Origin of the sequence: Thiomonas sp. SCN 64-16 (assembly GCF_001725585.1) — a bacterium.
GTDB lineage: Bacteria > Pseudomonadota > Gammaproteobacteria > Burkholderiales > Burkholderiaceae_C > Thiomonas > Thiomonas arsenitoxydans.
Genome location: NZ_MEGQ01000043.1, coordinates 1 through 53377 on the forward strand (window position 1 = coordinate 1; position 53377 = coordinate 53377).

Annotated in this window: 45 protein-coding genes and 1 pseudogene; 24 read left to right on the top strand and 22 right to left on the bottom strand. The window is 64.7% G+C overall.

From position 1 onward, the window contains the following. Positions 1–183: 183 nt before the first annotated feature. The 11 genes from ABT24_RS11890 to ABT24_RS11940 all read left to right on the top strand — a co-directional run bounded on the left by ABT24_RS11890 (position 184) and on the right by ABT24_RS11940 (position 9204). Positions 184–879 (top strand): hypothetical protein, encoded by a 696-nt coding sequence (locus tag ABT24_RS11890; RefSeq protein WP_276730815.1) that lies wholly within the window; start codon positions 184–186, stop codon positions 877–879. 227 nt (positions 880–1106) lie between these two features. Further along, positions 1107–1448 carry a helix-turn-helix transcriptional regulator gene (locus ABT24_RS11895; protein WP_276730819.1) on the top strand — a complete coding sequence of 114 codons (342 nt, stop codon included), beginning with the start codon at positions 1107–1109 and terminating at the stop codon, positions 1446–1448. Continuing rightward, the gene (locus ABT24_RS11900) at positions 1445–1762 is read left to right on the top strand and encodes a CHC2 zinc finger domain-containing protein (RefSeq protein ID WP_276730823.1); all 318 of its coding nucleotides are present in this window, start codon (positions 1445–1447) and stop codon (positions 1760–1762) included. The genes ABT24_RS11895 and ABT24_RS11900 overlap by 4 nt, the downstream gene beginning before the upstream one ends. Then, complete coding sequence (locus tag ABT24_RS11905; protein WP_276730826.1) at positions 1755–3878, top strand: DUF3987 domain-containing protein; 2124 nt, start codon at positions 1755–1757, stop codon at positions 3876–3878. The genes ABT24_RS11900 and ABT24_RS11905 overlap by 8 nt, the downstream gene beginning before the upstream one ends. Positions 3879–3925: 47 nt before the next feature. Continuing rightward, positions 3926–4279 carry a hypothetical protein gene (locus ABT24_RS11910; RefSeq protein WP_286737878.1) on the top strand — a complete coding sequence of 118 codons (354 nt, stop codon included), beginning with the start codon at positions 3926–3928 and terminating at the stop codon, positions 4277–4279. Next, complete coding sequence (locus ABT24_RS11915) at positions 4272–4568, top strand: TubC N-terminal docking domain-related protein (RefSeq protein WP_276730833.1); 297 nt, start codon at positions 4272–4274, stop codon at positions 4566–4568. Before ABT24_RS11910 ends, ABT24_RS11915 begins: the two co-directional genes overlap by 8 nt. Before the next feature lie 98 nt (positions 4569–4666). Beyond that, on the top strand, positions 4667–5290 hold the full coding sequence (locus ABT24_RS11920; protein ID WP_276730836.1) for a phage replication initiation protein, NGO0469 family: 624 nt from the start codon (positions 4667–4669) through the stop codon (positions 5288–5290). A 10-nt stretch (positions 5291–5300) separates the two neighbouring features. Further along, complete coding sequence (locus ABT24_RS11925) at positions 5301–6020, top strand: 3'-5' exonuclease family protein (RefSeq protein ID WP_276730838.1); 720 nt, start codon at positions 5301–5303, stop codon at positions 6018–6020. Positions 6021–6153: 133 nt separating this feature from the next. Next, the gene (locus ABT24_RS11930; protein ID WP_276730841.1) at positions 6154–6498 is read left to right on the top strand and encodes a RuvC family protein; all 345 of its coding nucleotides are present in this window, start codon (positions 6154–6156) and stop codon (positions 6496–6498) included. After that, on the top strand, positions 6495–7028 hold the full coding sequence (locus tag ABT24_RS11935; RefSeq protein WP_276730845.1) for a hypothetical protein: 534 nt from the start codon (positions 6495–6497) through the stop codon (positions 7026–7028). The genes ABT24_RS11930 and ABT24_RS11935 overlap by 4 nt, the downstream gene beginning before the upstream one ends. A gap of 670 nt (positions 7029–7698) precedes the next feature. Then, positions 7699–9204: an amidase gene (locus ABT24_RS11940; protein WP_276730848.1), complete on the top strand. Its 1506-nt coding sequence runs from the start codon at positions 7699–7701 to the stop codon at positions 9202–9204. A 43-nt stretch (positions 9205–9247) separates the two neighbouring features. Here ABT24_RS11940 and ABT24_RS11945 read toward each other — a convergent pair whose 3' ends face one another. The 4 genes from ABT24_RS11945 to ABT24_RS11960 all read right to left on the bottom strand — a co-directional run bounded on the left by ABT24_RS11945 (position 9248) and on the right by ABT24_RS11960 (position 12950). Next, positions 9248–10450, bottom strand: a complete 1203-nt coding sequence (locus ABT24_RS11945; RefSeq protein WP_276730852.1) for a TsoY family (seleno)protein — start codon at positions 10448–10450, stop codon at positions 9248–9250. Positions 10451–10658: 208 nt separating this feature from the next. After that, positions 10659–11210 carry a chorismate--pyruvate lyase family protein gene (locus tag ABT24_RS11950; protein WP_286737883.1) on the bottom strand — a complete coding sequence of 184 codons (552 nt, stop codon included), beginning with the start codon at positions 11208–11210 and terminating at the stop codon, positions 10659–10661. A 51-nt stretch (positions 11211–11261) separates the two neighbouring features. Beyond that, positions 11262–11927, bottom strand: coding sequence for a dienelactone hydrolase family protein (locus ABT24_RS11955; RefSeq protein ID WP_276730859.1), 666 nt, complete (start codon positions 11925–11927; stop codon positions 11262–11264). A 111-nt stretch (positions 11928–12038) separates the two neighbouring features. Next, positions 12039–12950, bottom strand: a complete 912-nt coding sequence (locus ABT24_RS11960; protein WP_276710212.1) for a LysR family transcriptional regulator — start codon at positions 12948–12950, stop codon at positions 12039–12041. A 111-nt stretch (positions 12951–13061) separates the two neighbouring features. On the opposite strand from ABT24_RS11960, the gene metE reads away from it, so the two are divergent. The 5 genes from metE (at position 13062) to ABT24_RS11985 (ending at position 21018) form a co-directional block, all read left to right on the top strand. Continuing rightward, entirely contained in the window at positions 13062–15443 is a 2382-nt protein-coding gene (metE, locus tag ABT24_RS11965) for a 5-methyltetrahydropteroyltriglutamate--homocysteine S-methyltransferase (protein WP_276730863.1), read from the top strand. A 155-nt stretch (positions 15444–15598) separates the two neighbouring features. Next, positions 15599–17971 carry a DUF1631 family protein gene (locus tag ABT24_RS11970; protein WP_276730866.1) on the top strand — a complete coding sequence of 791 codons (2373 nt, stop codon included), beginning with the start codon at positions 15599–15601 and terminating at the stop codon, positions 17969–17971. A gap of 149 nt (positions 17972–18120) precedes the next feature. Continuing rightward, positions 18121–19056 (top strand): extracellular solute-binding protein, encoded by a 936-nt coding sequence (locus ABT24_RS11975; RefSeq protein ID WP_276730869.1) that lies wholly within the window; start codon positions 18121–18123, stop codon positions 19054–19056. Between the two features lie 39 nt (positions 19057–19095). Continuing rightward, positions 19096–19926: an ABC transporter permease gene (locus ABT24_RS11980; protein ID WP_276730870.1), complete on the top strand. Its 831-nt coding sequence runs from the start codon at positions 19096–19098 to the stop codon at positions 19924–19926. A 39-nt stretch (positions 19927–19965) separates the two neighbouring features. Then, the gene (locus ABT24_RS11985; RefSeq protein ID WP_276730871.1) at positions 19966–21018 is read left to right on the top strand and encodes an ABC transporter ATP-binding protein; all 1053 of its coding nucleotides are present in this window, start codon (positions 19966–19968) and stop codon (positions 21016–21018) included. A 16-nt stretch (positions 21019–21034) separates the two neighbouring features. On the opposite strand, the gene ABT24_RS11990 is transcribed toward ABT24_RS11985, so the two are convergent. Both ABT24_RS11990 and ABT24_RS11995 read right to left on the bottom strand, forming a co-directional pair. Beyond that, positions 21035–21418 (bottom strand): winged helix-turn-helix domain-containing protein, encoded by a 384-nt coding sequence (locus ABT24_RS11990; protein ID WP_013107334.1) that lies wholly within the window; start codon positions 21416–21418, stop codon positions 21035–21037. Positions 21419–21452: 34 nt separating this feature from the next. Then, complete coding sequence (locus tag ABT24_RS11995; RefSeq protein ID WP_286737888.1) at positions 21453–22235, bottom strand: hypothetical protein; 783 nt, start codon at positions 22233–22235, stop codon at positions 21453–21455. 616 nt (positions 22236–22851) lie between these two features. Between ABT24_RS11995 and ABT24_RS12000 the strand changes: the two are divergent. Then, a pseudogene (locus tag ABT24_RS12000) lies at positions 22852–23743 on the top strand (chloride channel protein); the annotation flags it as partial. A 393-nt stretch (positions 23744–24136) separates the two neighbouring features. Continuing rightward, a complete protein-coding gene (locus tag ABT24_RS12005) occupies positions 24137–24307 on the top strand; it encodes a CBS domain-containing protein (RefSeq protein WP_286737898.1) in 171 nt (56 codons plus the stop codon). Positions 24308–24623: 316 nt separating this feature from the next. On the opposite strand, the gene ABT24_RS12010 is transcribed toward ABT24_RS12005, so the two are convergent. The 11 genes from ABT24_RS12010 to ABT24_RS12060 form a co-directional block, all read right to left on the bottom strand. Continuing rightward, positions 24624–25265, bottom strand: a complete 642-nt coding sequence (locus ABT24_RS12010; protein WP_276730876.1) for a TorD/DmsD family molecular chaperone — start codon at positions 25263–25265, stop codon at positions 24624–24626. A gap of 5 nt (positions 25266–25270) precedes the next feature. Next, the gene (locus tag ABT24_RS12015) at positions 25271–27481 is read right to left on the bottom strand and encodes a 4Fe-4S dicluster domain-containing protein (RefSeq protein ID WP_276730877.1); all 2211 of its coding nucleotides are present in this window, start codon (positions 27479–27481) and stop codon (positions 25271–25273) included. Beyond that, entirely contained in the window at positions 27478–28077 is a 600-nt protein-coding gene (locus tag ABT24_RS12020) for a DUF3306 domain-containing protein (RefSeq protein ID WP_013107339.1), read from the bottom strand. Before ABT24_RS12020 ends, ABT24_RS12015 begins: the two co-directional genes overlap by 4 nt. Then, entirely contained in the window at positions 28074–28667 is a 594-nt protein-coding gene (locus tag ABT24_RS12025) for a DUF3305 domain-containing protein (RefSeq protein WP_013107340.1), read from the bottom strand. The genes ABT24_RS12020 and ABT24_RS12025 overlap by 4 nt, the downstream gene beginning before the upstream one ends. Then, positions 28664–29548: a formate dehydrogenase accessory sulfurtransferase FdhD gene (locus tag ABT24_RS12030; RefSeq protein ID WP_276730878.1), complete on the bottom strand. Its 885-nt coding sequence runs from the start codon at positions 29546–29548 to the stop codon at positions 28664–28666. Before ABT24_RS12030 ends, ABT24_RS12025 begins: the two co-directional genes overlap by 4 nt. 79 nt (positions 29549–29627) lie before the next feature. After that, positions 29628–29936 (bottom strand): hypothetical protein, encoded by a 309-nt coding sequence (locus tag ABT24_RS12035; protein WP_231836243.1) that lies wholly within the window; start codon positions 29934–29936, stop codon positions 29628–29630. A gap of 19 nt (positions 29937–29955) precedes the next feature. Further along, positions 29956–31140, bottom strand: coding sequence for a formate dehydrogenase subunit gamma (locus ABT24_RS12040; protein ID WP_013107343.1), 1185 nt, complete (start codon positions 31138–31140; stop codon positions 29956–29958). Positions 31141–31149: 9 nt separating this feature from the next. Further along, positions 31150–31383 (bottom strand): hypothetical protein, encoded by a 234-nt coding sequence (locus tag ABT24_RS12045; protein ID WP_013107344.1) that lies wholly within the window; start codon positions 31381–31383, stop codon positions 31150–31152. Next, complete coding sequence (gene fdh3B / locus ABT24_RS12050; RefSeq protein ID WP_013107345.1) at positions 31380–32012, bottom strand: formate dehydrogenase FDH3 subunit beta; 633 nt, start codon at positions 32010–32012, stop codon at positions 31380–31382. The genes ABT24_RS12045 and fdh3B overlap by 4 nt, the downstream gene beginning before the upstream one ends. A 31-nt stretch (positions 32013–32043) precedes the next feature. Continuing rightward, positions 32044–35031: a formate dehydrogenase subunit alpha gene (locus tag ABT24_RS12055; protein WP_276730880.1), complete on the bottom strand. Its 2988-nt coding sequence runs from the start codon at positions 35029–35031 to the stop codon at positions 32044–32046. 128 nt (positions 35032–35159) lie between these two features. Continuing rightward, on the bottom strand, positions 35160–35405 hold the full coding sequence (locus ABT24_RS12060) for a hypothetical protein (RefSeq protein ID WP_276730882.1): 246 nt from the start codon (positions 35403–35405) through the stop codon (positions 35160–35162). 206 nt (positions 35406–35611) lie between these two features. Here ABT24_RS12060 and ABT24_RS12065 point away from each other — a divergent pair, with 206 nt between their 5' ends. After that, positions 35612–36289, top strand: coding sequence for a hypothetical protein (locus tag ABT24_RS12065; protein WP_156053678.1), 678 nt, complete (start codon positions 35612–35614; stop codon positions 36287–36289). Continuing rightward, positions 36286–37638 (top strand): (Fe-S)-binding protein, encoded by a 1353-nt coding sequence (locus tag ABT24_RS12070; protein WP_276730885.1) that lies wholly within the window; start codon positions 36286–36288, stop codon positions 37636–37638. The genes ABT24_RS12065 and ABT24_RS12070 overlap by 4 nt, the downstream gene beginning before the upstream one ends. A 104-nt stretch (positions 37639–37742) precedes the next feature. Here ABT24_RS12070 and ABT24_RS12075 read toward each other — a convergent pair whose 3' ends face one another. Together ABT24_RS12075 and ABT24_RS12080 are read right to left on the bottom strand one after the other, a co-directional pair. Further along, the gene (locus tag ABT24_RS12075) at positions 37743–39404 is read right to left on the bottom strand and encodes an MFS transporter (protein ID WP_013107350.1); all 1662 of its coding nucleotides are present in this window, start codon (positions 39402–39404) and stop codon (positions 37743–37745) included. 353 nt (positions 39405–39757) lie between these two features. Further along, on the bottom strand, positions 39758–40732 hold the full coding sequence (locus ABT24_RS12080; RefSeq protein WP_013124393.1) for a sulfurtransferase: 975 nt from the start codon (positions 40730–40732) through the stop codon (positions 39758–39760). A 590-nt stretch (positions 40733–41322) separates the two neighbouring features. On the opposite strand from ABT24_RS12080, the gene ABT24_RS12085 reads away from it, so the two are divergent. Together ABT24_RS12085 and mscL are read left to right on the top strand one after the other, a co-directional pair. After that, positions 41323–41784, top strand: coding sequence for a CZB domain-containing protein (locus ABT24_RS12085; RefSeq protein WP_276730889.1), 462 nt, complete (start codon positions 41323–41325; stop codon positions 41782–41784). A gap of 134 nt (positions 41785–41918) precedes the next feature. Beyond that, on the top strand, positions 41919–42341 hold the full coding sequence (gene mscL, locus ABT24_RS12090) for a large conductance mechanosensitive channel protein MscL (protein ID WP_013107353.1): 423 nt from the start codon (positions 41919–41921) through the stop codon (positions 42339–42341). A gap of 33 nt (positions 42342–42374) precedes the next feature. Here the strand turns inward: mscL and ABT24_RS12095 are convergent, their stop codons facing one another. From ABT24_RS12095 to ABT24_RS12105, 3 genes are all read right to left on the bottom strand, one after another. After that, positions 42375–44336, bottom strand: coding sequence for a CHASE2 domain-containing protein (locus tag ABT24_RS12095; RefSeq protein WP_286737895.1), 1962 nt, complete (start codon positions 44334–44336; stop codon positions 42375–42377). 15 nt (positions 44337–44351) lie between these two features. Beyond that, positions 44352–46076, bottom strand: coding sequence for a FecR domain-containing protein (locus tag ABT24_RS12100; RefSeq protein ID WP_276730892.1), 1725 nt, complete (start codon positions 46074–46076; stop codon positions 44352–44354). A 79-nt stretch (positions 46077–46155) separates the two neighbouring features. Beyond that, complete coding sequence (locus tag ABT24_RS12105) at positions 46156–46905, bottom strand: response regulator transcription factor (protein ID WP_276730893.1); 750 nt, start codon at positions 46903–46905, stop codon at positions 46156–46158. Positions 46906–47196: 291 nt separating this feature from the next. Here ABT24_RS12105 and ABT24_RS12110 point away from each other — a divergent pair, with 291 nt between their 5' ends. Further along, a complete protein-coding gene (locus ABT24_RS12110; RefSeq protein ID WP_276730895.1) occupies positions 47197–49083 on the top strand; it encodes an autotransporter assembly complex protein TamA in 1887 nt (628 codons plus the stop codon). Then, complete coding sequence (locus tag ABT24_RS12115; RefSeq protein WP_276730898.1) at positions 49083–53300, top strand: translocation/assembly module TamB domain-containing protein; 4218 nt, start codon at positions 49083–49085, stop codon at positions 53298–53300. Before ABT24_RS12110 ends, ABT24_RS12115 begins: the two co-directional genes overlap by 1 nt. Positions 53301–53377: the final 77 nt, after the last annotated feature.

Below are 53377 nucleotides of genomic sequence, written 5' to 3' on the forward strand. Positions count from 1 at the left end.
CGGCTCATAGGGGCGGTAACTAGTGGGCATGCCGTATTAACGCACGCCCACCGTCCTACGTCGACCTCAACAACCTTCTGCCGCCCACACTCCTAGGCGACGGCTGATCCCCGCCGCTGAAAACCTGATCCCTTCTCAGGCTGTCCTGGGCATCCCCATGAAGGACATGCGAAAGGGCATGACATGGCACTGCCGGAAAAGGACTGGTACACCCTCGACGAGATCGCCCAGCGCTGGGGGTGTAGTGTTGATGATCTTTGGCACTACGCCGAGGCCAAACCGCCCCGGCTGCGCTTGTCAATGCGCTTTGCCCTGCCGCTTCCCATCAAATGGCAGAACGCCGAACCCGCTGATCTTCGCCTTGACGCACTTGGCGACTACCACATGACCACCGGGCCGCTAGGCATTGATGCAAGTACGCTTGGCCGCGCGATGCGGAGCAGAAAGAACCTTTTCAGCATGGTGCTGCCGCCGGTGTTCGACGAGGAAAAGCCTTTTGTTTATGGCTTCATCGCCTGGGACGATCCAGAGTGCCCAGAGGTCTGCAAACTCATTCCGAAAGATGATGATGAACAGCCGGAATTGGAGGCGCAAGGCCCCCTCATTACCCGCGAGGAACGCGACCGCTTCGAAAAGCTACACCGTGTAGGAGCGCATGCGGGGGCAATGCCCACGGACGAAGAAATTCTCGACGCACGCGAGAGAACCACCCTGCTGCGCATGTTGGCCGTGCTGATCGCTGATGCCGGGTTGCCAGAGCAGCCGCACAAGGCTGCCGAGGTACTGGCTTCAATGGCCGCGCAGCATGGCCTCACACTGCCCACTGAAAAGACCTGCGCCGAAAAGATCACACAGGCCCGCAAGGCTTCGAAGGCGTAACGCTCACATCTTCGACAAATACAAGAACCATTATCTAGAGAGAAATCCGAAAAACACTAAATTAGTTTATTTATTCATTAAACTAAAACAGGCTAGTTTTATTAGCCAATAATTGTGGTCTGTTTATGTCATTCCGTTAGATGCTATAGGAACGAACCATCGTTCCTATAGGAACGCAACAGTGCACTGCCGGGTTGAAATGCGGGCATCCCATCTTTGGAGGTGTCATGCAGCCCACAGAAAAGCCCGGACGTTCACGCGCCACTTATGCGCCAGTCACTACTGACCTGACCCCTGATGCCCGCATCAAGCTGGCGCAGATCATTGGAGACCCAAAGGCCCGCCCGCCGATTCCTGGGGTGTTTCCGGTCGGTAAAACCACCCTCTACAAACTGATGGGGCTGGGGCTTTTTCCCACCCCGATCAAGCCCTTCCCCGGCTGCCGCGCAAGCTACTGGCGCTATGGGGACGTGCTCGACGCCGTTGCGCGATTGGAGGCGCAGACGCAAGGCGCGAGCTACGCGACGCCGCTGCAACGCAAGCGTGCAGAAGCCGGGAGCGCCAAGTGATTCCGGGCCGCCGCACCACCACACCGGCACAGCGCCAGCACTTCGACCGCAGCCGCCTGCCCGATCCTGAAACCTACTTCGCCGCTGAGCTTGGCGCATTGCAGGGCCGTGGCGTCTGGCGCGATGCGCTGTGCTGCTTCCACCCAGACCGCAAGCCCAGCCTTCGAGTGAACACGCAGACCGGCGCTTTTCGCTGTTTTGTTTGTGGCGCGCATGGTGGCGACGTGCTGGACTTCCAGCAGTTGCGCTATGGGCAGACCTTCACTGCCGCTGCGAAGGCCCTAGGGGCTGTGACGGGAGGCCGTCATGTCTGAGGTGATCGACCGCACAGAAACTCCCAGAGATGCCGCGCGCAGACTATCGGAACCCGCGCAGCGCGACGGCTTCAAGCCCGAAGCGCTGCACGCATATTCCAGTGCCAGCGGAGAACCGATCTTCTGGCGCATTCGGCTGAAACACCCGGACACCGGCGCGAAGTGGATCAGGCCCATGCGCCGCACCGCTGACGACGCAGGGTATGAGATCGGAGAGCCACCCGCACCGCCTGCCGGGAAACCCCTCTACAACCTGCACCGCATCGCCGCAGACCCAGCCGCTGTGATTTTTGTGACCGAGGGCGAGAAGGCCGCCGATGCGCTGGGCAAGCTGGGCTGTGTCGCCACCACCAGCGGAGGTGCAAGCAGCGCCAGCGCCGCCGATTGGACGCCGCTGCAAGGCCGTGACGCGCTGATCTGGCCCGATGCTGACGAACCCGGCGCGCAATATGGCCGAGACGTTGCCACCCGGCTGGTGGCGCTGAACTGCAAGGTGCGCATCATCGATGTGGCTGCGCTCGGCCTGCCCGCCAAAGGCGACGCATTCGACTGGAGAGCCGCGCATCCTGAGGCCACCGCCGCCGATGTGCTGGCGCTGCCGATGCTGCCGAGTAGCGAGCCGCAAGAGGCCGAACCCGCCCCGCTGCCTGGCGAGCTACTGCCCGTTGAACCGTTCGACTACGCTTCGCTGCCCGATGCGCTGCGCCCCTGGGTTGCCGACATCGTGCAGCGGGTGAGTTGCCCGCCCGATTTTGTGGCCGTGCCCGTCATGGTTGCATTGGGCGCGGTGATCGGACGCAAGATCGCCGTGAGGCCGCAGCAATTCACCGACTGGACAGTGATCCCGAACCTTTGGGGACTGGTGATCGGCAGGCCCGGCGCGATGAAATCGCCCGCCATGTCGCAGGCCACTGCGCCGTTAAAGCGACTTGCAGCGCGCGCGCAAGACCAGTATGAAGCAGCGATGCGCGATTGGAAACAGTCGCAGAAGCTGCGCGACCTGCAAGACGAAGCCGGGCAGAAGAAAGCCCGCGCGCTACTGGCCAAAGACCCCGGCGCGAATGTCATGCACCTGATCGACGGCGGCGCGGATGATCCTGAGCCGCTGCTGCGGCGCTACACCACCGCGAACGCCACCCCGGAAGCGCTGGGCGAGCTGCTGCGGCAAAACCCGCAGGGCATGCTGCTAGAGCGTGACGAACTCATGGGTCTGCTGCGCGACCTCGACCGGCCCGACAAAGCCGATCACCGCGCCTTTCTGCTGGAAGCCTGGGACGGCAGCGGATCGTTCACCTTCGACCGCATCGGGCGAGGCTTCAACCTGCACATTCCGCACCTGTGTCTGTCCATCATCGGCACCACCCAGCCGGGCCGCATTCGGGAGTATCTGTCCGACGCCCTGCATGGCGGCGCTGGCGACGATGGGTTGATGCAGCGGTTCAGCATGATGGTGTGGCCTGACCAGACCGGCGAATGGATCGACGTTGACCACTGGCCTGACGGAGCCGCAAAAAAGGCTGCATGGGCCGTATTCGACCGCCTGGACACCCTCGACCCGCAGGCCATCGGCGCGATGCAAGACACCGACCTCGACGGCAATCCCGAAGGCACGCCCTACCTGCGCTTAAGCGAGGATGCGCTAGCGCTGTTCGTGCAGTGGCGCACCGAGCTTGAGGCGCGCCTGCGCAGTGGCGAGCTTCACCCGGCGCTTGAGAGCCACCTGAGCAAGTATCGCAAGCTGGTTCCCGCCCTAGCCCTAATCTGCCACCTTGCCGACGATGGGCGAGGCCCCGTCAGCGACACCGCCATGCTGCGCGCCCTGGGCTGGGCTGCCTATCTGGAATCGCACGCCCGGCGCATCTACGGCGGCGCGGTATCGCCCGAAGTGGAGGCCGCCCGCGCCATCCTGCGGCGCATCAAGAAGGGTGATCTGCCCCGCGATGGGTTCAAAAGCTGGGACGTTTGGCGACCAAACTGGTCTGGATTGAGCGACCGCGATTTGGTGAGCGCCGCGCTTGCCTACCTAGTGGACATGGGATGGTTGCATGAACGGCGCGAGCCGACCGCAGGCCGACCCTCGACCACCTACACGCTGAACGGGAGGGCCAAACTGTGAGCAACATCTACTTGGAGCGACTGCGTGCAATTTCTGGAACACCCGCTGTGCAGGAGCTGCAAAAACTGCAAGAAGGGGATGTGATTCACGGAAAGCCGCCCGTGCAGGCACTGCAAAAAGTGCAGAAAGGGTCTTCTTGCAGTTTTTGCAGTGCCCGCACCACCGGCATTGCAAAAAACGAGGCCCTGCCCGCCCACCTCGACCGCACCGCCTTCGCCCTGCGCAACCATGCCGCCGCCATCCGGCACTTTCGCCGCGCCACCGAAGAAACCGAGCGCCTAGCCGCCCTGTACCGCAGCAAGACCGAGGCGCACACCGCCGCCGCCCGCAAGTTGCTGCCGCCCGAAGGCTTTGCCGCCTGGCTTGCCGAACTTGAGCTTGAAGGAGATCGTCATGAATGACGACATCGAATCGGTGTACTACCGCCTGCGCCGCGCCGGGCTGGTGCTGCGCGTGGAGCGTGGCGCGCTGCGTGTTTCACCGCGCAACAGGGTCACGCCCGAATTGCAAGCGCTGATCGCCCAAAACCGCCAAGCCCTCATTGCCTACCTGCAAAGCCGCGCCGCCGATGCGCGACGCCTTGAGCTGATCAGCGCAGAAGACTTGCTCCGTCAATCCGAGCAAGCCGAAGCCGCCGCCATCGCCCTGATCGAGCGCATCCGGGCCGAAGTGCGCAGCCTGCCCTTTTGAACACCAGACCGAGAACAGACCGCGCCAGACCGAGACCACCACCTTCCACTTGAGAGACCCCACCATGTCCTTGACCCTGAGCGAATCCACCGCAACCTTTGAACTCCCCCCCCGCAGGCCCGCAGGCTGCACGCTGCACCCGCCTGATCGACTTGGGCGCCCAGCTCAGCGACTACCAAGGCGAGGCCAAAAGCGCCCGCAAGGTGCTGCTGACCTGGCGTCTGTCCGAGCTGCGCAGCGACGGAGAACCGTTCCAAGTGTCCCGCCGCTTCACCGCCTCCTTGCACGAAAAATCCGCCCTGCGCGCCTTCCTCAAAGCCTGGCGAGGCCGAGACTTCACCCCGGACGAATTGGCCGCATTCGACCTGAAGAAGCTACTCGGCGCGCCTGCCCTGCTGAACTTGACACCGACCCAGCGCAACGGACGCGACTATGTGGACATCGTGAGCGTGTCCCCGATCCCACGGGGGATGCCGCTGCCGCAGCCGCTGGGAGACAACGAGGGCTTGTTGTTCGACCTCAGCGACAGCAGCACGCACCACCACCTGCAAGACCTGTCTGAGCGCCTGCAAGAGCAGATCAAGGACTCACCCGAATGGCGCGCGCTGAATACCTCCGCCATCAGCGCCAGCAGGCCCGCAGCGCCAGCAGCACGAACTGCACCACCCCCTGCCCGGCTTGCCCCTGCTGCTGAGTTTGAAGCCGACGATATTCCCTTCTGAGAGGCCCGCCATGAGCCACCTATTTTTTGATGTTGAAACCCTGCCCGGCCAAACCGAAGCCGCCCGCGAACAAGCCAGAGCCGACACCAAGCCGCCCGGCACGCTCAAAAAGCCTGAGAGCATCGCCGCGTGGTGGGAGACCGAAGGCGAAGCCGCCATTGAAGCCACCTGGCGCAAGCAGGCCCTCGACCCGGCAGCAGGCGAGTTGTGCGCTATCGGCTTCGCCACCAGCGACGCCGCTGCCGTGTCCATCGTGCGTGCCCGCGTTGAGCCGGAAGCCGCCTTCCTGCGCCGTGCCATCGCCATGATCGACAAGGCCCTAGCCGACGCCGCCCCAGCGCTGCAATCGGACGGCACCCCTTGGCCGTTCGCTGAAAGCGCCTATTGCGTGGCGCATAACGCTGAGTTTGACCTGGGCTTCATCCGTGCCCGCTGCTGGGCAAACCGCGTGCGTGTGCCCCGCTGGCTTCCCAAACCCGGCAGCCGCGCCCCGCGCGATTTTGGCTGCTCGATGCTCCTGTTCGCAGGCTTCAGCGGGAAGATCGGCCTGGACAAGCTGTGCCGCGCGCTGGGAGTGCCCAGCCCCAAAGCAGACGGCACCACCGGCGCGGACGTGCTCGACTTGTGGCTTGCTGGCGAGCACGACAAACTGGCGCGCTACAACGCCGCAGACGTGACCGCCTGCGCCGCGTGTTGGTGGATCATGGCCGGGCTGGAGGCCGCAGCGTGAGCCGCGCGCCCGTGGTGATCGGGATCGACCCCGGCCTATCGGGTGCGCTTGCCGCGCTTGATGCAGAGGGGCGCGTGGTGGAGGTGCTGGACTTGCCGACGCTGGAGACTGGCAACGGACGCCGCTTATCAACGTGCTGGTGCTGCGTGAGCTGCTGCAAGCCCTGCCGCCCGTCCGTGCCGGCTGGGTCGAGAACGTGGCAGCCATGCCCACCGACAGCCGCGTGGCAGCCTTCGCCTTTGGCCGCAGCGTGGGCGCAATCGAGACCGCCTGCCTTCTGTCTGCCGTACCTGTCCAGCGCGTGACCCCGCAGGCGTGGAAGCGCGCCGCAGGGCTGCCTGCTGGCGTGCCGAAGGCTGCGAGCGTAGAGACGGCGCTGCGCCTGCTGCCGGGCTGCGCACCCTACCTGACCCGCGCCAAAGACCACGGACGCGCTGACGCGCTGCTGATTGCGCGTTACGGGCTGAGTGTGACATGACGCGACGTGAGGCCTACCGCGCCATGCACGCATGGGGACTCAATATTCCTGCGCGTGCGTGGTGCGACCCTGCCCTTGCCCGGCGCGATGTGGAGATGCGCGCACTACGCGCTGTCGGTGTACCTGTGCTCGACATTGCCGCGCGCTATGGCATCAGCCCCGGATACGCTCGCAAGTTGCTGGCCGGTATCTATCCCCGCGTGCCCATCCGCAAGCCACCGCGCCCACCCAGCAAGACGGCGCAACGCCGGGCAGAAGCACAGCGCCGGGCAATCGACAGGGCCATGACGCACGCATCCGCCCGAAGCCTGCGCTCCGTGGGTTACAGCACGCACCAGATTGCCCAGCGCATCGGCCTGAGTCAGCGCCAAGTGTGGCGCATCGTCAGGCATGTGCACATCCGCGAGTTACGAGGCCGCGCACGCCTACCTGACCGGCAGGGCAGGCCCGCCCTATGGCGCGACGCCCTAGCCGCCGCCGCTGAGGGCCGCGCCTGCCTACTGCCCGCCTACATGCTCACGCCAAAGTGAGGCCGCCCGTTCGCAGGATTCGCAACATTCGCAGGGGGTAGCGCAAGGCAATTGCTGCCCACCTGTCGCAAATGTCGCAGCTGTCGCAGGGGGTACCCCCCCTAAAAGGTACTCCCCAGCCACCTTCCGAACGGGTGCGAAACGGCGCGCAAAGCCGCATGTGTGCCCTTACGCAACATAGGCAACGCGCGCAACGCAACACCGCATCGCCCACAGTGAGCAGCCGCCCGGCAGCCACCGACCACCCCTGGGGGGATGCCAAAAGTTTGACGCCACCCCATCAAGACCGTGCGTGCCGTCAGATTTTTGCGCCGCAGAGTTTTGGAGGGGGGGTGTTCCTGATCTGTCGGCACCGAACCACACCCGCCGATACACTGCCCACCTGCTGGTGCTGTGCTGTTTCTGGGGTCTGACGCAGGGGGTAGCATCGCTCTGATGGGGGCATATTTGGGGGCATATTTGAAAATTGCTTTTTTATTTTTGAATCGAATCAATGGCTTAGGTGATTTGTTGGAGTGTGCCCCTGCCAAGTGGATTCAACAACTTAGCCCCGCCTAACCCGCGGGGCTTTGTTTTTTGTGCCAAATCTCACGCCTAAAGAGCGCTGAGGGCCTCCCCTCACCGAGAGGCCTTTTTGTTTCCCGCTGGATGTGCTTTCATTGAGCACGACATGTCGACTCAAAACCCATCTGCCATTCCGTCTCACATTCCGGATGCCCTGGATCTTGCTGAGCGTATCCGCCGTGGCGAGTGCGATGCTGCGGAGGTCTTGCAAAGCGCCATCGCGCGCTGTGATGCGGTCAATCCGCGAATCAATGCCGTCATCGCAGATTTGCGCGAGCACGCCAAGGCTGGGTTGAAGCACGCGCGCACCGGGGACGCCCCGTTTGCGGGTGTTCCGTTTCTGCTCAAGGACCTGAGCATGGATCTGGCCGGGTACGGTACCAGCCAAGGCAATGCTGCGTTGGCCCGCAGACCAGTGGCGCAGACCGACGCGGTCGTGCGGCGGTGGGAGCAGGCCGGGCTGTTGATTTTCGGCAAGACCAATACGCCGGAGCTGGGCTTGAAGGCCATCACCGAGCCGGTGGCGTTTGGGCCGACGCGCAATCCGTGGAATCTCGACCACACGCCCGGCGGCTCTTCTGGGGGTGCCGCGGCTGCGGTGGCTGCGGGTATTGTGCCGGCGGCGGCTGCGGGAGACGGCGGAGGGTCGATCCGTATTCCGGCGGCTTATTGCGGTTTGTTCGGGCTCAAACCTTCGCGTGGGCGGGTGAGTTGTGCGCCTCAGTTCGATGAGCAGTGGGAGGGGGCCGTCAGCACCCATGCGATTTCCCGCACGGTGCGCGACAGTGCGGCCCTGCTCGATGTCATCGCAGGCCCGGAGCCGGGCGATCCGTTCATCGTCCAGCCGCCGGCCCGGCCCTTTTCGCAGGAGCTGCAGGCGCCGACACAACGGCTGCGCATTGCACTGAGCACGGCTTCGCCCATCGGCGGCGCGGTCGATGCCGCCTGGTCGCGCGCCGCTTCGGATTGCGGGCAATTGCTGCAATCGCTGGGGCATCACGTCGAATGGATCGACCCCGTGGGCGACGGCATGCAACTAGCGCGCGATTACCTGACGATGTACTTCGGACAGGTGGCGGCGCAGTTGACCTGGTGGCAGCAGCAGGGCGTGCCCGCTTCGGCTTTCGAGACGGACACCCAGGCTCTGGGGTTGATCGGACGCGGCCTTGCGGCGGGCGACTATGCCCTGGCGCGTGCGCGCTGGAACAGCCCGATGCGCGCGCTGGGCCAGTTGTTCACGCGCTTCGATCTCTACCTCACACCCACCTGCGCGCAACCTCCGGCTCGCATCGGCGAGCTGGCGGCGCCAAGGTGGCAGCGCACGGCGTTGCAACTAATTCTGCGGTTCGGGCTCGGCGGGGTGTTGCGCCGCAGCGGTCTGGTGGAGCAACTCGCCTTCGACAATCTGCACCGCACCCCGTTCACCCAATTGGCCAACCTCACCGGCACGCCAGCGATGTCTGTTCCATGGGCCCTGGACGACAGCGGCTTGCCTATCGGCGTGCAGTTCGGCGCCGCCTGGGGGCGTGAAGACTTGCTGTTTCAACTGGCCACTCAACTGGAGCTGGAACGCCCCTGGGAACATTGGCGCCCACCAGTCTTTGCCGCATGAAAAGAAGGACGCCGCGGCGTCCTTCTTTGCCTACCGAGCGGCGTCAGGCCGACGCCAGTTGCAGGCGCGGCTTGATCAGCATCTTGCCAAATAGGCGGAAGTACACCTGAATGGTCTTGAGTTGCACGGCGATCAGGGGCGACATGAGCAGGTAATACATCCATGAGCCCGCGCTCACCAGCTTGGGCGTCACCAGACCGAAGCTGATGAAGAACATGCCGAACACGAAAAACGCCACGCCGGGGCAGATCAGCGCGAAGGCGCCAGCGTTGGACTTGGCGCCGCCGGCATAGTCGGCAAAGTAATTGAGCTTTTTCATCACCGCATAGCCGATCAGGCCGAAGATCACCTGTAGCGACACGACCACCGTGGTGAACAGCAGCAGATCCGTCGGATGGTTGATGTTGCCGAATTGATGCGACAGACCCATGGACCAGCGAATCCAGGTGATGCCCAGCAGAGTGAGAATGGGGATGACAATCCACAGACTGCCTGCGGCCTGCGGCTGAATGCCGTGGCGCAGGATAGCGTCGAACCCGAGCACGATCTTGATGAGCAGCAACAGAATGGCCGCACTGGCGAAAAAGATCGACAGCACCATGGCGATGGCGTTGATCTCGCGGTGATGGCTCATGGCGCCGGGTGCAGCCAGGCCCACGGCCACCATCGCCAGAGCGAAGATCGACACCATCGGCGCCAGCGAGTTGTTCTCGGCGAAGTCGAACTGCGCATGCACGAACAGCCGGGTGAAGTAAGCGCCGAGAATGCGCAGGGCATAGATGCCCACAGCGAGGAAGGCGGCAATTGCGCCCGGATACATCCACTCCACCACGCTCCACAAATTCGGCACGAACACAGCGCCGAGGACGAAGGCGACGTTGATGGTCATCGCCAGGGTCAGCGGCACGGCCATGAGGTTGATTTCGGCGTTGGAGGTCAGCAGCTTTTTGTAGGCGTCGGTCTGGCGGAATAATTTGAACTCGCGCAGATTCCACGCCAGCAGCCAGAAATGCAGCACGGCGAACAGGATGATCGCCGCCAGATCGATCCCGATCAGCGCCGAATTGAGCGCATTACCCCCGGCCGTGAGCGCGGGCCACAGGTGATTGAACGTCACCATCGGCGTATCCGGGTGCGGTAGCAGGAACATGGGATAGATAAAAAACGACACCGCAAGCCCACCGGCACCCAGTGCGGCGAGGAAGTACATCGGTGAATAGCGTTCTCGGAGGTTGTTGACCAGCATGGTGGTTCTCCTGGGAGAAAAAGGTGGGGAGATTGCGCAACGCGTGACATTCAGAATCTACGCGTTGCAAGACGTTACAAATACAGGGCGGAGTATATGAATTCAAGCCCTGCAATATTTGACGACACGCAATTTACACAAAATCCCTACCGGGAAATCAAGGAGTTTTGCCGTTGCCATGGGCCAGTCTGTGACTTTGGTCGCACTCTCAGCCCGGGAAAAAAACCTCACTCACCCAGAGAGGCGTGCCGCCGTAAACGAAGGACGAACGCCGCGACCACAGCGCGTCCTCGCTGGCCCACCCGTTGCAGCGCGCCAGCCGCAGCAAGGGATGAGCCGCCGACAAACGCTTGACCCGCATGGCGCTGCGCCGGGTCTGCGGGCGCGTGAACACCGCATCCCCCACCGGCTTGACGCCCAGATGCCGCAGCAGCCGCCACGGCCCGCGCAGCGCGGACAGCGCGCACACGCTATGCCCCAACACCCGCGGCACGCCGTCGGCCACCAGCAGCACGTCGCGGCGCCAGACCTTGCGGCCTTGCGGCAGGCCGAGCAGCGGATATTCATCGCGCAGGGCGCGCGCCGGGCCTTGCCGCAGCAGCCGCAACTCCAAGCGTGCGCTGCTGCGCCGCAAACGCTGGGTGAGCGAGCCCGAATCAGTCAGCCAGCTCTCGATGCCGCTGCGCCGCGCGGCGGGCAACGCGGGCGGCCAACACTCAGCGGCAGGGGCGGAAATACGGCGGATGCGGTGCAGGGCCATGAATGGATCGCGCAAATACGTCAGTATCGCGCACGCCCTGCGGTAAACCTTTCAGCCGACATGCTTGGCGAAAAAGGCCAGCGCCCGCTCGCGCGCCAGCTGGGCAGCGGCTGCATCAAAGCTGGCGCGCGCATCGCAGTTGAAACCGTGGTCGGCTTCGTACACATAGAACTCGGCTTGAGGGTTGGCCGCGCGCACGGCTTCGCGATCGGCCTCTGAGATGTGGGCATCGCGCAAGCCGTAGTGAAACTGCAGCGGCGTCTGGGTTTTTTCGCCCACCAGCTGCACATTTCGGCCGCCGTAATAGCTCACTGCGGGAAGGCCATCCCGAATGGCCGTGAGGTAGGCAATGGTGCCGCCCCAGCAGTAGCCCACCACGCCGACCTTGCCTGCGGTGGCCACGGCCTTGGCTGCGGCCTGCACCGAGGCGTGAGCGCGGTCGAAACCCAGCGCGGAAACGAGGGCGATGCCTTTTTCCATGCCGGCTTGGTCGTAGCCGAGTTCGACGTTTTTCTCCACACTGTCAAAAACGGCCGGCGCAATGGCGAGATAGCCCGCCGCCGCATAGCCATCGGCCACGCTGCGGATGTGCGCATTGACGCCAAAAATTTCCTGGACGACAACGATGCCGCCCTTGGGTTTGCCAGTAGGCTCGGCCACATATGCGCCGATGGTCTGGCCGTCGGCGGTGTGCAGGGTGAGGGTTTTATGGGTCATTCGAAGCTCCTTCGAGGGGTTTTCAGGGGTTGGAACCAGCATAGATTGTGCGGCGTTGGCGCTGAACTTGCCGCTCCGGCCAGCTTGCCCCGGCGCCCTGATCGGCCATGGTCACAGCAGTTGCACGCCGTCGAGATGCGTGGCAACGCTCTGGCGTGCCATTTCCACCAGATCTCGCACATAAGGCCGCTGCGCCAGGTCTCGCGGCACCGTGGCGTGCAATTCGCTCCACAGCCCGCGCGGGCCGATGCGGCGGGCCTGCACATAACCACTGTCCAGCGAGGGTTTGAGCGCCCAGTTGGGCAGCGCTGCGACGCCGCGCCTGCTGGCGACGAGTTGCAGGATGGCGATGGTGAGTTCCGCCGTGCGGCGCGGCAGGCTGATGCCCGCAGGCTGCAGCACCTCGCGGATGAGGTCGATACGCTCATCCGGCGCGGGGTAGGTGATCAGCGTCTCGCCCTGAAGATCGACGGCGCGCACGCTGCGCTTCGCACACAGGGCATGGCCAGGTGGCAGCGCCAGCAGAATTTCAAAGCGAAACAGCGGCAGCGAGGCCCACTGCCGCCCCGGCGGGCGCAGCGCGCCGATCACCACATCGGCCTTATCCTTGCTCAGCAGCGTGAGCGGATCGCGGTGAAAGCCCGAGACCAGATCGACCTCGACATCGGGCCAGCGCTGACGAAAGGCGTCGAGCACCGGCATCAGCCATTCGAAGCAAGTGTGGCATTCGAGAACCACCCGCAGGGTGCCGCGGGTATCGCCCTGAATACGCTGCAAGTCTTGCTCGGCGGCCTGCTGCGCCTCGCGCATCTGCCGCGCCAGCGCCAGCAGACGCTCGCCCGCCGGGGTGAAGCGCAGGCCGCGCACGTCGCGCAGCAGCAGCGGCATGCCGTAGTGACCCTCCAGCGCGCGCAACTGGTGCGACAGCGCCGACGGCGTGAGATGCACGGCCTCGGCCGCGGCGTTGATGCGACCGGTTTCGGCGATGGCGATAAGAGAGCGCAGATGGCGAAGTTCGAGCATGGCAGTCACAAGCTGAATGAAATTCAGCATAACCTAAAAATTCGTCGCTTGATTCAATCGAGCCCGATGCGCAAACTGCCGCCTGCATTCAATTCATCTTGGAGTAACGGCATGACCACCACACACATCCTGGGCTATCCGCGCATCGGCCCGCAACGCGAACTGAAGTTCGCCCTCGAAAATTTCTGGCAGGGCAAGAGTTCGGTTTCTGAGCTGCAGGCCACCGCGGCGCAACTGCGAGCCGCGAACTGGGCCAAACAACGAGATGCCGGATTGCGCTTTGCCGCGGTCGGCGACTTCACCCTGTACGACCACATGCTCGATACCGCCGCGCTGCTCGGCGCACTGCCCGCGCGCTTCGGCTTCGATACCCGCACACTCGGTCTGGAGCAGTACTTCGCGCTGGCCCGCGGCAATGCGGCGCAGCCCGCGATGGAGATGACCAAGTGGTTCGACACCAACTATCACTACCTCGTCCCCGAACTCGACTCCGCCACGACGTTTGACGGCGGTTTTGATGCGCTGTTCGACCGCGTGCGCGAAGCGCAAGAGGCCGGACATGCGCCCAAACCGGTGCTGATCGGGCCGCTGACTTTTCTGTGGCTCTCCAAATCGCATCAGCCCGGCTTCGACCGCCTGAGCCTGGCGTCCGCGCTGTCGCGCGCCTACGCCCGGGTGCTGGCCCGGCTGGCCGAGCTGGGGGTGGAATGGGTGCAGCTTGACGAACCCGCGCTCACCCTCGATCTCGACAGATCCTGGCGCGACTTGCTGCCCACGCTCTACGCCGCGCTGCCCGCGCAGGCCGGGGCGCTGCGCCCCAAGTTGCTGCTGAGCACCTACTTCGAGTCGATCAGCTTCGCCCCGGCCACGCTGGCGGGCCTGCCGGTCGATGGCGTGCATCTCGATCTGGTGCGCGCGCCGCAGCAGATCGACCTCTGGCGCGAGGCGCTGCCGCCGCAGTGGGTGCTGTCTGCGGGCATCATCGACGGTCGCAATGTGTGGCGCAGCGACCTGGCCGCTGCGCTGCGCGTCTTGCGGCCGCTGCACGCCGCGCTGGGCGAGCGGCTGTGGATCGCGCCTTCTTGTTCGCTGCTGCATGTGCCCGTCAGTCTGGCAGCAGAACACGGCGCGGGCGCGCGGCTCAACCCCGAAGTGCGTCCCTGGCTAGCCTTTGCGGAAGAGAAGCTCGAGGAACTGCGCGTGCTCGCCACGGCGCTCGATCAGGGCGAAGACGCGGTGCGCGACGCGCTGCAAGCCAACGCCGAGGCGCTGGCGTCGCGCCGCAACTGTCCGCGTGTGACCCTGCCGCAAGTGCGCCGCCGCGTGGAGGCGCTCAGCGAGACCGACGCCCGGCGCAGCGCGCCCTATGCCCAGCGCATCGCCGCGCAGCACGCGCGACTGAACCTGCCGCCGTTGCCCACGACCACCATCGGCTCCTTCCCGCAGACCGCCGAAATTCGCGCTGCCCGCGCCGCCTGGCGCCGCGGCGAACTGCGGCATACCGACTATCTGCAGAAAATGCGCGAAGAGATCGCCGCCGTCATCCGCAAACAGGAAGACATCGGCCTGGACGTGCTGGTGCATGGCGAGGCCGAACGCAACGACATGGTGGAATTTTTCGGCGAACAGCTCTGGGGCTACACCTTCAGCGCGGGCGGCTGGGTGCAGAGCTATGGTTCGCGCTGCGTCAAGCCGCCCATCATCTGGGGCGATGTGTGGCGGCCCGAGCCGATGACGGTGGATACCGCGCGGCACGCGCAGGCACTCACCCCGCGGCCGGTCAAGGGCATGCTCACCGGGCCGATCACCCTGTTGCAATGGAGCTTCGTGCGCGACGATCTCCCGCGCGATCAGGTGGCGCTGCAACTCGCGCTGGCGGTGCGCGACGAGGTGAGCGATCTGCAGAACGCGGGCATTGCCATCATCCAGATCGACGAACCCGCCTTCCGCGAGGGCCTGCCGCTCAAGCGCGACAACTGGCCGCAGTACCTGAGCTGGGCGGTGCGAGCGTTCGGCGTGTCGACTGGCGTGGCGCGCGATGACACGCAGATTCACACCCATATGTGCTACTCGGAGTTCAACGACATTCTGCCGTCCATCGCGGCGATGGACGCCGACGTCATCACCATCGAAACCTCGCGCTCGAATATGGAACTGCTCGACGGCTTCGGCGCCTTCGCCTACCCGAACGATATCGGCCCCGGCGTGTACGACATTCATTCGCCCCGCGTGCCTTCGGCGGCCGACATGGCCCGACTGCTGCGCCGCGCCGCGCAGCTCATCGCGCCCGAACGACTTTGGGTCAACCCGGACTGCGGCCTCAAAACCCGCGCCTGGCCGGAGACCGAAGCGGCGCTGCGGCACATGGTTCAAGCGGCACGCGATCTGCGCCATGAATTGCAGACGCACGGCCGCATCGCCCCGCCGCCTAGCGTTGCCGCAGAAGTTCCGGTCAGCGCCCACAGCACCTGCTGCGCGCACGACTGCGCTTGAGGCGCATAGCCTCGAGGCTATGAAGTTGGCGTGAAGCTGCAACGCACAGCGGGCAGATGAAACCCTGTCAAGGAGAAAAGCAGGAAAGCGCATGACAATTCGGTTTACAGTGTGAAAAATGCCCGTTTTCCCAGGGCAAAACCGTCTGAGAGCCCATGTTGCCTTCCGAAATTTTCCAGTCCTGCATCGATGACGCCATTGCCCGCTCGGACGAGTTGATGCGCTCGGTCGTGCGCCAGGTCATCGAGGCGCTGGAACAGCAGGCCGAAGCGGCGGGCAACGGGCGGGATCGGCAGCAGTTCTCCGACATGAGTCACGCGCTGCGGCAGAACGAAGGTCGACTGATCCAGGCCTTCGTCGAGCGCTTTCATCAGGTGCTCGACGAAGAAATTCTCGGCCAGAAGCCGGTCACGCGGCGCGAACTGCAGCTCGAGGCGCTCAGTCTGGTCGATGAATCCGATCTCGAGGAAGGGGTGGAAGTCTCGCGCCTCACGCACATGCTCGAATCCGAAGCCCAGTGGGAGGTGCGCGATCTGGGCGCGCGGCTCGACAGCCTGCGCGCGGGCGAACACGCCGCGCCGCAGACCAACCCGCTGCGGCCCGAGGTGTTCAGCAAATCGCTGCACCACGCGCTCGGCGTGGTCGATCTCGACGCGGAAGAGCGCCTGGGGCTGCTGCGAGCTTTCGGCAAGGGCATGTCGGCCGCACTCAAAGACACCTACTCGCTCTACAACAAACGTCTGGCTGAACTGCAGGTCGAGCCTGCGCAATACCGTCAGCAGCGCCGCGCGCCCGCACGCAGCGCCGCCGCCACAGCGGTGGACGAGCAGGCGCTGGTCAACGCCGCGCAAACCGGCGCGGAGCTGCATCTGGACGCCTTGCAGCAATTGCTCGCCGGGCGTTTCGCTGCGGCGCCATCGGGCGCGCCGGACGGAGGCCAAAGCAGCTTTGCGTCCTCCGGCTTCGGCCCCACCGGCCCGACTGGCCCTGCGGCTTCGGGCTTCGGCCCCTCGGTGTTCGGTCAGGCGTATGGCCTCAACCCGCAGTTGCGCGATGCGCTCGATCGTCTGCTGCTGACCGACCGTTTGGGGCTGCGCGAGGTGAACTGGCGCGACGAGCCCGCCGCCTCCGCCGCGACGGTGAACCTCATCGAGCAGCATCGGCAAAGCCTCTACGAGGTCGCCAACCGGCCGCTGGAGCGGCTCACCATCGACGTGGTCTCGCTGCTGTTCGATCACATCCTGGCCGACCCCAAGCTGCTGCCTGCGGTCAAAGCTCAGTTGGCGCGGCTGCAAATCCCGGTGCTGCGTCTGGGTCTGCGCGACGCCAGCCTGTTTTCCTCGCGCAATCACCCGACGCGCAAACTGCTCAACCGCGTGGCCGAATACAGCGCGGGTTTTTCCAGCGTGGAAGAGCCCGCGGCCCAGCGCTTCCTGCCGTTTCTGTCGCGCATGGTCGAGGCCGTGGTCAACGCCGAGGAAGACGACGCCACGGTGTTCGAGCAACAACTCGCCGATCTGCAGCGCCATATCGCCGAGAGCGCCGCCGCGGTGGAGCAGCAACAGGCCGATGCGGTCGATGCGCTGCGCCGCGCCGAGTTCCGCAGCCTGCTGCACGGCGCGCTGTACCGGCATCTGCACGAGGTGTTCGCCCGGCTGCACACCCATCCCCAGTTGCGCGAATTCATGCTCGAGCATTGGTCCACGGTGCTGGCCGAATCCGTGCTGCGCTTTGGGGAAGATGCCGAGATCACCCAGACCTACAAGCAGACCGCCAGCGATCTGATCTGGAGCGTGCAGCCCAAGACCGCCGAAGCGGATCGCAAGGCGCTGCTCAAACTGCTGCCCACGCTGGTGCAACGGCTGGGCCAAGGCCTCGACCTGATTTCCTTGCCCACCGACAAACGCCAGGAGTTCATGTCCTGGCTGATGGACGCCCAGGCGCAGGCCATACGCGGTCAGGGCGAGGCGCAGCAGGCCACCTCGCGCGACGACGCCCTGCTGCTGCAGCGCGAATGGTCGCGGCTGCTGCACCCGCAGACCAATGCGGCGGCGGCCGCCGCCATGCCCGAAGCGCTGGTGCGTAACGAAGAAAAACTCACCAGCGGGCTGATCGAAGCCAGCGACGTGCCCGCCGAGTCGCAACCCATCGCGGCGGAGGCGGCCGATTCGCAGCAAGGCCCGGCCAGCGTGCCGCCAGGCGAGCCTGCGCTGCTCTCGCCCTCCGCGCTGCTCTCACCCTCCGAAGTGGCGGGGCTGATCGCCTCGCTCGACATCGGCACCTGGGTGCAGTTGCAGATTCAGGGGCGCAACGCGCGTGCGCAACTGACCTGGCGCAGTCCGCAAGGGCTGTTTTATATGTTCTCCAGCAAGGTGGGCGGCCGGGCGCATTCCATGACCCGCCGCGCGCTGGAGCGCATGGCCGCGCAGGGCCTCATCCTGCCGCTGGAAGCGCAGGGTCTGATGGATCGCGCCATGCAGGGCGTGGCCGAGCAATTGCGCGAACGCCAGTCTGGCGAATCCGGCTGAACCGGCCTGGCCTGAGACCGCGGGCGCGCTGCGTTTACACCTGAAAACACGGCGCTTCGGCTCACTTCGTTATATTTCGTGAAACATCGCGTTGAGCGCACAGTTGCGCTCGATCCGCCTGTTCTCGAATATCTACCAAGGAGCCATTGATGCATCGTCGTATTCTGTTGAAACTCTCCCTCGCAACCACCATCGGCCTGGGCGGCATGACGGTCGCCTCGGCGGCCGAGCCGGTTTTGTCGGTGGCCTATGCCGGCTCGATGGGCGCCTTGATGGATAAGGCGCTCGGCCCGGCCATCGCCAAGCAGGCCAAGGTGCAGTATCAGGGTCAGGGCGCCGGAGCGTTCGGCCTGGCGCACCTGATCGCGGCCAAGCAGATCAACCCCGATGTGTTCGTCTCCATCACTCCCGGCCCCATCGAGGTGCTGCAAAAAGCCGGGTTGATCGACACCGCCGTGCCGGTGGCCAGTACGCAGATGGTGATTGCCTACAGCGACAAGAGCAAGTTCGCTGCCGACTTCAAGGCCGCTGCCGCCGGGAAGATGCCCTGGTACGAAGTGCTCGAAAAACCGGGCCTGCACTTTGGCCGCACCGACCCGAAAACCGACCCGCAGGGCCGCAATATCGTGTTCACCATGCTGCTGGCGCAAGAGTTTTACAAGCAGCCGGGACTGGCCGACAAGATTCTGGGCAAGGTCGAAAACGAGCAGCAAATTTTCACCGAGCCCTCGCTGCTCTCGCGCCTGGAGTCGGGCCAGCTCGACGCCACTTCGGGCTATTTGAGCGCGGTGATTTCGCACAAGCTGCCCTACATCAAGCTGCCCGCAGAGATCAATCTCAGCGATCCCGCCATGATCGAAAAGTGGTACAGCAAGGTGCATTTCGACATCAAGCTCCCCAACGGCAAGACCGACACCCTGTCCACCCAGCCGTTGGTGTTTTATGCCGCGGTGCTGAAAAACGCGCCCAATCCCAAGGCGGGCGCGGCTTTCGTCAAGTTGATGACCAGCGCCGAGGGCCAGGCCTTGTTCAAACAATACGGCTATAGCGCCCCCAAGGGCGGCGATCTCCATCCGGCTCATTGACTCGTGTTCTGAGCTTCGGGCTGCGACGACAATGACGGCATGACCCTGACCCCGCTGGACACCGCCGCAGCCCCGTTCTTTGCGCCGCACGCCAAGCAGGCGCCCGCGCGACGCGCGTGGATCGTGGCGGGCGCCGGGCTGGCCGGGCTGCTGTTTCTCAGTCTGCCCTTTGCCGGGCTGTTCATCAGCACGCCGTGGCAGACGCTGCATCTGCAGCAAGGCGACCTGGGCTCGCTCTGGGTGTCGGTGAGCTACAGCCTGATCGCCGTGGCCATCGTGGTGATGTTTGCCACGCCGGTGGCCTGGTGGCTGGCCCGGCACGACTTTCGCGGCAAGTGGATCATGGAGATGTTGGTGCTGCTGCCGCTGCTCACGCCGCCGCTGGCCATGGGCCTGTTGCTGTCGATGAGTTACGGGCCGTACAGCTGGATCGGCCAGCCGCTGAATCATCTCGGCCTCAGTCTCACCAACACGCCCTCGGCCTTTTTGCTGGCGCAGGTCTATGGCAGCGCGCCGTATTTCATCGTCGCCGCGCGCTCGGCGTTTGAGGGGGTGCCGCGCGAGCTTGAGCAGATTTCGCTCACTCTGGGGCAGTCGCCCTGGCGCACTTTCTGGCGCATTACCGTGCCGCTTTCGGGGCTGGGTCTGGCCGCAGGGGTGGCGCTGGCCTGGGTGCGGGCATTGGGTGAGTTCGGCATTGTGCTGATCGTGGCGTATTACCCGCAGGGCATTCCGGTGAAGCTGTGGGTCAACCTGCAAGACACCGGCCTGCCCGCGGTGTACCCGCTGCTCTGGCTGTTCTTCCTCATCGGCCTGCCCCTGCCCCTGTTGCTCGGCGCGCTGTCGCGGCGCGGGCCGCGCGGCGGCTGAACCTTGCCTGAGCCTTGCCTGAACCCACTGCCGGACATCATGCCCTCGCCCGCCAGCCTGCACGTCAATATCCAGATCCGCCAGCCGATCACGCTCGACGTCGATTTCGAGGTGCACGGCTTCACCGCTCTGCTCGGCTCCAGCGGCGAAGGCAAGTCCACGGTGCTGAAGGCGCTGGCGGGGCTCATTCCCAGCCAGGGCCCGCCTTTCGGCGCCCTGCCGCCGCAGCGTCGGCCCGTGGGCTATCTGCCGCAGGGGTATGCGCTGTTTCCGCATTTGCGCGCCTGGGAGAACGTGGCCTATGCGCTGGGCGGGGCGCTGGGCTCTCAGCGGCAGGCGGCCGTCAAGTTATTGCAGTCGGTCGGGCTGGCGCAGCAGACCGAGCTGCGCCCCGCCCAGCTTTCGGGCGGACAGCAGCAGCGCGTGGCGCTGGCCCGGGCGCTGGCGCGGCAGCCGCAGGTGCTGTTGCTCGACGAGCCCACTTCGGCGCTCGATGCCAGCACCCGCGACGACATCATGGCCGAGCTGGTGTCGCGCATGCACCAGCTCTCCATGCCGGCGCTGGCCGCCACGCACGATGCCAGCCTGGCGGCCATGTCGGACTGGGTGGTGCTGCTCTCGGGTCGGCAGGTCATTCAGCAGGGGCCGCCTGCCGAGGTGTTTGCGCATCCGGCCAATCAGTCGGCTGCGGCGCTGCTGGGCGTGCGCAACCGCTTTACCGCGCGGGTGCTGCGCCACGCGGTTGAGCGCGGGCTGACGCTGTTGCAGTGGGAAGAAGGCGGGCTGCCGCTGTGGGCGCCCTTGATGGCGTCGAGCGAGATCGGCGGCTTGGTGGACTGGGCCGTGTCGCCCGACGAGGTGCGTCTGCCCCCGCTCAAACCGGGCCAGTCCGCCGATCTGGAAAACCCGGTCTCAGGCCAGATCGAGCACCTGGTGGTTCAGGGCGCGAGCGCAACTCTGGCCATGCGCTGCGGCGACGCCCGGCTGTGGCTGCGCGCCCCGCTGCGGCTGATTGCCCACCACGGCCTGCGCGCGGGCGCGCCCGTGGTGGCGCATCTGCGCGCCGAGCATCTGATGTGCTGGCCGCACTGAAGCGCTTCCTGAAGCCTCACTCGCGCAGCAGCTTTTGCAGCACGTCGAGGTCGGGCTGAATGGCCCTGAGCGCCTTGCGTTCCATGCGCCGGTAGATCGACAGCACCTCGCGCCCCAGCGGGGTGAGCTGCGCACCGCCTCCGCCCGCGCCTCCCTTGGAGGCTTCGACCAACGGCTCTTTGTAAGCCTGATTGACGCTGTGAATCAGCAGCCAGGCGCGGCGGTAACTCATGTCGAGCGCCCGCCCGGCGGCTGAAATCGAGCCAGTGCGCTCCAGCGCTTCGAGCAGCGCGGCCTTGCCGGGCCCGAGCGCCGTGCCTTGTTTGATCTGCAAGCGCACCCTCGCCGTATCCGCGGGTGGCAGGGGCGCTTTGTCGTCTGCTGTGCCGTTCTCGTTCATGCATATAGCGTAGCGCTTCGCCGACGCCTACGGTTCAGTGCTGAACACGTGCAGCGGGCAGCCCATCCGGTACCGCTGCCAGAGTCTGCACCACATCGAGCCCGTAGCGGTCGCCCATGCCGAGTTCGACCTGCAGCGGCAGGCCATCGCTTTGCCGCAGCCAGATGCGCAAAGTGGCACTGCTCTGCGCGCTGTGAGCGTCGAGCAGAGTGCACGCCACCTCCTGGCCCTGCCATTTCAACGTGATGCGCTGCGGCGTGATGTGAGCCGTCTGCACCTTGTCATTGATGAGCAAGGGCACGGTGAAGGCGCGGGTAGGCAGCGGGCGCTGCAGATACCCCCAGCTCAGCGTCAGCGGATCGGTGAGCCCGGGCGGCGCGGGCTGCGTCGTTGCCGTCGATTCCGCCGGCGCTGACGCCGCCTCACCGGCAGTCGTCACTTGCATACGCCCATGCTCGATCTGCATCAGCGTGGCCGGGCTATCCCCCCGCTGATTGCTGGCCGAAAGCAGCTCGGGCCTGCCGTCGCGCACTTCTCCGCTTGCACCGCGCACCCAGTGCAGCCGACGCAGCAGCACGGCAAGCGCGCCCCGCGGCGTGAGGGTGCTGTCGATGCGGTAGGCGCCGTTGCCCTGCGCAGGCCAGCTCACCTGGTCTTGCGCGGTGGCCACGCCCTCCTGTCCGCCCAGCCCGCCGAGCAAGACCAGCCATTGCGCGCCGCGAGAGTCTTTGCCTTGACCGTCATTTTTCAGAGTGACGCGCCATTCGGCCTGGAAATGGACGAATTCCGGGACCGGTTGCGCGTTAACGGAAGGCATTGGCTGCACCACGAATGCAAACAACAGCCCGGCGATCACTTTGTGGTCGCGCCAAATGGAGAGAAAGCTCCTGCGTTTGATCGATTTGATGAACATGGATGGTTAACGAAAACTCAGGCGCGATGTTGACACGCCGAAGCAAGGTCACTTGATCGGCAACAGGTTTTGCCACACTTTGACACATCAAATTTCACTGATCTTTCGTATTCTGCTGTACTGAACGCTCGAGATAGATGGTTGTTGCTTTGTCGTTTTTCTTTTCTCGAAGCAGCCCTGCACCCTCAGTCTGTGCCACCATTTCATGAGCCCCGCTTCTGCTAGATCACCCCACAAAAACCTGCCTGTACAACCGGCCGATCAACTATCCATTGGAACGGAGGATTTGAACCGCGCTCCCGGCGGAATCCACCCGCGGACTGTGTTCATTTTGCTGCTGGCGTTAGGGATCGGCGTCGCGGCAGAGTTGATTGCACAACTGCTCATGGCGCTGATCGGGCTCGTCACACACCTTAGCTTCCAGGGCCGCATCGGCTGGAGTCTGGTAAGCCCAACGGACACCGTACTGGGCGCTTGGATCATTGGCGTACCCATCATCGGCGGCCTCATCGTAGGCGTCATGGCGCGATATGGATCTGCCGCTATTCGCGGCCATGGCATCCCGGAGGCCATGGAACAGGTGTTGGTCAATCGCAGCCGCATTTCGCTGCGCGTGCTCTTTCTCAAACCCCTGTCAGCGGCTATTTCCATTGGCACTGGCGGACCATTTGGCGCCGAAGGGCCGATCATTGCCACCGGCGGCGCCTTGGGTTCGGTGGTGGGCCAATGGATCTCCATCACCCCCAACGAGCGCAAGGTCCTGTTGGTCGCAGGCGCCGGCGATCGAATTGCTGCTGTTCGAGTTCAGCCCAGCCGCGTTGCTGCCGGTGCTGGCCGCCTGCGTTTCTGCTGAAATCGTGCGCACGCTGTTCGTAGGCGCTACGCCGTTTTTTGTCATGCCCCCGCTGGCTTGGCCGCAAGCCCCAGCCTTACTGGCCTGCGTACCCCTTGGGGCTGTGGTCGGACTTGCAGCCGTGCTTGTTACCCAAGGCGTCTATGCGGTGGAAGATGCGTTCGATCATTTGCCAGTCCACTGGATGTGGTGGCCTGCCATAGGCGCGGTGGCAGTAGGCCTGATTGGTTGGTGGCAACCAAGAACCTTGGGCGTGGGATACGGCAACATCACGGACGCACTTTCAGGCAATCTCCTCGGTCCTGCACTTTGGCTGCTCGGTGCGGCCAAGTTGGTTTCGTGGACCATCGCGTTGGGTAGTGGAACCTCTGGGGGCACGCTGGCTCCGTTAATGACCATAGGCGCCTGCCTGGGCGCGGCTCTGGGTCATATCAGCGCTGTCATGTTCCCGCAACTCGGCCTGAGCCCAAACCTGGCAGCTCTAGTGGGAATGGCCGCCATTTTCGCGGGTTCTTCCCGCGCCCTTTTTATGTCAGTGATATTTGCTCTAGAAACCACTTGGCAGGTAGCAGGGCTGCTCCCACTTCTCATTGGTTGCGGCACGGCTTTTCTCGTATCCAGTCTGCTGATGCGTCAAACCATCATGACGGAGAAAATCAGCCGCCGCGGGCTGCACGTACCCCATTCGTACCAAGCCGATCCACTGACTCAGGCCCGCGTGAGCGACTATGCCAGCCTCAAGCCGGTCACATTACTGGCAACGCAAAGTGTGGCCGAAGTGCGGGCTTGGTTGGACACTCACGCGCCGGGAAGTTATCACCAAGGCTACGCCGTCGTCGATGCAAACGGCGCGGCCCTTGGCGTGATCACGCGCAAAAGTTTGTATGGCGCTGACATTGATGCCACGCAGCAATTGGGAAGCTTAGTCAGAGACCCCGCCGTTTGCGTGAACATGGAAACCACCCTTGCTGAGGCCATCTTGAAACTCTCGGCCCATGACATAGGACGGCTTCCTGTGATAGCGAGTGATGGCTCTGGTCGGGTCGTTGGCATGCTCACGCGAAGCGACATCCTTGCCCTGTGGCGCGAGCGACTATTGGACCAGTTTCAGCGAGGACGTTGAGCCGTGGCCGAGTAGATCTCGACGGATTCGCTGCAGCCCTGAGGCAATCAGATCAAGTTACTTACCTGTTTAGCCGATATTGGTGCAACGCGCCGCCTCATGCTGGCGGTGCCCCTCTACCTCTATTTGCTGGTTGAGTTTCAACGCACAAGGCGCTGTGTCCCTAATCCTTGGCGTAAATCCCCGATCCTTGGTCTCGGGCAGGAAGAACAGGCCGATGACAAAGGTGCCCACGGCCTATGACACGGCCATCTGGTGCAGGCACCTTGCCTGAGCTGCAAGCCGGAGCTGCCCGCAAAAACAGCGTAAAACCAGCTCAATCCAGCAAATCGAAAGCTATCTGTTCCACTTGGAGAAATTCGCGGGTAAAGCCTGCCACCGCACGGTAGAACCGCGCCGCGTGATCGCCCTCGATGGCCTCGCACATCTGGACGCCCCAGGGCTGAATGTGGCGCTGGAACAGATCGCGCTGCCGCGTCAGGTTGCACACCGCAGGGTCGTCCCCCGCAATGAGATAGCGCATGGTTTCGGCGAGGATGGCGAAGTGGTCTTCGCTTTCCCCCAAGTCGATGCGGCGGGCCAGCCCGATGTCCTGCAAATCCGCACGCAGCCGGGCCAGCGGTTTTTCGTGCAGCGCGCCGGCCAGGTAAAACGAGCCATAGACATACACCGCAGGCTGCCCCGTGCCGCCGAACAGGATTTCGAATTCATCCCGAACCTCTTCGGGTGTCACCGCGGCGGCAGTGTTCAGCAAATTGCTCCAGGCCAAGTGCAGCGCGCTTTGGTCAGCATTTTCGACCGCCAACATGCTCGCCAGTTGCGACAGCACTGGTTGCGAGGGCGGCGCGATGAACAGCAGCGCAAGCAATCCCCAGAGATCGGCGCGGGCGGCGTCTTCATCGCTGCCGGGCGCGGCCAGCTCCACATCAGGGTGTTGCATCGACAGAGGTTGCAGCATGGCGATCAGGGCAGGTCGTGAATGGTGGTGTCGGCGCGGGTATGCATGTCGATCACCCGGCAGTCGCTGCACATTTTCAGCCGATTGGCTGCGTCGCCCGCGAAGGCCGGATGACCAGAGAGCTTGACCACCATTTGCTCGATGGCCTGCACCGTACCGAAGGGCTTGCCGCAGCGCACGCAGCGCCAGGGCTGGGCTTCGTTGAGCACCTGTGGCGCGCTGCGCTGAGGCCCCCAAAGCAGACGCGGCTCCAGACGAATGGCGTCTTCCGGGCAGGTCTTGACGCACAAGCCGCACTGCACGCAGTTCTTTTCGATGAAACGCAGTTGCGGCGCCTGGGGGTTGTCGGCCAACGCCCCCGCAGGACAGGCGCCGACACAACTCAGGCACAGGGTGCAGCGGCTGGCGTCCACCCGGATGGCGCCAAGGGGAGAACCCGCGCCATGCGGCAGGGGGATGACGGCCGCGCCCGACGCCACCTCTTGCGCGGGCGCATGGCGGATCAGATGGTCGAGCGCGAGATCGAGCGTGCCGCGCTTCTGCGGTAGGGCGGCGAACTGCGCCTGGATGCTGGGAACCGCACCTGTTGGTCGCGGTGGCGCCAGCAAGGCATCGAGTTCTCGCGCATCGGCAGTCTGCAGCAGACGCAGCCGTGCCCCGCGATAACCCATGCCGTGCAGCAGGGTTTCGGTGAGCTGCATCTGGCCTTGGAGGGCATGGAGGTAGGCCGGGGCTTCAGTGTTGTCGGACAAGACCAGAATCTCTGCCGCGCCCCAGGAAAATGCGGACAGCCAAAGCTCCATGCCCACCGAGGCGATATGCCACAGCGGCACCGCAATAACGTGGGCGGGCAGGCCGCGAACGCGGGGATCTGCCGCAGCGAGCCGACCAAGCTGCCCGATGAGTTCCGCACCCGCCTCTTGGCTGTGGAACAGCAGCGCAGGCCGCTTCAGCCCGGCGCGCTGCGCGGTGAGCAGCAGGGTACGCAGCCGTGCGCCAATTTCCGGTGCGCGCGGGTAGGCATAGGTGAGCGCCCCGGTGGGACACACCGTGGTGCAGGCGCCGCAGCCGACGCATAGATGCGGGTCGATCTCGATCTGCTCGACGAAGGGCTTTTTTTGCGCGGCGGTGGGTAGGATGGAATCGGCCTCGGCGATGGGGGGTGTCTGGTCAGGTCGCAAGCGGGCGCGGCTGTGCACGGCCTGCGCGGAGCAGATGTCGATACAGGCGTGGCAACCCAGCAGGGTGTTACGGGAGTGCGCGCAGAGCTTGGCGTCATACTGAAAAAACCGGGGCTTGTCGAAGCTGCCCTTCAGATCGCGCAGTTCAGTCGCGGCGCGCACTAGCGCCAGCGGGTCGGAGCCCGGGACGTAATAGCCCTGCGGCGGCTGATGCAGCGACAGGCTGGGCTGCGGCTGCAGATCGAGCACCAGATCGACTTGCAGCGTGTCCGCCCGCGGGCCGCGGTTGAAGTCGATGGCGCCGATGGCGCCGCAGGCCTGCACACAATCGCGATGCCCGGTGCAGCGTTGCAGGTCGATCTGGTAGTCCAGTCCGATCGCGCCCTCGGGGCAGGCGGCAAGGCAGGCATTGCAGCGGGTGCAGACATCGAGATCGACCGGATTGGCGCTCTCGATATCCACCTCGAAAGCCCCCAGCCAGCCGCGTACGCTGCGCACGCGCCCGGCATGGACCGGATGTTCATGCTGCAGCGGCAATGCGGCGGGCGCAGCACGTCCACCCGGACGCCCGGTGTCGAGCAGGGTGAGTTCCAGGCCGTCAGCAAGGAGCTTGCGCGCCATGTCCAGAGACTCGGTATCGCCAATGACCAGGCAACGCCCCGCGCTGTGATAGCTCGCAGTCGGCACGGGTTCGGGCTCGGGCAACGCCGCGGCAGCAAGCAGGGCGGCGATTTTCGGGCTGGCAGCCTTGGCCTCACGACTCCAGCCTGCGGTTTCACGGATGTTGACAAACCGGATCGGCCTTACATCGGGCGGTGGCACGCCCTCGGTCTGCGCCGCCAGCGCGGCAAATAGCTTGGCCTCTTGCGTGCAGGCGACGAGCAAGGGCTCGGTGCTCTGAGCGGCCCGCTGAAAGCGCACGATCTCACGGCGACACAGCTGGCTGTGCGGTTCGATGGTCTGGCCCAAAGCGGCAGTCAGTTGCGGGCCGTCCAGCGGCATGGTGTGATTGCAATTGCAGACCAGAGTTTTCATGGGGTGGGAGGTGCTGCGTTCAGAGAGGCGTCTTGGGGCATGTCGGGAGTGGGCGACGAGTCGGGCTGATCTGTGGTGTCGGCCTCATTCGCGGTGGTCGGAGTGCGGTTTTCCGAAGTCGAACCGGGGCACTCGGAAGCCGGTCGCTGCGCTGCGGGCGTTGCAAGGGCGGGGTCTGCCAGGTCGAGCCCCAGATTCGGAGTCAGTTTCAAGCGCGCCAGAAGGCTGGGCGGAACCGGGCTGGGGGTGTTGTAGTCGTCGATATAGGTATCGAGCCCATCCATCACGTTGAACTGCGGATCGGCGAACAGCTTGCGCAGGGCGGCACGGCGCACGCCCTCGTCCACACCTTTGGCGATGAACCGTGTCAGATCGGCGGTGTGATCGAGCGCTTGCAGCTCGTCCAGCGTGGGCGGTGGCGGCTGATCGTTTGCAGGCGCAGGAACAGGTTCGGGAACAGCGGCAAGTTCCTCACCCTTGTCCGGCGCAGGGGAGGCGGGCGCCGCTGCGGGAACGGAATCTGTCCCGGCCTGCAATTTGCGCCGCGACCAGCGCGATAGAAAACCGCGGTCTTCGGGAGAACTGGCTTCACTCATGGACAACAGACCGGTGGATCGTCTCCGTCGGCGCTAGGACTTGGCGCCTTGCTGCACGATACATCGCGTTCATCAGGGGCCAGAAAGCTTTGCGGACGGCGGCGCTTGCGTGGTTCGGGCTTGTAATGCAGCGAGGAAAAATCGGCCAGCCAGTTGGCCACCGCGGCCGGCAGCGGTGCAATCTCGATGGTTTCGCCGGCATCCATCCAGCGGGCCGCTTCGTTGTAGGACAGAGTCACCGCCTGAATGACGGGCAAGCCTTCGGGCGCATGGCGCGGATCGTCGCATTCCGGCTCTGCCGCTGGCGTCCACCAGACAAACCAGCTGGGCTGCGGCGAGGTGAGGTTGAGGTGATAGCCCTCCGCCTCGTCCCGGAACAGTTGCACGCTGAAGCCGGGATACAACCATTGCGACTGCGCCCCGCTCCACTCCAGACAGATGGGCGCAGATTCCAGCGCCACACGGCCTGCCGTCGCAGGCAGGACATCGCGCAGACCCCAGCGCCAGCGCTGCCAGCGATTGTTGAGCTGGTCGCGCTGCATGAGCACGGCGATGGGCCATGCGGCAGGCGCGGAAACCGGTGCGCTCATGCCGATAACCGCTCCAGCGGCTCAGCAACAAAACGCTCAGGCGCGGTGTATTGCAGAAAGTGGCGATTGGTGCAGCGAGCGAACAGGGCGATGCCCAGGCGTTCGGCGATGTCATAGCCCATTTGCGTCACGCCCGATCGAGAAACCAGGATGGACACCCCCATCAACGCACATTTGATGACCATTTCCGAGGTCAATCGGCCTGTGGTGTAAAACACTTTGCCCTGGCCGCCCACGCCGTGCAACCACATCCAGCCAGAGATTGCGTCCACTGCATTGTGGCGGCCCACATCCTCGGTGAACATCAGCAGGCGGCTGCCCTCGAACAGGGCGCAGCCATGCACCGAGCCGGCTAATTTGTAGAGCGAATCATGCAGGCGCATGACATTGAGCAGCGCATATAGCTCGCTTTGACTGATCCGGGTTTCAGCATCAAGCGCCGCGTTGTCCACTTCGTCCATCAGGCTGGCATAGACCGTGCCCTGTCCGCAGCCCGTGGTGACCACGCGCCGACCTGCGGTGCGCTGCGTCAAATCCGCAATGCCGCTGCGGCTGGTGATGGAGCAGGCCTCCACCTCCCAATCGATCTGCACGGAGGCAATATCGGCGATCGAGTGCACCAGACGCTGATTGCGTAGATAACCCAGCGCCAGCAACTCGGGGGCCGCGCCCACGGTCATCAGGGTGACGAGCTCCTGCTTGTCGAGATACAGCGTCAACGGCCTCTCCGCTGGAATGTGAACGTCCTGCGTTTCCCCAAATTCGTTGCGTACCCTCACACCTCGGGTGAGGGCCTCTCGCGCCTGGCTGAGTTGCGGAAGACGAGGCGGCAATGCAGACGCAGTGACGTGTTGCGAAGACACTAATTCAGATTGGGCCATCAATACATTCTTCTCGGGCGGTTGCAAATCAAGGCGTGACAGCCTGTCGGCCCACGTGTCGACGCCCAAACGCTGCTCCTTATTTCTGCGCGGCGGCTGCCGGGGCGGCTGCTTCAGATTGTGCGGCCACATACGGCCCGGGGTTCACACAGGGCGGGGTGGCAACCGGCGGCTGGGTCGCCTTGCCTTGTTCCTTGGCCTGAGCGTAATAAAACGCCGCCACTTTATCCTGGGTTTGACACAACTGATAAGCAGCCACCTTGTCAGCCCATTTAGCTTTGGCTGCGGCTTCTTCTGCCTTGGCCTTGGCTTCCGGGCTGGGCGGCGGCAACTTGGCCCACGCCGTTGCGCCGCAAGCCAGCGAGACGGCCACTATTAGTCCACGCATGCATCGCATCATCATCTCCTCAAGCCTTGGGTTTGATCACGGGCACTGGCGCCTGCGCGTTGGGGCCGCTGCGTTGGGCGGGGATTTTTCCGGACTTGATCGCATCCAGCCAGAGCGTGTGGTGCTGCTTCGCCCAGCTCTCGTCCACATAACCAGTACGCATGCCATCGAGCGCGCCCTCCGTGCCAACGCTGCCGATGTAGATGTGGCCGAAGGCCATGGCCATGAACAAAATGGTGGCTGAGGCGTGGACGATTTCGGCCACCTGCATGGCGCTGCGGGTGTAGGGGAAGTTGGGCACCAGTTTGTCGAGCACCAGGCCCGATGCCACTGCCAACAGACCCAAGAACAGCACCCCGACCCAGAACCAGATTTTCTCGCCCGCATTGAACCGCGCGGATGGTGCTTCGCCGCCGCCAAACAAACCGCCCCCCTTTGCGAGCCAGGCCAGGTCGCTCTTGCTCGGCAGGTTGTCGCGCACGAAGGTCAGCAGCACGATCACCAGCGATAGCCCGAACAGCGGCCCGATGAAGTTGTGGATGGTCTTGAGCGCGTAGGTGAGCCAGCCGAAAAACGCCGAACCCAGAATGGGAAGCAGGAAGAATTTGCCAAACATGATGACGATTCCCGATACCGCTAGGGCGATGAACGAGAACGCCAGCACCCAGTGCATGAAACGCTCGAACGGCGTGAAACGCTCGATCTTGCGTCCCGTGGGTTTGTGCTCCAGCCGGATTTTTCCGCGGAACAAGTAGAACGCGCCAATACCCACCAGAGCGAGGATCAGCAGCCAGCCGCCGACTGGAATGAGCAGCAGATTACGGGTCTGCCGCCACGCTTCGCCTGCCGAGGTAAAGGCTGAGCCGGGATACGCCGTTTGCGGCTGAATCAGCACCCCGGCTTCGGGGTCGGGCAGGCTGGAGAAACCGGCTTGCTGCTTGATTTCGCGCCACATGGGTGCGTTATTGCCAGGCTGCACTTGCGCACGCTCGCCATTGGTTTGCTGCAGATAGCCGGGGATGGTTGAAGCGCCCGGAGGGGCCGCAGCTTGATCTGCGCGCTGCGCCGTGCCAGTCTGTGGCCCCGGGGTGAGCGTTGCTGGCGCATCCGCCGCGAGCGCAGCAGACGCGCCCAAACTCACGCTCAAGCCCAGCGCAAGAGCAGCAACAAAAGCGGCAACAAAACGGGATGTGACTCTGAACATGGCCCGCTCCTAGCGCATGCGCACGTATTCGTTCTGGTTCTGGGCGCGACGGTTGATCTCGCGCTGCCAGCTGGCCTTATCCCCCACCTTCCAGTCCTTTTCGGTGAAAGCGGGATTGGCGCCCATCCACGGGTCTTGCGAAGGCGGTGCTCCGGTCTGGGTAAGGGTCTGTGGTTTCTGGCTGCATCCGGCCGTCATGGCGAGCAAGACGGCTGCGAACATCAAGGACATGATGCGGTTCATGATGACTCCCCTTGCTTCGTCGGTGCGGGCTGTGCTTGCGCGTCCGCCTTGCCATACGCCGTTCCCCACCCCCACAGTTCGGCGCCACCGCCGCGGTGCAGCACGCGGTCGCGCAGGATGTCGGCAATGACCTCGCCGTCCCCCGCCAGCAACGCCTTGGTCGAACACATCTCGGCGCAGATCGGCAGCTTGCCTTCGGCCAGACGGTCGCGGCCGTATTCCTTGAATTGTTCCTCCGAGCCGTTGGGCGCGGGGCCGCCGGCGCAGAAGGTGCATTTGTCCATCTTGCCGCGCAGGCCGAATTCGCCGTTGGCCGGAAACTGCGGCGCGCCGAAGGGGCAAGCGTAGGAACAATAGCCGCAACCGATGCACACGTCCTTGTCGTGCAGCACCACGCCTTCCGGGGTGCGATAGAAACAACTCACCGGACACACCGCCATGCACGGCGCGTCCGAGCAGTGCATGCAGGCCACCGAGATGGACTTCTCGCCGGGTACGCCTTCGTTCATGGTGACCACGCGGCGGCGGTTCACGCCCCAGGGCACCTCGTTCTCGTTTTTGCAGGCGGTGACGCAGCCGTTGCAGTTGATGCAACGCTCGGCATCACAGATGAATTTCATGCGGGCCATGGGGATTGTCTCCGTTGAGCGTGAGGGCGCATCAGGCGCGTTCGAGTTGGCAGACGGTGGTTTTGGTTTCCTGCATCATGGTCACCGCGTCGTAGCCGTAAGTCGTGGCCGTGTTGACCGCTTCGCCCAGCACGATGGGCGCAGCGCCTTCCGGGTAGTACTGGCGCAGATCCTTGCCCTGCCAGTGACCGGCGAAGTGGAAGGGGATGAACACGGTGGATCGGTCGACCGCCTCAGTGACGCGCGCGCGCACCTTGATGCGTGCGCCGGTGGGCGTGCTCACCCAGACGTCATCGCCTTCACGGATGTTGCGGTCGTTGGCTACCGCCGGATTGACCTGCACGAAGGCGAACTGCTGCAGCTCGGCCAGCCAGGGGTTGGAGCGGGTTTCGTCGCCGCCGCCTTCATACTCGACCAGCCGCCCGGAGGTAAGGATGAGCGGAAATTTCTTGACGATGTCGATGTTCTTGTCCTGCACCGTCTTGTAAAGAGTCGGCAGGCGCCAGAAGGTCTTTTTGTCGTCGTAGGTCGGATACTTGACCACCATGTCGGGCCGCACCGAGAACAAGGGCTCGCGGTGCTGCGGAATCGGGTCGGGGAAGTTCCACACGACGGCGCGGGCGCGGGCATTGCCGAAGGGGTGGCAGCTATGGTTTTTCATCACCACGCGGATGATGCCGCCCGATTGATCGGTCTTCCAGTTCTTGCCTTCGGCCAGCTTTTTCTCGGCGTCGGTGAGTTCGTTCCACCAGCCGAGTTTTTTCAGCAGAGTGGAGTCGAACTCGGGATAGCCGGTCTGGATGTCCGCGCCCTTCGAGGCGGAACCGTCCGCCGCCAGCAAAGACTGGCCGTCGCGTTCGACGCCGAAGTTGGCGCGGAAGTTGCCGCCGCCTTCCATGACATTGAGCGAGGTGTCGTACAGATTCGCCGTGCCCGGATGGCGCAACTCCGGAGTGCCGTAGCAGGGCCAGGGCAGACCGAAGTATTCGCCGTCGAGCTTGTAGCCGGTTTCCTTGTCGATGCCGCCTCGGGCGCGCAGAGTCTTGACGTCGAACACGTGCATATTGCGCATGTGCGCCTTCAACCGCTCCGGGCTTTGTCCGGTGTAGCCAATGGTCCAGACCCCACGGTTGATCTCGCGCAGGATGGACTCGGTTTCCGGCTCCATCATGCCGCCCTTGCCCGGCACCATCTTGTAGTTCTTCACCAACTCCTTGCCGAAGCCGAGCTTATCGGCGAGCTGGGTCATGATCATGTGATCGGTGCGCGACTCGAACATCGGCTCGACCACCTTCTCGCGCCATTGCAGCGAACGGTTGGACGCAGTCACCGAACCCGAGGTCTCGAACTGCGTGGTGGCCGGCAACAGGTACACAGCGCGCTTGGGGTTGAGCGGGGCGTCATCAGACGGCATCGCGGCCATGGCGGCAGTGGCCGATGGATAGGGATCGATCACAACCAGGAGATCGAGTTTGTTCATGGCTTTTTTCATGTCGAGGCCACGGGTTTGCGAATTGGGCGCATGCCCCCAGAAGATATGGGCGCGCAGGTTCGGCCCCTGGTCGATCATGTCGTTCGGCGTGAGCACGCCGTCGATCCAGCGCGAGACCGTCATTCCCGGTTTGGTCATCATGCCCGGAGCGAATCGGCCCTTGATCCACTCATAGTCCACACCCCAGACCCCGGCGTAGTGTTTCCAGGCACCCTCGATCACACCGTAGTAACCGGGCAGCGAATCCGGGTTGGGGCCCACATCGGTTGCGCCCTGCACGTTGTCATGGCCACGGTAGATATTGGTGCCGCCGCCCGACTTACCGACATTGCCCAGCGCCAGTTGCAGGATGCAAGAAGCCCGCACAATGGCATGGCCGATGGTGTGCTGGGTCTGCCCCATGCACCACACAACGGTACCCGGCTTGTTTTCGTGAAGCATCTTGGCGATGGCAAACGTGGTGTCGCCATCCACGCCGGAAACCTCCTTGACCGCATCGGGGTTCCACTTCGCCAGCACGTCCTCCTTGACCTTGTCCATGCCCCAGACCCGGGCATCGAGATACTGCTGGTCTTCCCACCCGTTCTTGAAGATGTGATAGAGGATGCCGAACACCACCGGCACGTCGGTACCCGAGCGCAGCCGCACATGCATATCGGCCTTGGCTGCCGTGCGTGTGAAGCGCGGATCGACCACGATGACCTTGCAGCCGTTTTCCTTGGCGTGCAGCAAGTGCAGCATGGACACTGGATGCGCCTCGGCCGCATTTGAACCGATGAAAAACGCCACCTTGGAGTTGGCCAGATCGTTGTACGAATTGGTCATGGCGCCGTAGCCCCAGGTGTTGGCGACACCGGCGACGGTGGTGGAATGGCAGATGCGCGCCTGGTGATCGCAGTTGTTCGTGCCCCAGAAGGAGACCCACTTGCGCAGCAAATAGGCTTGCTCGTTGCTGTGCTTGCTCGAACCGACGACAAACAGCGCGTCCGGCCCGCTTTCCTTGCGAATTTCCAGCAGGCGGTCGGTGATTTCCTGCAGCGCCTGATCCCAGGAGATGCGCTGATACTTGCCGTCCACCAGCTTCATCGGATAGCGCAGACGGTGATCACCGCGCCCATGATCGCGCAGCGCGGCGCCTTTGGCGCAGTGTGCGCCCAGGTTGAGCGGCGATTCGAACACCGGGTTCTGCCGCACCCACACCCCGTTTTCCACCATGGCGTCCGAGGCGCAGCCGACCGAACAGTGCGTGCAGACCGTGCGCCGGGTCACTACATTTTTGCTCCCGACCGAACCCGGCGCGGGCGTATCGGCCGCGTCGGCCTTCTTCACCAAGTGCAGTTGCGAGCCGATCAAACCCGCTCCGAGCCCCAGCCCCACCCCAATGCCGGAGCGCCGCAGAAATGCACGACGGTCGATGGTCGGCAAGGCGCGGTTCAGGCTGCGCTTGAGTTGATCGACCCAGAGGGTCGAGGTGTCCGGGGACTTACCTTGGGTGTCCTTGCTTTCGGAACGACGAGTTAGCAGCATGTCTTCACTCCATTGTGATGCGTGGGAGCAGGTGGCGCGGCGGGCGAAACCCTGGCTTCAAAGGCTTGCCAGTAAGGCTTGAAAGTGGCGCCGCGCGGCAGATCGTATAGGTCGCATTTGCCAGGCGTTCAAAGCCGGGTTGTGCGGTAGTAGGCACGAATGTGCTCGGTCAGGTGGTAGCCCGTCTGCTGTGTGGCGTCAACCTTGGGCTCTGCTGCCGTCTTGGTCAAGACCGGCTGCGCCATGGCATCCGCCCTTGCAACACTTGCGCCAAAAACCGCCGCCGCTACGCCGCTCATTCCTTGCAGTAGCGAACGACGCTTGATCGCAGTTGCCGTATTGGCGTCGCCCGGGGGCATTCGTTTTTCAGTCATTCGAGTCTCCTTGCGGCAGGCCGCAGTGGGCCGCGGGGTGTTGCGCGGCGCGATTGATTTTTTTATGCGAACTGTAGCCCTATAACCGCGTCGATTCAACGCAATTTGCAATGCATGCAAACATCCGGATTCGCGAATAAACAATCGCTTGCACTCCACTGCTCTGCAGCCTAATATCAAAGCCCTTACAAAGCAAAGGGATTTTCATGGACCTCCTGACCCTGGCGCGTGGCCCGTTACTTGTCGGCAGCGTATTGATTTTCGTGCTGGGCATGCTGTGGCGAGCGGCAGGGTTGATTCGCCGTCCAACCAAGCTGGCCACATCGACCCCTCGGCGCCTCCATGTGCAAGGCGCGATCTGGTTCACGGTCCTGCGGCATATGTTGCCGCGCGCTGGCACTCGCCCAAACCCGACACTTGCCACGCTCAACCCCTACTTCTATCACTTCGGCCTGGCCTTCATCGTGTTTGGCTACGCACCACATATCGCCTTTCTTCACCGGCATCTGGGGGTGTCTTGGCCTGCATTGCCGGACGCAGTGATGTACCTCGCCGCGGGCGTCACCATCATCTCCTTGCTTGTGGCGCTTGCCATGCGACTGATGGACCCGACTCTGCGGCGGATCTCCAGCGCAGATGACTACATTTCCTGGGGCTTGCTGTTTCTGGTGATTTTCACGGGCATGGCCTTGATCGATCAGCCCTCCAGCGCCTATGCGGCGCAGGGATACTCCGCAGATCCAACCCGGCTGGCGATTCACCTCATGTCACTGGAATTGCTGCTGGTGTGGTTTCCCTTCGGCAAACTGTTCCATACCGTCAGCTGGTTTTTTGGCCGCGCCCAGTTCGGCGCATTCATGGCGCGCCGGGGAGTACGGGCATGATGAATCGCGAGATGTATGCACAGTTCGGCAACGCCATCGCCCATCTGGCGGAGCAAGCACCGAAGGTCGAGATGCCTGACGCGGAGCGTGTCAACCGTGCCAAAACGGTCATGCTCGAAAAAATGGATCGCAACCTCGCGGTCGATCTCGAGAGTTGCGTGCGATGCGGCTATTGCGCCGACGCCTGCCAGTTCAGCGTGCAAAACGATGACCCTGACCTCATTCCGACGCACAAGCTCGATCTGCTGCGGCGCGTCTGGCGACGCGAAGTCGCCCCCCTGTCCTGGCTGTGGAAACCGTTCACCCGGGATGTGAGTGTCGATGATTTGCGGGAATGGCAGGCGCTGTGCTTCGACAGTTGCACCGAGTGCGGCCGTTGCAGCATGGTCTGTCCGATGGGCATCAACATCGCCCGCGGCGTGAACGTCATGCGCGAGGCGCTGGCCGCGGCAGGACTCGCACCAGACGAACTGCGCGCCGTGCAAAGCGAGCAAGACGCCCGCGGAACCGTGTTTGGAGCAGATGCCAGCCATCTTACCCAGGCCGTCGAAGTGGTTCGCAGCCGTGGAGTGACCGTGCATCTGGACAAGCCCAAGGCCAAGGTGCTGATGCTGACGACCGTGCTCGACATCCTGTTGTTCCAGGACGCGCTCGAGGCGACGGCACGGGTACTGAACGCCGCCGGGCTGGACTGGACATTGCGCAGCAATGGCTATGAAGCGGCCAATTTCGGCCTGCTCTCCGGCGTGGAGGAGACACAGAAAAAGGCGTCTGAAGCCGTGATCCGACAAGCCATCGAAATAGGCGCCGAAATGGTGATCGTGCCAGAGTGCGGCCATGCCTATCCGGCCCTGCGCTGGGAAGGCGCTGAGGTACACGGAGGTCCGCTGCCTTTTCGCGTGCTGGCCATCTCCGAGCTGATCGGGGAACTGGTGGAACAAGGCAAGTTGCCTTTGCGCGGCGATGCGCACCAGACCCTGATGTTCCACGATGCCTGCAAACTCGGCCGACACGGCGGCGTGTTCGAGCAGCCTCGGCTCGCTCTGCGCGCAACAGGAGCTGAGTTGTGCGAGCCGCGCGATACCGAAGAAATGAACTGGTGCTGCGGCGGCGGTGCGGGCGGATTTTTGATCAACCGTGCGGCACCCCTGCGTGCGCAAGCTTTCGCCATCAAGCGGGCGCAGGTGGACAACAGCGATGCCCAGGCCATCGTCACCTCGTGCGGCAGTTGCCGACTCAACTTCCTGGCCGGTGCCGAGCAGACCGAATGGGACAAGCCTGTACTCAGCCTGGTTGAACTCATTGCCCAAAACCTCGTGGATCATCCCTCGCAGCAATCGCCGTCCTGATCCGCGCAGCAGGCCTGCGAGCCAAAAGAAAAGCCCGCTGAAGCGGGCTTTTCCATGGTGCGAGTCTGCCCCCGGGCGCGGCTGCGCCGCGGGGGATGTGCCGGTCAGTCCGCCGCGTAGATGTCGCGATCTTTGGTTTCCGGCAGGAAGAACAGGCCGATGACAAAGGTGCCCGCAGCAATGATGACGGGGTACCACAGGCCGTAATAGATGTTGCCGTTCTGCGCCACCAGAGCGAAGGCGATGGTGGGCAGCAGACCGCCGAACCAGCCGTTGCCGATGTGATAGGGCAGGCTCATCGAGGTGTAGCGGATGCGGGTCGGGAACAACTCAACCAGCGCCGCCGCAATCGGCCCGTACACCATGGTGACGAAAATCACCAGCAGCGCCAGGATGGCGATCACCATCGGCAAGTTCATCTGCGCCGGGTCGGCCTTGGCCGGGTAGCCCGCCGCCTTGAGCGCGGCGCCGATTTCTTTCTTCAGCGCGGCCTCTTTGGCCTTGAATTCATCGGGCGGCAAATCCTTGGCGCCGACCACGGTGATGGTCTTGTCGCCAATCTGAATGACCGCCGGGCCGGTGCCAGACACGGTGTTGTAGTTGGCCGAGTTGGCCGCCAGCATCTGCTTGGCGATGTCGCAGGAGGAGGTGAACTTCGCCGTGCCGGTGGGGTTGAACTGGAAGGTGCACTGCGATTGATCGACCGTGAGCGTGACCGGCGAGTTCTGCACCGCCCGGTACAGCGCCGGGTTGGCGTAGTGGGTGAGCGCCTGGAACAGCGGGAAGTAGGTCAGCGCAGCAATCGCACAGCCCGCCAGGATGATGGGCTTGCGGCCGATTTTGTCTGACAGGGAGCCGAACACGACGAAAAACGGCGTGCCGATGAGCAGCGCAGCAGCGATCAGCAGATTGGCCGTCACCGCATCGACCTTAAGCGTCTGCGTGAGGAAAAACAGCGCGTAGAACTGCCCCGTGTACCAGACCACGGCCTGGCCAGCGACCAAGCCCAGCAGGGCGAGGATGACGTACTTCAGATTGCCCCAGCGCGCAAACGCCTCGGTCAGCGGTGCCTTGGACGCCTTGCCATCGGCCTTCATTTTGATGAAGGCAGGAGACTCGTTGAGCTTGAGTCGAATCCAGACCGATACGGCGAGCAGGGCGATGGACACGAGGAAAGGCACACGCCAGCCCCAGGCGTTGAACGCGTCTTCGCCCAGCAGGGTACGGGTGCCGAGAATGACCAGCAGTGACAGGAACAGCCCCAGTGTGGCGGTTGTCTGAATCCACGAGGTGTAGGCGCCGCGCTTGTTGGCCGGCGCGTGTTCAGCGACATAAGTGGCGGCGCCGCCGTATTCCCCGCCGAGCGCCAGGCCTTGCAGCAGACGCAGCGCGATGAGAATGACCGGTGCAGCCGCGCCGATGGCCGCATAGTTGGGCAGCACGCCGACGATGAACGTCGACAGACCCATGATCAGAATGGTGACGAGGAAGGTGTATTTGCGGCCGATCATGTCGCCCAGCCGACCGAACAGCAGGGCGCCAAACGGTCGCACGATGAAGCCTGCGGCAAACGCCAGCAGCGCGAAGATGAACGCCGATCCCGCGTCCAGTCCGGCGAAGAACTGCTTGGCGATGATGGCCGCCAGCGAGCCGTAGAGGTAGAAGTCGTACCACTCGAATACCGTGCCGAGCGATGAGGCGAAGATCACCTTCTTCTCGCCCGCCGTCATGGGGCGCGCTTTTGCGCCCATTGCAATGGAAGCCATGCTCAAGTCTCCTGGATGTGGACGTGGGCGTGGCGTCGCTGCTGGGTCTTCCACCCGAGGCCCGCAACGCAACGCATCAACCCCGCGGCGCCAACGTGTTACAGCACGTCACGGGAATGACGGATTGTTTTCAGCCTAGCTGACCATGCGCTGACAGTCGGGCGGATGAAAATCTAGGGAAAACACGAAGCTGCAGTGCAGCAATTTCAGGGCTGCGCACCTTTCTTGCAAGTTTCATCGCATGAAATGACTCGCATCCGAACATTGTTGCATTGCGGTATTCCCGCATGCGCTAAAGCGTATGGACGAAAAAAAACCGGCACAAGGCCGGTTTTCTGGAACTGCGGACTGGCTCAGCCAGGCAGGCCCACGGTGGGGTTGCCGAGGTTGGTCCACTCGTTCATCGAACCGGCGTAAAGCTTGGAATTCTTGTTGCCGAGAATTTCATGCACCACGAACCAGGCGCCCGAGGCCAGGTGGCCGGTGTTGCAGTAGGTGGTCGTCGGCGCGGTGTCGCTGATGTTGAAGTCGTGGAAGATCTTCTTGTAATCGGCCGCGCTCATGAACATGGCCGCGCCATGATCATCCTTGACGATGGCGTCGATCGGGAACGACTTGGCGCCGGCCAGGTGGCCCGCCGTCTTGTTGATCGGTTTCTTGGCAATGCCCAGGTACTGGGCGGTGGGGCGGGCGTCGATGAATTGCTCGGTGCCGCTCTTTTCGCCTTCCTTGACATCATTCAGACCGGCCAACAGCGCCTTGTCTTCGCCCGTGGCTTTCCAGTCACCCATTTTCTTGGGCGCGGGCTTGATGCTCACCGGATAGCCAGCATTGATCCAGGCGTTGGTGCCGCCGTTGAGGATGGCGATCTGATCGGCGGGCACGCCGAAATAGCGCATCTGGAAGTACAGGCGAGTGCCGCGGTCCATTGCGAACACGGCGTTGCCGGTCGGCACGATGACGTAAGGCTTGCCGCTGTTCACGCCCGCCGCGTCCATGACCTTGGTGAAGTATTCAGCAGTCGGCATCATGGCCTTGAGCTTGACGCCGTCGACCGTGCGCTCTTCACGAATGTCGTTGAAGTTCACCAGATCAGCGCCCGCAATATGGCCGCCGCTCTTTTTCACAAAATGGTCTTTGCCCATAACCGGCTCTTCGTCATAGGCTTTCATGCTGCCGCCGCCACGAATATCGATGACGGTGACTTCGCTCTGGTGCGCCTTCAGCCACTGGGGCGTGACCAGCGGGCCGGGCACGTTCATGGCGAAAGCGGCGTGGGCTGCACCCATTCCAATGGCGGCTGCGATCAGGGTTTTGGCAAGTTTCATTTGGCTCCTCACGAGGTTGGTTTCTTCGCCGATCTCATTAGTCAGCGATGGATAGTCGCCGCACCGACCGACCGGTCTGCGCGGCACTGCATGCGCCACCCGCAACCAGGCTCGGCGCGGGCGGTACGACATTCGGTGGATGCTTGTTTTCAGCGCAGCGGCGAAACAAACGAAACGCCGCTGCAGGATGTCTCCAGATCGTTGTTTTTTTCCTCAGCCCTGCGGTGCCGCGAACGCAGCACCACAGTGCACTCCCTGCTCGATGGGGCGGCGTCATCCGGGGTACAACCGCATCACGCCTAGCCAAGCCTTACAGCAACGAGGAGCAAAACTTGGATGACTGCACTTTAAGCAGATGTCAACGCGGAAACTAGGGCCAGTATGTATCAACTGTGACCTGGCGTATCGGCGGCGCGCTTTGCGGCGCACCGGACATTCTGTGCAAAAAATCACACTTGACTGAATACAAGCGTAAAGCGGCCCGCACATTCCTAGACCGACCCTGAGCCTGATTTTTAAAGTCCTTCTCATGGCTGGCGGCAACCGCCCCGGCATGTTGCGTTCACAACCTCTCTCAAAAAGGACAACTCATGGGACTTCTCGCTTGGCTGCGCCGCCACGACCTCGGTCTGCTTCCCGCTACCGACACTCACCTGGCCCCCGAAATCGACCCGGAAGAAGACCACTTCGACGGGCTCTATCTGGGGCAGGCGGTGCAAGGCCATCTCAACTGGAAAAAGCGCCTCAAGGCCATCATCGTCGAGGGTCAGCAAGATGATGTGGACATCGCCTCGGTCGCCGTGGACGATCAGTGCGCTCTGGGTCAATGGCTGCATGGTCGCGCCAAGGGCCGATACGGACACCTGCCCGAATATGCGCGCCTGCGAAAGATGCACGCCGAGTTCCACCTCGCTGCGGCGCAGGTGCTGCTGAGCAGCCGCAACGCCCAGCGCGAAGAAGCCGAAAAATTGCTGCGTGGCCCGTTCAGCGCCCTCTCCGATCAGGTTCAGCTGGAACTGGTGCGGTTTTACGCCGCAGCGCGCCCGAATTGATCGTTCCCGGGCGATAGACTGTAAAAAACCCTCTAAAAAGGGGAGTGGCGCTAGGGAATTGCCAATTTTTCCCGCAAAATCCGCGCCGTGCGTGAGGTATTCACGCCCTTCCCCCACCGGTTGAGGAGCCCCGTATGTCCCTGATGAAAGATTTCAAAGAGTTTGCCGTCAAAGGCAATGTGATCGACTTGGCCGTTGCCGTGATCATCGGCGGCGCGTTTGGCAAGATCGTCGAATCGCTGGTAGGCGATGTCATCATGCCGATTGTTGGCGCGGTCATCGGCAAACTTGATTTCTCCAATCTATTCATCGTCCTGGGCAAAGTGCCCGCCGGTACCGAAATGACGCTGGCGGCGCTCAAAAAAGCCGGCGTGCCGGTGCTGGCTTATGGCAGCTTCATCACTGTGGCCGTGAACTTCATCATCCTGGCCTTCATCATTTTCATGATGGTGCGCATGATTTCCAAGCTCAAGCACGCCGAGCCGCCGGCCCCTCCCGCGCCCACGCCGGAAGACACCGTGCTGCTGCGCGAAATTCGCGACGCGCTGAAGAAGTAAATCAGGGTCTGTGCCCCGTCAGGCCGCCAACACTCAGGCTTGCCGGGTAAGCTCGACCCAGAACATCGCCCCCTCTCCGGGGTGCGATGTCACGCCGGCAGCGCCGCCATGCTTTTCGGCCACCAGCCGCACGTAATAAAGGCCCAGGCCGGTGCTGCCTGACAGCGGCGTGCCTGGCCCCTCATGGGCCCGGCTGAAGCGCTGGAACAGCCGGGCCGACTGCTCCGGCGTCAGCCCCGGCCCCTGATCCCGCACCCAGAAGCGCACGGTGTGCGGCGCGAGTGTGGCGCCGAGGATCACCTTCGAGCCTGCCGGGCTGTGCTGCACTGCGTTGCGCAGTAGATTGGTGGTCAGACGTTCCAGGGCATCGAAATCGCCCCGCACCCAGATCGGATCGTCTGGAATTTCTCGGACAAAGCGCACCCCTTGCGCCAGCGCCTCGTCATAAGCGAAGTCGGCGGCCTGATGCAGCACCGCGCCCAACTCGATTTCGACCAGGGCCGACGTCTCCAGCGACTGCGCGCGCGACAGATCGAGAAAGCCTTGTGAGAGGTTCAGCGCACGGCGAAGCTGGGTGAGCAGGCGGTCGCGCGCCGCAACGTCCATCTTGCCGGACTGCAGCAGCTGCACGGCGCCAGCCAGCGGCGCGCGCACATCGTGGCTGATGAAGGCCAGCGCGTCGTCGCGGCGGGTTTGCAGATCGCGCAAACGCTGCTGCGCGGCTTGCACCTCCAGAATGCGGCGCTCGAAACTCAGTCGCTTGTGCTTTGCGGGCGCATCGCCTTCTGGCGACTCGCGCACGGTGCGGCGCAACTGGCGCAGCTCTCCGTCCAGATGGCGTCTGGCCGCCTCCAGCCGTCGCCAGCCCCACAAAGGGTAGGCGGAAAGCGCCGCCACCAGCGCCCCGCCGGGCGCGACCCACCAACCCGTCAGCAGGGGCAGCGCGGCAGCGGAGCCCACCAGAACCAGCCCCCAAGCCACGCTGGCGATCAGCCCGCCCAGGGGCATGAGCCGCGGCAGCCAGAGCAAAGGCGCGAGCGCGAGCAGCGCCGTGATGAGCAAACTCCAGACCAACGAGACGGTACGGATGAGCGTGCCATCGCGCAGCGCGATGAGGGTGTTGGCCAGCACCTCCACGCCAGGCATGGGCGCGCCCTGCGTCGTCACCGGGGTAGCCAAAAAATCGCCCAGACCCGCGGCGGTTGCGCCGATCAGCACCACCTTGCCGCGCAGGGCGCCGGGCGGCACTACGCCGTCGAGCACCGCGCTGGCAGCCAGGGCGTAGGGATGGGGCGGCACGGCGCTGTGCGCGGGCGGTGGCGCGCTGCCGCGCACGGGCTGATGGGCGATGGTGAGCAGGGTCTGCGCCATGAGAGGCCAGACCGGCGCGCCCACGCCCTCCCAGAGATAGACGCTGCGCGCCACGCCATCGCCGTCGAGCTGCACGCCGATGCGGCCCAGACCCGCCGCGGCCGCCGCAAGCTGGGGGATGGGCAGGCCTTCAACGATCTGCCCGCCGCTGCGCAGGCTGTCGAGCACCACGGGCAGCGCCACCTTGCCGCAGGCCCGTAGCGACTGAGCCAGCGCGGCGTTGCCAGCCGCGTCGCTGCCCGCTTCGGTGAAGGCGATGTCGAGCCCGACCGCGGCGGCGCCCGCGCGGCAGACCGCATCCACCAGCCGGGCGTCGGTAGCGCGGGGCCAGGGCCAGGCGCCCAGCCGGTCGAGGCTGTGCGAGTCGATGGCGACGATGACCACGCCCTGCGGCGGCACGACCGGCTGCAGCCGCTGCCCCAGATCGAACACCAGATGATCGATGCGCTGCAGCACCCCGCTGAGGCTCAGACCGAGCGCCAGAATCAGCAGCAGAGCGCCGATGCGCAGAATCTCCAGCCCAGGTCGCCAGCGGGCCGAGCTCGCCGTGCCGGGTTCAGCAGGCCGAGCCAACCGTCCGCGAGACTCGCCGAGGCGCAGCAAACGCGCGAATCCGGTTTTCACAGCGGCTTCACGACGTCACAGGGCGGGCAGCAATGGAATCAGCAGCAGCCAGAGGTCGGGATAGCGCGGCGGCACATCGATGACCTGCACCACCGGCGGCCCCTGCGTGCCGTCGCTGTCGTCCACCAGCCGCGCGCCGAGGTAACGCTTGCCCGAAGACGGCCGCGGCAAGGTCAGCGCGCCGCCCGGCGTTTGCATCTGCGCCAGCGCCGGTTGCAGGTTGGCGTGGTCAGACAGCGTCAGCGCGTAATGCTGACCTGACGGCGCGGCAGGCAAGTCGAGCAGCAGATGATCGCGGTCGAATCGCATCGTCGCCTTGGCCAGATCGGCCGGCCCGGGGCCCGGCACATAGCGGAAGGTCTGCGGCGGGCTCCACGGCCCCTGCTGCCCCTGCGCGTCGATGCTGGCCACGCGCCAGTGCCAGACGCCCGCGGCGAGATCGGCGGGCGGCGTCCACTGCGCGCCCTGCTGCTCGACGTCGTACAGCGGCCGCGCGAAATTATCCTGCGCGGCCAGTTGCAGATGGGAACGCGCCACGTCCAGCAACTCCGACCAGGCCAGCCTGGGCCGCGCCACGCGCACCGTCGCCCCGGCCGCCGGGGCGGTCAGCATCGGGAAGAAAGGCCGCGCGAACACGGTGAAAGCGTGCGACGCGTCCTGTCCTTGCAAACCGTTGGCGTCGACCGCGCGCAGCCGCAGCACATAGCGGCCGTTGGGCAGATCGGCCACATTGAGGGTCTTGCCGGTACTGGTTTTCTGCACCAGCACCTTCGCGCTATCGCTCTCGGCCAGCACCTGGCCGAACCACGACACCGCCCCGGCCTGCGCGGGCAGGGTGAAGCGCAGTGGGAGCTGTTCAAACAGGCTCGGCAAGGCCGACACATCGGGCGGCGGCAACAGCCGCACCGGCGGCAGCGGCGGCTGCCCCGCACGCGCCAGCGAACCCATGCCCGCATCCACCCGCACCTGCGCGCCCGCAGCCTGCAGCTCGACCGCGCCGCCCAGGGTTTCCTCCCGCGTGGCATCGGCGCCCACCCCAACGCGGAACTGCGTGCCGCGCACCACGGCCTGGGCCGACGGGGTGAGGATGCGCAGATTCTGATTGGGCAGGCGGCGTGGGTTGTCCTGAATGTCGATCTGCCCTTGCTGCAGACGCAGCCGGGTGTCGGCCATCAGTCCGTCGGCGTAGAGGCTGAGAGTGTCGAGCGTCAGGTCGCTGCCGGGCTGCAGCGCCAGACGGGTGCCGTTGGCCAGTTCGATGACGGCGCTGCCCGAATCCGGCACTTGAACCTGCGCGCCGGCGGCCAGGGTCTGACCCGGTTGGGCATCTTGCCAGGCCTCAGTCGCCTGCGCCCGCCAGCGCACTGCGCCGAAAGCCTGCACCAGTTGCGCCTTGGAGGGCTGCTGGCGCAGCAGGCCGGCGGGAAACAGCAAGACGGTGCCCGGCGGAATCTGCCGCGGATTGCCCACCCGGTTGTCGCGCTGGATCTGCGGCCACTGCGCCGGGTCTCGCAAATAGCGCTGGCCCAGACCGATGAGGGTGTCGCCCGGCCGGACGGTGTAGCGCCACATCGGTTCGCCCGAGACACTGGTAGCTGTTGGCGCGGTTTGCGCCAGCGCCAGAGTCGGCGCCAGTATCGGTGCCATCACCCACGCGAAAACCGCCAGCAGCAAAGCGCGCTGGCGGGGGGATTGGCGGGCAGAAAGACGGGTGAAAAACAGGGGGGTCGGCAAACGCATCAGAGTCACATCCGGTTCGAGCCGCCGACAAAAAGCGGCAAACCGACATTCTCGGCCCGGACGCGTTCAAGCGTCGGGTTCAATCGTCGAGTTCGGGCGGCACGGTCAGCGGCCCTTCGTCGGCGCTGCGGGCGCGCTCCAAGCGGTAGCCACGGCCATAGACCGACACCAGGCGCCAGCCCGATTCCGGCTGCAGGCGTAATTTGCGCCGCAGGGCGCTGACATGCACGTCCACCGTGCGGGTCTCGACCTCCGGGCGCAGGCCCCAGATGGTCTGGATGAGAAAGTCGCGGGTCAGCAGGCGGTTGACGTTCTGCAGAAAGTGCAGCGCCAGATCGGTTTCGCGGTCGGTCAGTTCAACCCGCTCGCCCTGCACAAAAATCTGCCGCCGCGAGCAGTCGGCCTCGATTTCGCCCAGACGCAGCCGCGCCGCAGGCAAAGTGCTGCCCGAGCGGCGCAACACAGCCTGCAGCCGCGCCAGCAACACCGGGCGCGACAAGGGTTTGACCAGATAGTCGTCGGCCCCCGACTCCAGCGCCTGCACCACATCAGATTCGGCATTGCGTCCGGTGAGGAAGATGACCGGGGGCACGTTGGCGCCCAGTTGCAGACGCAGTCTGCACAGCACATCCGGCCCGCTCAGGCCGGGCAGCATCCAGTCGAGCAGACAGGCGTCGGCGCCGCCGCGCTCGACGGCGCGGGCGAATTCCTGCCCGTCCGTGTAATGCTGTACGTCATATCCAGCCTCGCGCAGCCAGTCGGAAACCTCGTGAGCAATGAGCGGATCATCTTCCAGGTATGCAATACGCAAGGCGAGAGTGGGTGGCACGGTTGAACTGAAAAATGTCATGCGGATTGACAGAGATAGAGCAGAGGCGGAAGTCAAGGAAACCTGGGGCGACCTGGCGTTTTCTTGAGAAAACCGTGAATATGTTCACACTCCCAGGGGTTGTCGGCAAGTAATGTCAGGGCATGCTTTACAAAGTTCACGCCGGGAGTCGACCCGGCGCAAGCTTGAAACATGATTTAAGGACGGATGCGGACTGGGCGCAGCCCGGCCCTTGGGGCGCTCATGGGCCTGCCGACGCCGCCGACGACATGCGGCATGAATAATGCGTGCATGCATCGAAAACCGGCCAGAACGACGACCGCCGAGCACCAGATCGGGCTTGGCGGAGCCGCTTTGCCGAGCGCCATCGCCTTTTTCGGCTTCGCGCTCGGCGCCTTCTGCGCGGTTGCGGTGCTGGCGTGGCCGCAGACTGCGGCGGCACAGACCGCGAGCCCCTCACCTGCGCCGCCCGCTTCGGCAGCGCAGGCGGCTGCGCCCAAGTACGAGGTCGAGCTCGACGTGCCGGAGGACTTGCGCACCCTCTTATCTAACAATCTTGATCTGTTGCGCTGGCGCAACTTTCCGGGATTGCAGGCCGATCAGGTCGAGCGGCTGGCCGATGAGGCGCCCGCCCAGGTGCAGCGCCTGCTCGAAACGCAGGGCTATTTTTCACCGCAGATCGCGGTGCGGGTCGATTGCCCGCCGCAGGCTGATGGGATAAGGCCGATTCGTGTGGTGCTGAGCGTGAATCCGGGCGTGGCCACTTTGGTGCACGCCGTCGAGGTGCAGGTCGACGGCCCCGACGGCCAGCCGGATGCCGCCCTGAGCGCGCGGCTGAGCCGCACCTGGACACTCAAGCCCGGCTCGGTGTTTCGCGATGCCGACTGGGAATCGGCCAAGTCGCGGGCGCTCTCCAGTCTGCTGTCGGGGCAATGGCCGGCTGCGCGCATTGCCGACAGCCGCGCGACCATCGATCCGCAAACGCATCAGGCCCGCCTGCTGGTGCGGCTGGACACGGGCGCGGCCTATACCTTCGGCCCGCTCCACATCACCGGGTTGCAGCGCTATCCGGCCAGCATCGTGGAGCGGCTGGCGCCGATGCAGCCGGGGCAGCCGTATTCGCAGACCGCGCTGCTCGACTATCAGGCCGCTTTGCAGAACAGCCCCTACTTCCGCAACGCCGTGGTCGATGCCGATGTGCGTCAAGCGCAGGACGGCGTGGCGCCGGTGGATGTGCAGGTGACGGAAAACCGGGCGCAAAAACTCAGTTTCGGCGTAGGGGTGAGCAGCGATACCGGGCAGCGGGTGCAAATGGGCTGGCGCGACCTCGACTTTCTGGGGCGCGCCTGGCGGCTGTCGAGCGAGGTCAAGTTGCAAACGCGCGAGCAGAGCGGCAATCTGCGGCTGGCATTCCCGCGCACCGCGAATGGCTATGACGACAGCCTCACCCTGTTGCAAGACCGCGCCGACATTTCCGGCCTGGTCACGCGCAACAGCAGCATCGGGGCGCTGCGCGAGCGCACGCGCGGCCACATCGACACCGCACTGGCGCTGCAGTATCAGGCTGAAAGCCTGCAGCCCGCGGGCGCCGCCTCCAGCGAGGTGCATGCGCTGAGCCTGAACGATAGCTGGACGTGGCGCGACATCAACAGCGTGCTCTATCCCAGCCGCGGCGCCATCATCAATCTGCAACTCGGCGGCGCCAGCAAGGCGCTGCTGTCGTCGGCCAACTTCATCCGGCTCTATGCGCGCGGGCTCGGCTACTTGCCCATCGACCGCAGCAACCAGCTGGTTTTTCGTGCCGAGGCGGGCGCGGTGCTGGCCAATGGCGCCAGCGGCATTCCGCAGAATTTCCTGTTTCGCGCCGGTGGGGCCAATTCGGTGCGCGGCTATGCCTATCAAAGCCTGGGTCTGGTGCAGGGCGACGCCATCGTCGGCGGCCGCTATCTATTTACCGCCAGTGCCGAGTTCGATCACTGGTTCACCCGCCAGTGGGGCGGCGCGGTGTTTTACGACCTGGGCAACGCGGCCGATACCTGGGGCGCGCTCAAACCCGTGCGCGGCTATGGCGCGGGCGTGCGCTGGCGCAGCCCGGTGGGGCTGGTGTCGGTCGATCTGGCTTACGGTCAAGCGGTGCACCAATATCGCCTGAACTTCAGTGCGGGGCTGTCGTTCTGATGACCGAGCCGACCGCACCCGTCCCCGCCCCGCCGCCCAAGCCCCGCCGCCGCGGGCTGCGCCTGCTGCGCGTCTTGCTCTGGGCGCTGACGGCCACGGTCGCCGTGTTGATCGCCGCCGCAGCCGCCGTGGCTTGGCTGGGCAGCGAGAGCGGTCTGCAGTGGTTGGCCGCGCGCACGCCGCTGCGGCTGGGCAGCACGCAAATCACCCTGAAAGACGTGCAGGGCAGTCTGTGGAACTCGGTGCGCATCGGCCGACTGCAGCTCACCACCCCCAGCTCCATCACCCTCCTGCACGACGCCCGGCTGCGCTGGACGCCGACCGCGCTGTGGCAGCGCACCCTGCACATCCAGAACCTGAGCGCGCAGCGCATCGACGTGACGCCAACCCACGCCGCCGCCTCGACCGGCGCGCCGCAACTGCCCGCCAGCCTGCGCCTGCCGCTGCGCATCGACATCGACCATCTGGCCGTCGGCGCACTGCAGATCGGCCCGCCAGGGGCGTTGCGGTCTTACGGCAGCCTCAGCGGCCAGATGCACTACGGCCAGGGCCGCTACCGCGCGCAGTTCACCGCCCTCACCCCCTGGGCCCACGCCCAGCTCAGCGCCAGCCTAGGCGACGCCGCACCCTACGCGCTGCAGGCGAGCCTGAACGCCACGCACATCGGCCTGCCCGGCAAGGCGGCTGAGCGCAACGCTGCCGATCTGCGCGCCCACGGCGCCCTGCGCGACTTCACCCTCGACGGCACCCTGCAAATGGACACCGCCCGCGCCCAACTGCAGGCCCGTCTCACGCCATTCGATGCCACACCGCTGCGCAGCGCCCGGCTCAGCTCGAACGCGCTCGATCCCTCGGCCTTCGCCGCAGGGCTGCCCCGCGCCGCGTTGAATGTGCAGCTCGATCTCGGCCCGTCGAGCGCGCAAAGGCTGGTGGGCAGTCTGCGCGTGCGCAACACCCGGCCCGGCCCGATCGACCAGCAGCGCCTGCCGCTGCACAGCCTGAGCGCCACCCTCGCGGGCGATGCGCAGCAGGCCAGCGCGCACGATTTGCTCATCGATCTGGGCGCTGGCGGGGAAATCCGCGGCACGCTGCATTGGGCGCAGCCCGAGCTGCAGGCCCGCCTGCAGGTCGCCCGTCTCAACGCCCGCGCGCTCGACGGCAAGCTGGCCGCCACCCGCCTGTCCGGCCCGTTGGCGATCGACGCCAGCGCACAACAGCAAAGCATTCAGGCCACCCTCAACCAGCCGGGCTGGGACGTTCGGGTGCAAGCGCAGCGCCAGGGTGACACCGTGCATCTGCGCCAGCTGCTGCTCTCGGCGCTGGGCGGCCGTCTGGAGGCCAGCGGCACCCTGTCCACCGCAGGCACGCAGGCTTTCGAGCTGAGCGCCCGGCTGCGGCAGTTCAACCCTGCGCAATTCGGCGCCTACCCCCAGGCCGCACTGAACGCCGACCTCACTGCAAGCGGCGCCCTCACCCGCCGTCAGGCCAAGCTCGCGCTGCAACTCGCTCCGAGCGTGTGGCGCGGCCACACCTTCACCGGCCACGCCCGGCTCGCGCTCGACCCGCAACGCCTGTGGGACGTGGACGCCGCGCTCACCCTCGGCGCCAACCAGCTCAGCGCGATAGGCGCATTCGGCCAGCCCCGAGATGCCCTGCAGTGGACGCTGCACGCCCCGCAACTCGCTCAGATCGACCCTGCCCTGCAAGGCAGCGCCCAAGCGCAGGGCCAGTTGCAAGGCGGCTTGCAAGCGCCCTCGGGCACCGTCTCGCTACAAGCGGACGAACTGCGCTGGGCCAACGCGCTCACGCTGCAACACCTCAGCGCCCGCAGCACATTTAGCAACTTCAGCACCGGCCGCGCACCTGCCGCCACCGCCTTGCCAACCGCAAGCACCCTGCTCAACCGTGTCGCGGGCTCACTGCAGCTCGACCTCGACGGCCTGCGCTGGACCCAGGGCGCGCAAACCGTGCAGATCGGCAGTTTGCACACTCAGGCGCAGACCACGGCCGGGCTGGGCGGCCAACTGCAACTGGACGCGCGGCTGCAAGACCTGCGGCTCGCGTCAACTGCAAAAAGCAGCGCAGAAAAAGTGATCGATACCGCGACCCTGAACATCGCGGGCACCCGCGCCCAGCACACTCTGCTGCTTGCCGTCAAAGGCCAGTTGCCCCGGCCCAACGCCACTGCGCCCACACCACAACCCACATCGCAGCCCACCGCGCCGCCCTTGCCACTCGATCTCCGGCTGAGTGCTGCTGGCGGCTGGCACGGCGACCCGCAAGGCTGGCGCGGCCAGATCACCTCGCTGGACAACACCGGGCCGGTCGCGCTCAAACTCCAGGCTCCCGCAAAGCTCGATCTGGCGTTTTCCCCGCTGCGGCTGCAGGTTGAGCATGCTGCTCTAAAGCTGCAGGCCGGGCTGATCGATCTGGACAGCCTGCAGCTCGCCCCCGGCGTGTTGCGCACCGCGGGTCGTCTGCAGACCGTCCGCACCGCCGACCTGCTCGCCCTGGGCGGCATCGCCCCGGCGCGGCTGCGCGACACGCTGGTGCTTTCGGGCCGCTGGCAGATCGACGCCGGTGCAACCGTGAACGGCCAGATCCATCTACAGCGCGACAGCGGCGATATCGCGCTGCAACTCGCCGCCGCTCCCGCCAAGCCCGTGGGCACGGTCACCCTCGCCCCGACCTGCGACACCACCTTCGGCACCGCCGCATCGCGCGGCGGCTTCATGCCGCTGGGCATCGGCCAGCTGGTGCTCGACATCACGGCGAAAGACAGCCGCGTGCAGGCGCAGGGCGTGGTGCAGACCGCCATGGGCACGGCGCAGGCCAGCTTGGCCACCGAACTCAGCCGCCGCGGCGAGCTGTGGGGCATCGCGGGCAGCGCACCGCTGCAGCTCGACGCGGGCGCCGACATGCCCAGCCTGGCCTGGGCCGCGCCGCTGATCGGCTACGACTATCGCGCCGAGGGCCGTCTGCAACTCGCGGTGCAGGGCCGAGGCACCTTGGCCCTGCCGCAATACAGCGGCAGTCTCGATGGCCGGGCCCTGCGTCTGGCCTGGCCCGCGCAAGGCCTCGATCTTAAAAACGGCGTGCTGCGCGCCCATTTCACCGGCGACCGGCTTCAGCTCGATCAGCTCCAACTCCAGGGCGGCAAAGGGCAGCTCACCGCCACCGGCGACGCGCGGCTGCAAAACGGTCTGCCGCGCGCGACCCTGGACCTCAAGGCCGACAAGCTGCAACTGCTCAGTCGGCCCGACCGACAACTCATACTTAGCGGCACGGCGCAGGCCCGGCTGGCCGACAAGGTGCTGGCCCTCACCACCGACCTCACCGCCGACAGCGCCGACATCGCCCTGCCCCGCGCCACCGGGCCCACGCTAAGCAGCGACGTGGTGGTCATCGGCCAGACGCCGTCGGCAAGCAAGCCCGCTGCCGCCATGCCCAGCGCCGTGCGCTTCGATGGCACCTTCAATCTGGGCTCCAACTTCCACCTCTACGGCCAGGGTCTCGACGCCACGCTGGGCGGCAGCGTGCGCGTGCGCGCCGACAACGGCGCCCCGCCCACGGCGACCGGCAGCATCGAAGTCGTCAAGGGCGAATACACCGCCTACGGCCAGCAATTACAGGTGACGCAGGGCCGCATCAACTTCGCCGGGCCGGTGGACAATCCCGGGCTGAATATCACCGCCACCCGCCCCAATCTGCCCACCGGCATCGAAGTCGGCGTGGCCATCAGCGGCAGCGCGCGGCGCCCGCTGGTCAAGCTCAGTTCCACCCCCGCCATGCCCGACACCGAAATTCTGTCGTGGTTGGTACTGGGTCAGCCGCTCGACCAGGTGGGCGCGTCCGACATCGGGCTGCTGCAGACCGCGGCAGCGGCGCTGCTCGGCCCCAGCGAGGGTCAGCCGCTGCAAACCCGGCTGGCGCATGCGGTGGGGCTGGATAGCATCAGCGTGCAAAGCGCGTCCAGCAGCACCGGAACAAGCAGCACCAATGGCGCCGCGACCGCGGCATCCGGCGGCGTGCAAAGCACCATCGTCACCCTGAGCAAGCGCCTGTCGGCCAACACCCTCGTCACCTTCTCGCGCGGAATCGACGGGGTATCGAGCATTTTCACCATCCAGCACCAACTCACCCGGCGGCTGTCGGTACAGGCTCAGACCGGCACCGAAAACGCGCTCGATCTGTTCTACACCTTCGAGTTTCAATGAACTAGGGCCTGTTAACGCTATTTATGCCCCCGCGTTGCCCCCAGACGGGGAGGGATGCAAGGCGGAGGTGCGAGGCA

Coding starts and splice junctions, on each gene's coding strand:
- ABT24_RS11985 (WP_276730871.1), top strand. CDS start 19,966: ATGCCCTCGCCCGCCAGCCTGCACGTCAATATCCAGATCCGCCAGCCG.
- ABT24_RS12025 (WP_013107340.1), bottom strand. CDS start 28,667: ATGAGCGCACCGGTTTCCGCGCCTGCCGCATGGCCCATCGCCGTGCTC.
- ABT24_RS12010 (WP_276730876.1), bottom strand. CDS start 25,265: ATGCTGCAACCTCTGTCGATGCAACACCCTGATGTGGAGCTGGCCGCG.
- ABT24_RS11915 (WP_276730833.1), top strand. CDS start 4,272: ATGAATGACGACATCGAATCGGTGTACTACCGCCTGCGCCGCGCCGGG.
- metE (WP_276730863.1), top strand. CDS start 13,062: ATGACCACCACACACATCCTGGGCTATCCGCGCATCGGCCCGCAACGC.
- ABT24_RS11935 (WP_276730845.1), top strand. CDS start 6,495: ATGACGCGACGTGAGGCCTACCGCGCCATGCACGCATGGGGACTCAAT.
- ABT24_RS11895 (WP_276730819.1), top strand. CDS start 1,107: ATGCAGCCCACAGAAAAGCCCGGACGTTCACGCGCCACTTATGCGCCA.
- ABT24_RS11975 (WP_276730869.1), top strand. CDS start 18,121: ATGCATCGTCGTATTCTGTTGAAACTCTCCCTCGCAACCACCATCGGC.
- ABT24_RS12055 (WP_276730880.1), bottom strand. CDS start 35,031: ATGCTGCTAACTCGTCGTTCCGAAAGCAAGGACACCCAAGGTAAGTCC.
- ABT24_RS11945 (WP_276730852.1), bottom strand. CDS start 10,450: ATGCTGGTCAACAACCTCCGAGAACGCTATTCACCGATGTACTTCCTC.
- ABT24_RS12070 (WP_276730885.1), top strand. CDS start 36,286: ATGATGAATCGCGAGATGTATGCACAGTTCGGCAACGCCATCGCCCAT.
- ABT24_RS12100 (WP_276730892.1), bottom strand. CDS start 46,076: ATGCGTTTGCCGACCCCCCTGTTTTTCACCCGTCTTTCTGCCCGCCAA.
- ABT24_RS12065 (WP_156053678.1), top strand. CDS start 35,612: ATGGACCTCCTGACCCTGGCGCGTGGCCCGTTACTTGTCGGCAGCGTA.
- ABT24_RS12060 (WP_276730882.1), bottom strand. CDS start 35,405: ATGACTGAAAAACGAATGCCCCCGGGCGACGCCAATACGGCAACTGCG.
- ABT24_RS11890 (WP_276730815.1), top strand. CDS start 184: ATGGCACTGCCGGAAAAGGACTGGTACACCCTCGACGAGATCGCCCAG.
- ABT24_RS12085 (WP_276730889.1), top strand. CDS start 41,323: ATGGGACTTCTCGCTTGGCTGCGCCGCCACGACCTCGGTCTGCTTCCC.
- ABT24_RS11950 (WP_286737883.1), bottom strand. CDS start 11,210: ATGGCCCTGCACCGCATCCGCCGTATTTCCGCCCCTGCCGCTGAGTGT.
- ABT24_RS12015 (WP_276730877.1), bottom strand. CDS start 27,481: ATGAAAACTCTGGTCTGCAATTGCAATCACACCATGCCGCTGGACGGC.
- ABT24_RS11995 (WP_286737888.1), bottom strand. CDS start 22,235: ATGCCTTCCGTTAACGCGCAACCGGTCCCGGAATTCGTCCATTTCCAG.
- ABT24_RS11940 (WP_276730848.1), top strand. CDS start 7,699: ATGTCGACTCAAAACCCATCTGCCATTCCGTCTCACATTCCGGATGCC.
- ABT24_RS11905 (WP_276730826.1), top strand. CDS start 1,755: ATGTCTGAGGTGATCGACCGCACAGAAACTCCCAGAGATGCCGCGCGC.
- ABT24_RS12020 (WP_013107339.1), bottom strand. CDS start 28,077: ATGAGTGAAGCCAGTTCTCCCGAAGACCGCGGTTTTCTATCGCGCTGG.
- ABT24_RS12080 (WP_013124393.1), bottom strand. CDS start 40,732: ATGAAACTTGCCAAAACCCTGATCGCAGCCGCCATTGGAATGGGTGCA.
- ABT24_RS11960 (WP_276710212.1), bottom strand. CDS start 12,950: ATGCTCGAACTTCGCCATCTGCGCTCTCTTATCGCCATCGCCGAAACC.
- ABT24_RS11990 (WP_013107334.1), bottom strand. CDS start 21,418: ATGAACGAGAACGGCACAGCAGACGACAAAGCGCCCCTGCCACCCGCG.
- ABT24_RS11925 (WP_276730838.1), top strand. CDS start 5,301: ATGAGCCACCTATTTTTTGATGTTGAAACCCTGCCCGGCCAAACCGAA.
- mscL (WP_013107353.1), top strand. CDS start 41,919: ATGTCCCTGATGAAAGATTTCAAAGAGTTTGCCGTCAAAGGCAATGTG.
- ABT24_RS12030 (WP_276730878.1), bottom strand. CDS start 29,548: ATGGCCCAATCTGAATTAGTGTCTTCGCAACACGTCACTGCGTCTGCA.
- ABT24_RS12005 (WP_286737898.1), top strand. CDS start 24,137: ATGGAAACCACCCTTGCTGAGGCCATCTTGAAACTCTCGGCCCATGAC.
- ABT24_RS12045 (WP_013107344.1), bottom strand. CDS start 31,383: ATGAACCGCATCATGTCCTTGATGTTCGCAGCCGTCTTGCTCGCCATG.
- ABT24_RS11970 (WP_276730866.1), top strand. CDS start 15,599: ATGTTGCCTTCCGAAATTTTCCAGTCCTGCATCGATGACGCCATTGCC.
- ABT24_RS12110 (WP_276730895.1), top strand. CDS start 47,197: ATGCATCGAAAACCGGCCAGAACGACGACCGCCGAGCACCAGATCGGG.
- ABT24_RS12115 (WP_276730898.1), top strand. CDS start 49,083: ATGACCGAGCCGACCGCACCCGTCCCCGCCCCGCCGCCCAAGCCCCGC.
- ABT24_RS12075 (WP_013107350.1), bottom strand. CDS start 39,404: ATGGCTTCCATTGCAATGGGCGCAAAAGCGCGCCCCATGACGGCGGGC.
- ABT24_RS12035 (WP_231836243.1), bottom strand. CDS start 29,936: ATGCGTGGACTAATAGTGGCCGTCTCGCTGGCTTGCGGCGCAACGGCG.
- ABT24_RS11955 (WP_276730859.1), bottom strand. CDS start 11,927: ATGACCCATAAAACCCTCACCCTGCACACCGCCGACGGCCAGACCATC.
- fdh3B (WP_013107345.1), bottom strand. CDS start 32,012: ATGGCCCGCATGAAATTCATCTGTGATGCCGAGCGTTGCATCAACTGC.
- ABT24_RS11980 (WP_276730870.1), top strand. CDS start 19,096: ATGACCCTGACCCCGCTGGACACCGCCGCAGCCCCGTTCTTTGCGCCG.
- ABT24_RS12040 (WP_013107343.1), bottom strand. CDS start 31,140: ATGTTCAGAGTCACATCCCGTTTTGTTGCCGCTTTTGTTGCTGCTCTT.